56 protein-coding genes and 2 tRNA genes (2 of these 58 running past the window's edge) are annotated in these 55,090 nt (G+C 61.3%); 26 read left to right on the top strand and 32 right to left on the bottom strand.

The annotated features are described in order from the left end of the window. The 7 genes from F7R20_RS24215 to recX form a co-directional block, all read left to right on the top strand. Positions 1 to 759, top strand: partial view of a gp53-like domain-containing protein gene (locus F7R20_RS24215; RefSeq protein ID WP_003198340.1) — the 3' portion only. It extends 153 nt beyond the left edge of the window; only the last 759 of its 912 coding nucleotides appear in the window; the start codon falls outside the window, past its left edge; the stop codon is at positions 757 to 759. Positions 760 to 772: 13 nt separating this feature from the next. Beyond that, complete coding sequence (locus tag F7R20_RS24210) at positions 773 to 1,204, top strand: phage tail assembly chaperone (protein WP_003198342.1); 432 nt, start codon at positions 773 to 775, stop codon at positions 1,202 to 1,204. 24 nt (positions 1,205 to 1,228) lie between these two features. After that, a complete protein-coding gene (locus tag F7R20_RS24205) occupies positions 1,229 to 1,792 on the top strand; it encodes a glycoside hydrolase family 19 protein (protein WP_003198344.1) in 564 nt (187 codons plus the stop codon). Then, positions 1,774 to 2,310, top strand: coding sequence for a lysis system i-spanin subunit Rz (locus tag F7R20_RS24200; protein ID WP_003198346.1), 537 nt, complete (start codon positions 1,774 to 1,776; stop codon positions 2,308 to 2,310). Before F7R20_RS24205 ends, F7R20_RS24200 begins: the two co-directional genes overlap by 19 nt. Before the next feature lie 71 nt (positions 2,311 to 2,381). Further along, on the top strand, positions 2,382 to 2,882 hold the full coding sequence (locus tag F7R20_RS24195) for a CinA family protein (protein ID WP_003198349.1): 501 nt from the start codon (positions 2,382 to 2,384) through the stop codon (positions 2,880 to 2,882). 83 nt (positions 2,883 to 2,965) lie between these two features. Beyond that, positions 2,966 to 4,018, top strand: a complete 1,053-nt coding sequence (gene recA, locus F7R20_RS24190; protein WP_003198351.1) for a recombinase RecA — start codon at positions 2,966 to 2,968, stop codon at positions 4,016 to 4,018. Positions 4,019 to 4,026: 8 nt separating this feature from the next. Then, a complete protein-coding gene (recX, locus tag F7R20_RS24185) occupies positions 4,027 to 4,494 on the top strand; it encodes a recombination regulator RecX (protein WP_003198353.1) in 468 nt (155 codons plus the stop codon). A gap of 45 nt (positions 4,495 to 4,539) precedes the next feature. Here the strand turns inward: recX and F7R20_RS24180 are convergent, their stop codons facing one another. Beyond that, on the bottom strand, positions 4,540 to 5,658 hold the full coding sequence (locus F7R20_RS24180; protein ID WP_003198355.1) for an LOG family protein: 1,119 nt from the start codon (positions 5,656 to 5,658) through the stop codon (positions 4,540 to 4,542). A 254-nt stretch (positions 5,659 to 5,912) separates the two neighbouring features. Between F7R20_RS24180 and F7R20_RS32105 the strand changes: the two genes are divergently transcribed. Both F7R20_RS32105 and F7R20_RS24175 read left to right on the top strand, forming a co-directional pair. Then, positions 5,913 to 6,038: a hypothetical protein gene (locus tag F7R20_RS32105; RefSeq protein WP_256212898.1), complete on the top strand. Its 126-nt coding sequence runs from the start codon at positions 5,913 to 5,915 to the stop codon at positions 6,036 to 6,038. 85 nt (positions 6,039 to 6,123) lie between these two features. Beyond that, positions 6,124 to 6,318 carry a hypothetical protein gene (locus tag F7R20_RS24175; protein ID WP_003198357.1) on the top strand — a complete coding sequence of 65 codons (195 nt, stop codon included), beginning with the start codon at positions 6,124 to 6,126 and terminating at the stop codon, positions 6,316 to 6,318. Here the strand turns inward: F7R20_RS24175 and F7R20_RS24170 are convergent, their stop codons facing one another. Continuing rightward, entirely contained in the window at positions 6,319 to 6,741 is a 423-nt protein-coding gene (locus F7R20_RS24170; RefSeq protein WP_003198359.1) for a quorum-sensing-regulated virulence factor family protein, read from the bottom strand. A 184-nt stretch (positions 6,742 to 6,925) separates the two neighbouring features. On the opposite strand from F7R20_RS24170, the gene F7R20_RS24165 reads away from it, so the two are divergent. The 3 genes from F7R20_RS24165 (at position 6,926) to F7R20_RS24155 (ending at position 8,974) form a co-directional block, all read left to right on the top strand. Beyond that, a complete protein-coding gene (locus tag F7R20_RS24165; RefSeq protein WP_003198361.1) occupies positions 6,926 to 7,672 on the top strand; it encodes a tRNA-uridine aminocarboxypropyltransferase in 747 nt (248 codons plus the stop codon). Positions 7,673 to 7,885: 213 nt separating this feature from the next. Then, on the top strand, positions 7,886 to 8,539 hold the full coding sequence (gene erdR / locus F7R20_RS24160; RefSeq protein ID WP_003198362.1) for a response regulator transcription factor ErdR: 654 nt from the start codon (positions 7,886 to 7,888) through the stop codon (positions 8,537 to 8,539). 72 nt (positions 8,540 to 8,611) lie between these two features. Next, positions 8,612 to 8,974: a diacylglycerol kinase gene (locus F7R20_RS24155; RefSeq protein WP_003184792.1), complete on the top strand. Its 363-nt coding sequence runs from the start codon at positions 8,612 to 8,614 to the stop codon at positions 8,972 to 8,974. Between the two features lie 4 nt (positions 8,975 to 8,978). Here F7R20_RS24155 and F7R20_RS24150 read toward each other — a convergent pair whose 3' ends face one another. Next, positions 8,979 to 9,905, bottom strand: coding sequence for a LysR family transcriptional regulator (locus tag F7R20_RS24150; RefSeq protein WP_003198364.1), 927 nt, complete (start codon positions 9,903 to 9,905; stop codon positions 8,979 to 8,981). A 121-nt stretch (positions 9,906 to 10,026) separates the two neighbouring features. Between F7R20_RS24150 and fpr the strand changes: the two genes are divergently transcribed. Beyond that, positions 10,027 to 10,806 carry a ferredoxin-NADP reductase gene (gene fpr, locus F7R20_RS24145; protein ID WP_003198368.1) on the top strand — a complete coding sequence of 260 codons (780 nt, stop codon included), beginning with the start codon at positions 10,027 to 10,029 and terminating at the stop codon, positions 10,804 to 10,806. 209 nt (positions 10,807 to 11,015) lie between these two features. Here fpr and tsaA read toward each other — a convergent pair whose 3' ends face one another. The 5 genes from tsaA to rimO form a co-directional block, all read right to left on the bottom strand. Continuing rightward, positions 11,016 to 11,714: a tRNA (N6-threonylcarbamoyladenosine(37)-N6)-methyltransferase TrmO gene (gene tsaA, locus F7R20_RS24140; RefSeq protein ID WP_003198370.1), complete on the bottom strand. Its 699-nt coding sequence runs from the start codon at positions 11,712 to 11,714 to the stop codon at positions 11,016 to 11,018. A 5-nt stretch (positions 11,715 to 11,719) separates the two neighbouring features. Continuing rightward, complete coding sequence (locus tag F7R20_RS24135; RefSeq protein ID WP_003198373.1) at positions 11,720 to 12,181, bottom strand: YehS family protein; 462 nt, start codon at positions 12,179 to 12,181, stop codon at positions 11,720 to 11,722. A 57-nt stretch (positions 12,182 to 12,238) separates the two neighbouring features. After that, positions 12,239 to 12,949, bottom strand: a complete 711-nt coding sequence (locus F7R20_RS24130; RefSeq protein ID WP_003198375.1) for an rRNA pseudouridine synthase — start codon at positions 12,947 to 12,949, stop codon at positions 12,239 to 12,241. A gap of 83 nt (positions 12,950 to 13,032) precedes the next feature. Next, a complete protein-coding gene (locus F7R20_RS24125; protein WP_003198377.1) occupies positions 13,033 to 13,506 on the bottom strand; it encodes a GNAT family N-acetyltransferase in 474 nt (157 codons plus the stop codon). Between the two features lie 228 nt (positions 13,507 to 13,734). Further along, positions 13,735 to 15,075 carry a 30S ribosomal protein S12 methylthiotransferase RimO gene (gene rimO, locus F7R20_RS24120; RefSeq protein ID WP_003198379.1) on the bottom strand — a complete coding sequence of 447 codons (1,341 nt, stop codon included), beginning with the start codon at positions 15,073 to 15,075 and terminating at the stop codon, positions 13,735 to 13,737. 333 nt (positions 15,076 to 15,408) lie between these two features. On the opposite strand from rimO, the gene F7R20_RS24115 reads away from it, so the two are divergent. Beyond that, a complete protein-coding gene (locus tag F7R20_RS24115) occupies positions 15,409 to 17,250 on the top strand; it encodes a potassium transporter Kup (protein WP_371916757.1) in 1,842 nt (613 codons plus the stop codon). A gap of 261 nt (positions 17,251 to 17,511) precedes the next feature. Here F7R20_RS24115 and F7R20_RS24110 read toward each other — a convergent pair whose 3' ends face one another. The 4 genes from F7R20_RS24110 to F7R20_RS24095 form a co-directional block, all read right to left on the bottom strand. Beyond that, positions 17,512 to 18,801: a virulence factor family protein gene (locus F7R20_RS24110; protein WP_003198382.1), complete on the bottom strand. Its 1,290-nt coding sequence runs from the start codon at positions 18,799 to 18,801 to the stop codon at positions 17,512 to 17,514. Further along, positions 18,801 to 21,443, bottom strand: a complete 2,643-nt coding sequence (gene mprF, locus F7R20_RS24105) for a bifunctional lysylphosphatidylglycerol flippase/synthetase MprF (protein WP_003198384.1) — start codon at positions 21,441 to 21,443, stop codon at positions 18,801 to 18,803. Before mprF ends, F7R20_RS24110 begins: the two co-directional genes overlap by 1 nt. A 153-nt stretch (positions 21,444 to 21,596) precedes the next feature. After that, a tRNA-Met gene (locus F7R20_RS24100) sits at positions 21,597 to 21,673 on the bottom strand. A 231-nt stretch (positions 21,674 to 21,904) separates the two neighbouring features. Next, positions 21,905 to 21,981 (bottom strand) — tRNA-Met (locus F7R20_RS24095). A gap of 287 nt (positions 21,982 to 22,268) precedes the next feature. Between F7R20_RS24095 and dinB the strand changes: the two genes are divergently transcribed. Then, complete coding sequence (dinB, locus tag F7R20_RS24090; RefSeq protein WP_003198386.1) at positions 22,269 to 23,330, top strand: DNA polymerase IV; 1,062 nt, start codon at positions 22,269 to 22,271, stop codon at positions 23,328 to 23,330. Positions 23,331 to 23,486: 156 nt separating this feature from the next. Here the strand turns inward: dinB and F7R20_RS24085 are convergent, their stop codons facing one another. The 4 genes from F7R20_RS24085 to F7R20_RS24070 form a co-directional block, all read right to left on the bottom strand. Continuing rightward, positions 23,487 to 24,440 (bottom strand): hypothetical protein, encoded by a 954-nt coding sequence (locus F7R20_RS24085; RefSeq protein WP_003198388.1) that lies wholly within the window; start codon positions 24,438 to 24,440, stop codon positions 23,487 to 23,489. A 17-nt stretch (positions 24,441 to 24,457) separates the two neighbouring features. After that, positions 24,458 to 26,173 carry a proline--tRNA ligase gene (locus tag F7R20_RS24080; protein WP_003198389.1) on the bottom strand — a complete coding sequence of 572 codons (1,716 nt, stop codon included), beginning with the start codon at positions 26,171 to 26,173 and terminating at the stop codon, positions 24,458 to 24,460. Between the two features lie 129 nt (positions 26,174 to 26,302). Next, on the bottom strand, positions 26,303 to 27,862 hold the full coding sequence (locus tag F7R20_RS24075; protein WP_003198391.1) for an AmpG family muropeptide MFS transporter: 1,560 nt from the start codon (positions 27,860 to 27,862) through the stop codon (positions 26,303 to 26,305). Positions 27,863 to 27,906: 44 nt separating this feature from the next. Next, a complete protein-coding gene (locus F7R20_RS24070) occupies positions 27,907 to 28,260 on the bottom strand; it encodes an MGMT family protein (protein WP_003198393.1) in 354 nt (117 codons plus the stop codon). A gap of 165 nt (positions 28,261 to 28,425) precedes the next feature. Between F7R20_RS24070 and F7R20_RS24065 the strand changes: the two genes are divergently transcribed. Beyond that, on the top strand, positions 28,426 to 29,433 hold the full coding sequence (locus F7R20_RS24065) for a DUF481 domain-containing protein (protein ID WP_003198395.1): 1,008 nt from the start codon (positions 28,426 to 28,428) through the stop codon (positions 29,431 to 29,433). Positions 29,434 to 29,625: 192 nt separating this feature from the next. Here the strand turns inward: F7R20_RS24065 and F7R20_RS24060 are convergent, their stop codons facing one another. Continuing rightward, entirely contained in the window at positions 29,626 to 29,835 is a 210-nt protein-coding gene (locus tag F7R20_RS24060; RefSeq protein ID WP_002554837.1) for a cold-shock protein, read from the bottom strand. Positions 29,836 to 30,189: 354 nt separating this feature from the next. Here F7R20_RS24060 and dcd point away from each other — a divergent pair, with 354 nt between their 5' ends. Together dcd and F7R20_RS24050 are read left to right on the top strand one after the other, a co-directional pair. Continuing rightward, a complete protein-coding gene (dcd, locus tag F7R20_RS24055) occupies positions 30,190 to 30,756 on the top strand; it encodes a dCTP deaminase (protein ID WP_003184751.1) in 567 nt (188 codons plus the stop codon). Between the two features lie 102 nt (positions 30,757 to 30,858). After that, positions 30,859 to 31,065 carry a hypothetical protein gene (locus tag F7R20_RS24050; protein WP_003184748.1) on the top strand — a complete coding sequence of 69 codons (207 nt, stop codon included), beginning with the start codon at positions 30,859 to 30,861 and terminating at the stop codon, positions 31,063 to 31,065. Positions 31,066 to 31,101: 36 nt separating this feature from the next. On the opposite strand, the gene pdeM is transcribed toward F7R20_RS24050, so the two are convergent. The 10 genes from pdeM to F7R20_RS24000 all read right to left on the bottom strand — a co-directional run bounded on the left by pdeM (position 31,102) and on the right by F7R20_RS24000 (position 44,418). Further along, entirely contained in the window at positions 31,102 to 31,758 is a 657-nt protein-coding gene (gene pdeM, locus F7R20_RS24045) for a ligase-associated DNA damage response endonuclease PdeM (protein WP_003198397.1), read from the bottom strand. Further along, positions 31,758 to 34,244, bottom strand: coding sequence for a ligase-associated DNA damage response DEXH box helicase (locus tag F7R20_RS24040; RefSeq protein WP_003198399.1), 2,487 nt, complete (start codon positions 34,242 to 34,244; stop codon positions 31,758 to 31,760). Before F7R20_RS24040 ends, pdeM begins: the two co-directional genes overlap by 1 nt. 133 nt (positions 34,245 to 34,377) lie before the next feature. Further along, a complete protein-coding gene (locus F7R20_RS24035; RefSeq protein ID WP_003198401.1) occupies positions 34,378 to 35,142 on the bottom strand; it encodes an ABC transporter ATP-binding protein in 765 nt (254 codons plus the stop codon). 13 nt (positions 35,143 to 35,155) lie between these two features. Then, positions 35,156 to 36,274: a succinylglutamate desuccinylase/aspartoacylase family protein gene (locus tag F7R20_RS24030; protein WP_003198402.1), complete on the bottom strand. Its 1,119-nt coding sequence runs from the start codon at positions 36,272 to 36,274 to the stop codon at positions 35,156 to 35,158. Between the two features lie 27 nt (positions 36,275 to 36,301). Next, positions 36,302 to 37,012, bottom strand: a complete 711-nt coding sequence (locus F7R20_RS24025) for an ABC transporter permease (protein ID WP_003198404.1) — start codon at positions 37,010 to 37,012, stop codon at positions 36,302 to 36,304. Beyond that, entirely contained in the window at positions 37,009 to 37,737 is a 729-nt protein-coding gene (locus F7R20_RS24020; protein ID WP_003198406.1) for an ABC transporter permease, read from the bottom strand. Before F7R20_RS24020 ends, F7R20_RS24025 begins: the two co-directional genes overlap by 4 nt. Before the next feature lie 58 nt (positions 37,738 to 37,795). After that, positions 37,796 to 38,578, bottom strand: a complete 783-nt coding sequence (locus F7R20_RS24015; RefSeq protein ID WP_003198409.1) for a transporter substrate-binding domain-containing protein — start codon at positions 38,576 to 38,578, stop codon at positions 37,796 to 37,798. A gap of 388 nt (positions 38,579 to 38,966) precedes the next feature. Further along, positions 38,967 to 40,655 carry an ATP-dependent DNA ligase gene (locus tag F7R20_RS24010; protein WP_003198411.1) on the bottom strand — a complete coding sequence of 563 codons (1,689 nt, stop codon included), beginning with the start codon at positions 40,653 to 40,655 and terminating at the stop codon, positions 38,967 to 38,969. After that, the gene (locus F7R20_RS24005) at positions 40,652 to 41,683 is read right to left on the bottom strand and encodes a ligase-associated DNA damage response exonuclease (RefSeq protein ID WP_003198413.1); all 1,032 of its coding nucleotides are present in this window, start codon (positions 41,681 to 41,683) and stop codon (positions 40,652 to 40,654) included. Before F7R20_RS24005 ends, F7R20_RS24010 begins: the two co-directional genes overlap by 4 nt. 284 nt (positions 41,684 to 41,967) lie before the next feature. Then, positions 41,968 to 44,418: a penicillin acylase family protein gene (locus tag F7R20_RS24000; RefSeq protein WP_028236897.1), complete on the bottom strand. Its 2,451-nt coding sequence runs from the start codon at positions 44,416 to 44,418 to the stop codon at positions 41,968 to 41,970. A 207-nt stretch (positions 44,419 to 44,625) separates the two neighbouring features. Here F7R20_RS24000 and F7R20_RS23995 point away from each other — a divergent pair, with 207 nt between their 5' ends. Further along, a complete protein-coding gene (locus tag F7R20_RS23995) occupies positions 44,626 to 45,183 on the top strand; it encodes a cysteine hydrolase family protein (RefSeq protein WP_003198418.1) in 558 nt (185 codons plus the stop codon). A gap of 133 nt (positions 45,184 to 45,316) precedes the next feature. On the opposite strand, the gene F7R20_RS23990 is transcribed toward F7R20_RS23995, so the two are convergent. The 4 genes from F7R20_RS23990 to F7R20_RS23975 form a co-directional block, all read right to left on the bottom strand. After that, a complete protein-coding gene (locus tag F7R20_RS23990; protein WP_003198420.1) occupies positions 45,317 to 45,520 on the bottom strand; it encodes an SEC-C metal-binding domain-containing protein in 204 nt (67 codons plus the stop codon). Between the two features lie 5 nt (positions 45,521 to 45,525). Next, positions 45,526 to 46,011, bottom strand: a complete 486-nt coding sequence (locus tag F7R20_RS23985; RefSeq protein WP_003198422.1) for an LEA type 2 family protein — start codon at positions 46,009 to 46,011, stop codon at positions 45,526 to 45,528. A gap of 69 nt (positions 46,012 to 46,080) precedes the next feature. Next, positions 46,081 to 46,569: a YchJ family protein gene (locus F7R20_RS23980; protein ID WP_003198424.1), complete on the bottom strand. Its 489-nt coding sequence runs from the start codon at positions 46,567 to 46,569 to the stop codon at positions 46,081 to 46,083. 2 nt (positions 46,570 to 46,571) lie between these two features. After that, complete coding sequence (locus tag F7R20_RS23975) at positions 46,572 to 47,069, bottom strand: DUF6231 family protein (protein WP_003198426.1); 498 nt, start codon at positions 47,067 to 47,069, stop codon at positions 46,572 to 46,574. Positions 47,070 to 47,260: 191 nt separating this feature from the next. On the opposite strand from F7R20_RS23975, the gene F7R20_RS23970 reads away from it, so the two are divergent. The 4 genes from F7R20_RS23970 to F7R20_RS23955 all read left to right on the top strand — a co-directional run bounded on the left by F7R20_RS23970 (position 47,261) and on the right by F7R20_RS23955 (position 49,934). Next, positions 47,261 to 47,956 (top strand): OmpA family protein, encoded by a 696-nt coding sequence (locus tag F7R20_RS23970; protein ID WP_003198428.1) that lies wholly within the window; start codon positions 47,261 to 47,263, stop codon positions 47,954 to 47,956. 90 nt (positions 47,957 to 48,046) lie between these two features. Then, on the top strand, positions 48,047 to 48,772 hold the full coding sequence (locus F7R20_RS23965) for an OmpA family protein (RefSeq protein ID WP_003198431.1): 726 nt from the start codon (positions 48,047 to 48,049) through the stop codon (positions 48,770 to 48,772). Between the two features lie 138 nt (positions 48,773 to 48,910). Then, on the top strand, positions 48,911 to 49,183 hold the full coding sequence (locus F7R20_RS23960) for a DUF1145 domain-containing protein (RefSeq protein WP_003198434.1): 273 nt from the start codon (positions 48,911 to 48,913) through the stop codon (positions 49,181 to 49,183). Beyond that, positions 49,176 to 49,934 carry a hypothetical protein gene (locus F7R20_RS23955; RefSeq protein WP_003198436.1) on the top strand — a complete coding sequence of 253 codons (759 nt, stop codon included), beginning with the start codon at positions 49,176 to 49,178 and terminating at the stop codon, positions 49,932 to 49,934. The genes F7R20_RS23960 and F7R20_RS23955 overlap by 8 nt, the downstream gene beginning before the upstream one ends. A 126-nt stretch (positions 49,935 to 50,060) precedes the next feature. Here F7R20_RS23955 and F7R20_RS23950 read toward each other — a convergent pair whose 3' ends face one another. Next, entirely contained in the window at positions 50,061 to 50,525 is a 465-nt protein-coding gene (locus F7R20_RS23950; RefSeq protein WP_003198438.1) for a CopD family protein, read from the bottom strand. 99 nt (positions 50,526 to 50,624) lie between these two features. Between F7R20_RS23950 and dinG the strand changes: the two genes are divergently transcribed. The 3 genes from dinG to F7R20_RS23935 form a co-directional block, all read left to right on the top strand. Then, positions 50,625 to 52,769 carry an ATP-dependent DNA helicase DinG gene (gene dinG / locus F7R20_RS23945; RefSeq protein WP_003198440.1) on the top strand — a complete coding sequence of 715 codons (2,145 nt, stop codon included), beginning with the start codon at positions 50,625 to 50,627 and terminating at the stop codon, positions 52,767 to 52,769. A 236-nt stretch (positions 52,770 to 53,005) separates the two neighbouring features. Beyond that, on the top strand, positions 53,006 to 54,151 hold the full coding sequence (locus tag F7R20_RS23940; RefSeq protein ID WP_003198442.1) for an EstA family serine hydrolase: 1,146 nt from the start codon (positions 53,006 to 53,008) through the stop codon (positions 54,149 to 54,151). A 117-nt stretch (positions 54,152 to 54,268) separates the two neighbouring features. Next, on the top strand, positions 54,269 to 55,090 hold the 5' portion of the coding sequence (locus F7R20_RS23935; protein WP_003198444.1) for an OmpA family protein. The gene runs 291 nt beyond the window's last position; the window shows 822 of its 1,113 coding nt (coding positions 1-822); the start codon lies at positions 54,269 to 54,271; its stop codon lies beyond the right edge, outside the window.

The raw sequence follows: 55,090 nt of genomic DNA, 5'->3' as shown, positions 1-55,090 counted from the left end.
ATAGTGCCGTCTGAAGCCCTCTATAACCAATTGCTCACAGCCTTGCGTGGCAGCGGATTGTTTCTTACCGCACCGCTATTCGATAACAGCAGGGCCGTTGCAACGACTGAATACGTACTCCGCAGCGGGATGCAGTATGGCGGATTCGATGTTTACAACACCGGGGCGACATTGACCCTATCGGATGTTGGCGGAGTTGTCAGTTTCGCCAGTAATACACCGGTTACCGCGAGGCTGCCGGCTACAGCCGAAATCATACATGCCGCCACAGTAACAATTGTCAATGCTGGATCAGGCATCGTTACCGTTTCGACGGCATCCGCTGTTGATGTGCTATGCGCATCGAATGGTGCGCAGGGAACAATCACTATCGGTCTGGGCGAAACGGCGGAGTTCATCAAGCTCAATAACCAATGGCGTCTTATTGGCGGTACGGTGGCGTTGAAGTATTCGGCTATGTCCACTTCGTCATTGCAACCCAATGGTTGGAAGCGGACGCCTGATACAACGAGTCCGACGGGATATGTTATCGAGCAGTGGGGTGTTTCTTCCAGCGGGGCGGATGCCAATGGCGTTATCGTAACGTTTCCTATGTCTTTCCCTAACGCTGTTAGAAACATCGTAGTGACCGATGGAGGCCCCACCTGTGCGTCTTTTGGAGTCTCCACAGGCTCGCTGAGCCAGTTCAGACTTTATGGGCGGGACTACAATGGCGCCTATTCAAATTGGACTGGACTATGGCGAGCGATAGGTTATTGAAGGGGAGGTGAATATGTTGATTTATTACGCTCAATCCACGGGTGGGTTCTACAACTCTATCGATCACTCTGGCAGTCTTCCTGAAGACGCGATCAAGATCACCGATGAAGAATATCGAACCTTATTTGCCGCTCCCTTCCTGAACAAACGTATCGAGTCGGACGCCAAAGGTCGTCCGGTGCTCCTAGAACTGTCCGTTAATGAGCTCACGGTACGAATGACCAATGAGAAGAATTGGCGTGATGGATCGCTCACAGCAACCGACCGCCTCATAGCGAGGGATCGCGACGAAATGGACGACGGCGGCGGTACGACGCTGGATCAAACACAGTACACACAGCTCCAGGCTTATCGCCGGGCTCTGAGGGATTGGCCGCAGGATGAGCACTTTCCAGTCACTGAATATCGTCCGGTTGCGCCGTCCTGGCTGGCCGGACATCTTTGATCATGCACTTGCGATGACCTGAACATGGACCTTACGCAGCAGCAACTTATCAACATCATGCCCAACGCCCGCACCCAAGCGGGCGTTTTTATTTCCGCGCTGAACACCGCCATGTCCCACTATCGTATCGACACACCCAAACGCATGGCCGCGTTCCTGGCCCAGGTCGGTCATGAGTCGGGACAATTGCGTTATGTACGCGAGCTGGGCGGCGAGCAATACCTTAGCAAGTACGATACCGGAACCCTGGCCGTTCGCCTGGGCAACTCGCCCCAGGCTGACGGCGACGGGCAGAAGTATCGCGGCCGAGGGCTGATCCAGATAACCGGCCATGACAATTACCTTCGCTGCAGTCAGGGGCTGTTCGGTGATGCACGTTTGCTGGCCTTGCCTGAGCTTCTTGAGCAGCCGCAATGGGCCACCGAGTCCGCCGCTTGGTTCTGGGAGCAGAACGGCTTGAACGAACTGGCCGACCGCGATCAGTTCAACAGCATCACCCGGCGTATCAACGGCGGTTTGAACGGCTTGGAGGAGCGGCTGCAACTCTGGGCCCGGGCGAGGGCGGTGCTATGTCAACCTTCGACCTGATGCCTTTTTCGTCTCGCGCCCTGGGCATTGTGGTGTTGCTCGCGCTGCTGGCCGGCGGTTCGGCGATGCTCGCGTGGCAGTTCCAGGACTGGCGTTACGGACAGCAGTTGGCCCGACTCGCACAGTCCCAGGCCGAGACGCTTAATCAAATCACCCAAGCGGCCGCGACGCAGCAAAAGGCCGAGCAAGACAAACGCCTGGCCCTGGAACAACAACTCTCCACCAGCGAACAAACCCATTACCGAGCCTTGAACGATGCCCAACGTGACCAGGATCGCCTGCGCGATCGCCTTGCTACTGCCGATGTACGGCTGTCAGTCCTCCTCGACGCCGACGATGTTGCCGCCGGTTGTGCAGTGCCTGCCGCCTCCCGCGCCAGCGGCCTGGATCATGGCGCCCCACGCGCCCGACTTGACCCGGCGCATGCTCAACGAATTATCGCCATCACCGATGCCGGTGATCGCGGACTGATTGCCTTGCAGGCCTGTCAGGCCTATATCAGAGCGCTGGGTCGGTAATCCCTCGAGCCTTGCAAGCTTCGAATGCTCGTGTACGGTAGGCCTCAATTGCGTGGAATCAGGAGAGCACCATGGACGACATTACCGAACTGGCCGCTGAATTGGGCAGGCACCTGCAGTTGCTCAATGCCCACGTCACCACGGCCGAATCCTGCACGGGCGGCGGGATTGCCGAGGCAATTACCCGGATTCCCGGGAGTTCGGCCTGGTTCGAGGCCGGTTATGTCACCTATTCCAATCGCCAGAAGACCCAGCAGCTGGATGTGCCGGCCGAATTGTTCGGGAAGGTGGGGGCGGTCAGCCGCGAGGTGGTCGAGGCCATGGTGCGAGGCGCCCAGCATAAAAGCCTGGCGCGTTTTGCCGTGGCGGTCAGCGGTGTAGCAGGGCCGGATGGAGGTTCACCGAATAAACCGGTGGGCACCGTATGGCTGGCCTGGGGCGTTGGCGAGACGGTGATCAGCGAACAGCGCTTCTTTGCAGGCAACCGCGACGAGGTCCGCCGACAAACGGTGAAGGCCGCGCTAGAGGGGCTGCTGCAACATGCCGCTGTAGAAATCTCAAATCAGGGGTAGGCGATCCTCAATCGCTGTGGAATAATACTGGCTACTTATACAGGTGTTGGCCGTCAGGCCTTATTGATTACGTGAGGACTTTAATGGACGACAACAAGAAGAAAGCCTTGGCTGCGGCCTTGGGTCAGATCGAACGTCAATTCGGCAAGGGTGCCGTAATGCGTATGGGCGATCAGGACCGTCAGGCTATTCCTTCCATCTCCACCGGCTCCCTGGGCCTGGACATTGCGCTTGGCATCGGCGGCCTGCCAAAAGGCCGAATCGTTGAAATCTACGGTCCTGAGTCTTCCGGTAAAACCACACTGACCCTGTCCGTGATCGCCCAGGCCCAAAAAGCCGGTGCGACCTGCGCCTTCGTCGATGCTGAACACGCCCTGGACCCGGAATACGCCGGCAAACTGGGGGTCAACGTCGACGACCTGCTGGTTTCCCAGCCGGACACCGGCGAACAGGCCCTGGAAATCACCGACATGCTGGTGCGTTCCAACGCGGTTGACGTGATCATCGTCGACTCCGTGGCGGCACTGGTTCCGAAGGCTGAAATCGAAGGTGAAATGGGCGACATGCACGTCGGCCTCCAGGCTCGCCTGATGTCCCAGGCCCTGCGCAAGATCACCGGTAACATCAAGAATGCCAACTGCCTGGTGATCTTCATCAACCAGATCCGTATGAAGATTGGCGTGATGTTCGGCAGCCCGGAAACCACCACCGGTGGTAACGCGCTGAAGTTCTACGCCTCGGTTCGCCTCGACATCCGCCGTACTGGCGCGGTGAAAGAAGGTGATGAGGTTGTCGGCAGCGAAACCCGCGTCAAGGTCGTGAAGAACAAGGTGGCTTCGCCGTTCCGTCAGGCCGAGTTCCAGATTCTTTACGGCAAGGGCATCTACCTCAATGGCGAGATGATCGACCTGGGTGTATTGCACGGTTTCGTCGAGAAGTCGGGCGCCTGGTATGCCTACAACGGTACCAAGATCGGTCAGGGCAAGGCCAACTCGGCCAAGTTCCTGGCGGATAACCCGGAAGTCGCCGCCGCCCTTGAGAAGCAACTGCGTGACAAGCTGTTGAGCCCGGTGGCAGACGTCAAGTCCGTGGCTAATCGCGAGACCGCTGACGACCTGGCTGACGCTGACATCTGATCGATTCGATGACCGTCGTACTCGATACCCTCGTCGCGGTGCGGCGAACAGCAATGGACCTGCTCGCCAGGCGCGAGCACGGTCGAGTCGAGCTGACGCGTAAGCTGCGTCAGCGCGGCGCTCCCGATGAGTTGATCGACACAGCCCTCGATCGTTTGACCGAAGAGGGCTTGCTGTCGGAGTCCCGTTACCTGGAAAGCTTTGTCTCTTATCGCGCTCGCTCCGGTTATGGTCCTTTGCGAATTCGTGAGGAACTGGGCCAGCGTGGTTTGCAACGCCCGGATATCGAACTTGCCTTGCGCGAAAGCGGTATCGATTGGCAGGAGCAACTGACGGACACCTGGCGCCGAAAGTTCTCAGGACATTTACCCATCGATGCACGGGAACGAGCCAAACAAGGGCGTTTCCTGGCGTATCGAGGCTACTCCATGGAAATGATCAACCGCTTGTTCAGCGGTCGCGGTATGGATGACTAAACAAAAACGGCCTGCTATTTCGATAGCAGGCCGTTTTTTATGGGCTCAGGTTACCTTGATCGGCTCCCATGTGAGGGGATGGGGTTTTTGGGCGGGCTGGGCCCAGTTTTCCGGCAGGTTGATGTAATCCACCAGCTCCCTCAAGCGACCGTGATCCCGAGCGTTGAAGGCAAACGCCAGTCGCGTCAGATGACTGAACTGGGCTTCGTCGTGCTCTTCACCGCTGTAGTCATGTTGATGAAAACAGTCATTCAGGCACAAATCGGCGAACTCTCTCTGCATCTGTTGCAGCGCTTGTTCATTTAGCTTGTGATTCATGCGGATCACGAACTGATGCTTGAGCCAGCGACTGGAGTGGAAGTTGCGGTAGAACCGGTTGATCTCTTCCACGGCCTCTTCGGCGTTGTATACCAGGCGCATCAGCTTCATGTCGGTGGGCAGGATGTAGCGGTTTTCCTCCAATTGCTCGCGGATAAAGTTCAGGGCTCCTTGCCAGAACTTGCCGCCCGGGACATCCAGCAGGACCACCGGCACCAGCGGGCTCTTGCCTGTCTGTACCAGCGTCAGGACTTCCAGCGCTTCATCAAGCGTGCCGAAACCGCCGGGGCAGAGCACCAGTGCGTCGGCCTCTTTGACGAAAAACAGTTTACGGGTGAAGAAGAAGTGGAACGGCAGCAGGTTCGGCGTGCCTTCAACGGTCGGATTTGCGTGTTGCTCGAAAGGCAGGGTGATATTGAATCCCAGGCTGTGGTCACGCCCTGCGCCTTCATGGGCGGCGGCCATGATGCCACCGCCGGCGCCGGTGATGACCATCATGTCCGAGCGGGCCAGTGCAGCCCCCAGCTCTCGGGCCAGGCCATACAGTGGATGTTCGATAGGCGTTCGGGCCGAGCCGAAGACCGTGACCTTGCGCCGGCCCTTGAACTGCTCGAGGGTACGGAAGGCGTGTTCCAGTTCCCTCAGGGCTTGTAGCGTGATCTTGGCATTCCAGCGGTTGTGATCTTCCTGGGCCATGCGCAGCACAGTCAGGATCATGTCTCGGTAAATGGGGAGGTTGGGGCTGTTGGGGGAGACCAGGTTGAGTTGTTCTTCGACCTTGCGGGTGAGGTCGTGGCCGTGGTTCTCAAAATGACGACTGAGCAGGTCATTCGGTTTGTAAGGCATTCAGCTTCTCCTTCTTAACAGGACCCCGGCCCGGACGAGAGATTCATCGAGGCCACGACACTCCGTGTGTCGTTGTCAGCCCAGGCATCGGCCTGGAGGGTGACCTGGCTTGACGCGGTCTGCAGCAAGGCGACCAAGCCATCCAGCGGGTTCTGCTTTTCCCTTTGATAAAAACAATCACACGCCAAGGTGTTGGCCGGGCAGCCTCTTTCTGCCCGATGAAAAGACTATGGATACTTTGAATCTAGACCGTCATGCCGATCTTTGCTGCCTTGATCATGGCGCTCAAAAGTGACCGTTGGCAACCGCTGATACATGCCCTGAACTATCGCACCGCTCGTCAGATCGCCGGCCGGGTGCGTGCCGCTCTGATTTACTGATAACAAGCGTGCCAATGCAATTTGACGCCCAGGGTTGGGTGCCACGTGATGGATTGAAGCGGATCGGGGCAGGGAGGCGGGAGAAATGACCAGGGTCACTCTGGAGCTCGACAGGCAGTTGTACTTGATGCTGTTGGAATCGGCACAGGCCAATCGGGTGAGTCTTGAGGAAGAATGCTGTCGTCGGCTGGGAGGGCGAGCATGGCGCTCGCGTTACTTGCAGGCGCTGGTGGCGGAGTTGCGCGCCGACGATGAGCAGCGGCGCGCAAGCTCAGGTTGATTACTTCTTCGTCTTGGCCGGTTTCGGGCAATCCGATTCCTGGAAGCGCTCGGTCGCGACCGGGCGGTTGGTCTTAACCTCGGTGAACTCGTAGCGCATGGTTGCGCCCTTGGCCATCAACTTGCGGAAACCTGGATTGGTGCACACCGTAGAGCCCAACTGGAAATACACAGCCTTGGGGTCTGCGCGCATTTTCTGGGCGTGACTGCTTTGCACGCTGAGGTGGTTGATCAGCTCGGTGCCTTCGACGGTATAACCCTGGTCGAGAATGTCTTCGTTGATCGCCCGCGGCGTACCGACGCTACTTTCCTTGGCGACGTTCTGCAGCATCTTGTTCAGTTCGAGTTCTTTCAGCGAAGCAGCCTGAGCGCTGAAGGACGTCGCCAGCAGAACGGCAACGGTAGGGACGATAAGGCGCAGCATGAAACTCTCCTGGTTCAGTGACTGGTGGTTCGACCGATCACATGACTGTGCGTTCAGTGGCGGGGAATTATAGGGGAGCCCGGGCGGACGGTACAGGTTCGTGCGCTCTGGTAGACTGCCGGCCTTTATTGCCCTGCCGAGTGTTGTTCGTGTCGAGTTTTCCTGTCTGTCGGCGTTGCCCATGATGAATCACGCCCCTAACGCCGTAGCCCGCTTGCGCGACCAGCGCATCGATGAAGGGATCAGGCCGATCCAGGCCCGTGGCTGGCGCGCGCCCCGTTGCAGCGCCTGCCGAGTGATCGAGAGCCATTGCCTGTGCGCCTGGCGTCCGAGTGTCGAGACCCGCTCCGGGGTCTGCCTGATCATGACCAACAAGGAAGTGTTCAAGCCGAGCAACACCGGTTGGCTGATTGCCGATGTGGTGCGCGACAATCACGCGTTCATCTGGTCGCGCACCGACGTCGACGAGCAACTACTGGCGCTGCTGAACGATCCGCAATGGCAACCGTACCTGGTGTTTCCGGGCGAATACGTCGAGCCATCGCGAGTTACCCACACGGTTGACCTCGATCATTCCAAGCGCCCGCTGTTCATTCTGCTGGATGCGACCTGGACCGAGGCGCGGAAGATTTTTCGTAAAAGCCCGTATTTCGACCGACTGCCGATCCTGAGCCTGCTGCCCGACAGACTGTCGCGTTACCGTCTGCGCCGTTCGACCCGCAGCGAGCACCTGTGCACCGCCGAAGTGGCGGCATTGTGTCTGGAGCTGGCGGGGGACAGCGATGCCGCTTCGGCCCTGGACGCCTATTTCGATGTGTTCAGCCAGCATTACCTGGGCGCCAAGGGCCAGCAGGAGGTGAACGTGTCGACCCCGGCCCACGCCGAGTTGCAACCCTTTATCCGTACGCCGCAAGCAGTATTGGCCCAATAGTGGCCCATACTGGACACTGTGGCGGCTGTGCTGCTTGACCACCCCGGCTTCGCTGGGCATGCTTGGCGCCGACCAGGGCGCCGCCAATGTTTGAAACGCCGTGTTTGGCGTTGAATGTGCCCCTGTGGATGCCGCTGCATGGCGGTGTCTTGAGTTGTCTTGGCGAGGCGCGAATGCATCGGGCCTGCCATTAAAAACAGGATCATTTGAAAAATGGCCACATACGAAATCCTGATTGCCGATGACCACCCGCTCTTTCGCAGCGCGTTGCATCAGGCTGTGACCCTGGGCCTCGGCCCGGCTGTCCGGTTGACGGAGGTGGCCAGTATCGCGGAACTGGAGGTCCAGTTGACGGCGAAGGCCGATTGGGACCTGGTGCTGCTGGACCTGAACATGCCCGGCGCTTATGGCTTTTCAGGGCTGGTGCTGTTGCGGGGCCAATACCCGCAGATCCCTGTGGTCATGGTCTCGGCCCAGGAAGAAGCCTCGGTGATGGTCAAGGCCCGGGAGTTCGGTGCCAGCGGATTCATACCCAAGTCCAGTTCCCTTGAGATGATTCAGAAGGCCGTGAAGGCCGTCCTGGACGGCGATGTCTGCTGGCCGCCCCAGGCGTTCGAAGCGGTGAGCGTGTCCGAGGAAGCCAAGGCCGCCAGCGAAGGGCTGGCCAGCCTCACGCCGCAGCAGTTCCGGGTGTTGACCATGGTCTGCGAAGGCTTGCTGAACAAGCAGATTGCCTACGAACTGAACGTGTCGGAGGCCACCATCAAGGCCCACGTCACGGCGATTTTTCGTAAACTGAACGTGCGCACCCGGACCCAGGCGGCCTTGCTGCTGCAACAACTTGAGTCAATTTCGCCGCAGGCTTAGTGTTCCGGTTCACGCTTTTTTGACCGGGTTTGAATTAGCTTCTCCACTCCTTTTCGATCAGTTGCCCACTCTATGTCACCTTTTAAAGGCCAGACCGGCCTGAAACGCATCCTCAACGCCTCCGGCTATTCCTTGGACGGCCTGCGTGCAGCTTTTGTCGGCGAAGCGGCTTTCCGTCAGTTGGTGCTGCTCAACGTCGTGTTGATTCCGTTGTCATTCTTCCTGAACGTCAGTCGTGTCGAGCAGGCGCTGCTGATTGCCGTGTGCCTGTTGGCATTGATCGTGGAATTGCTCAACTCGGCGGTGGAGGCGGCTATCGACCGCATCTCCCTGGAGCTGCACCCATTGTCAAAAAACGCCAAGGACATGGGCAGCGCCGCCCAGTTCGTCGCCCTGACGATGATCGCGTTGGTGTGGGGCGTGGTGCTGTTGTAACGGCTCAGGCAATGGTCGGTAGCACGATTTCGTCGCTGCGCTGGGCTCCGGCGGTGAAAGCCCGGCACAGCTCAAGGAATTCGCGCATGGCCGAGGTCTGATACTTCTGTTTATGCCAGATGAAATAAAACTGCCGCGCCAGGTCCATGTCCGGTGTTTCCACTGCGACGAGGCTGCCGCGGCGGAAAGCGTCGCGCAGGGCCAGGCGTGAGATGCAGCCAATGCCCAGGCCGGATTCCACGGCGCGCTTGATCGCTTCGGTGTGTTCCAGCTCCAGGCGGATATTCAGCGCGCTGCGGTGGTGACGCATGGCCTGGTCGAAGGTCAGGCGCGTGCCGGAACCCTGTTCCCGTAGAATCCACGCCTCATGGGTCAGTTCCTCCATGGTCGCCTGGCCGCGCTTGGCCAGCGGGTGTTGAGGGGCGCAGAACACCACTAGTTCGTCCTCGACCCAGCTCTGTACCTCGATGTCCGGATGGCTGCAGTCACCTTCGATTAGACCCAGATCAATTTCATAGTGGGCAACCTGGTGCACGATATTGGCAGTGTTCTGCACGTGCAGCTTCACTTGGCTTTCTGGATGGCGCTGCATGAAACCGCCGATCAACAAGGTCGCCAGGTAATTGCCGATGGTCAGGGTGGCACCGACCGCCAGTGAGCCGAAACCGGACTTGCCATTGAGCAGGTCTTCGATTTCCTTGGCCTGGTCCAGCAGCGCCACTGCCTGGGGCAGCAGTTGTTTGCCCAGGGCGTTGAGACTCAGGCGCTTGCCGGCACGGTCGAACAATTGGCAGCTCGATTGCCGCTCCAGTTCGGTGATGGAGGTGCTGGCCGCCGACTGCGACAGATTGAGATGGCCCGCAGCGCGAGACACGCTTTCTTGCTGGGCGACGGCGACGAAGACTTGAAGTTGACGGAGAGTAAATCGCATATCGATATAACCGATAACCCTTATCTTAATAATCCATTTAACAGATATTGTCGCCGCCATTAGAATGCGATGCAATTGCGCAGATTATCGGCGCAGGCATTCTTCCCAGGAGTCCCCGTACATGAGCAACATGAACCACGAGCGTGTCCTCAGTGTTCATCACTGGAACGACACTCTGTTCAGCTTTAAGTGCACCCGCGATCCGGGCCTGCGCTTCGAGAACGGTCAGTTCGTGATGATCGGCCTGCAACAGCCCAATGGCCGCCCGCTTATGCGCGCTTACTCGATTGCCAGCCCGAACTGGGAAGAGCATCTCGAATTCTTCAGCATCAAGGTGCCTGATGGTCCGCTGACTTCCCAGCTGCAACACCTGAAGGAAGGCGACGAGATCATCATCAGCAAGAAACCCACCGGCACCCTCGTGCTGGACGATCTCAAGCCTGGCAAGCATTTGTACCTGCTCAGCACCGGTACTGGCCTGGCGCCGTTCATGAGCGTCATCCAGGATCCGGAAACCTATGAGCGTTTCGAAAAAGTGATCCTGTGCCACGGCGTGCGTTACGTCAATGAAGTCGCTTACCGCGAGTTCATCACCGAACACTTGCCGCAGAACGAGTTCTTCGGCGAAGCGCTGCGTGAAAAGCTGATCTACTACCCGACCGTGACGCGCGAGCCGTTCGAGAACGAAGGCCGCCTGACCGACCTGATGCGCAGCGGCAAGCTGTTCCGCGACATCGGCCTGCCACCGATCAACCCGCAGGACGACCGCGCCATGTTGTGCGGCAGCCCGAGCATGCTCGACGAGACCAGCGAAGTGCTCAACAGCTTCGGCCTGACCGTTTCGCCGCGTATGCGCGAGCCGGGTGATTACCTGATCGAGCGGGCGTTTGTAGAGAAGTAAGCCTCGGTTTATGCGATGGCTGACCGAAAGCTATCGCGATCAGGCTCGCTCCCACAATGGAGCATGTGTGACCACACACTCTTGTAGTCACTGCAGATCAAATGTGGGAGCGAGCCTGCTCGCGATGGTAGCGACTCGGTCCAAATGACAGACCAAAAAAAGCCCGCGCCGCCTGATAAAGGCCGCGCGGGCTTTTTCGTTTCTGGTGTCTACGGTTTCGCCGGAATCACTTCCAACACCCGAATCAACCCCGCCTGCGGGTAATGCCAACGAACATCCAGGTCCCAGAACTGCGCGCCATATTCCCGTTCGGCGGTGGGAACCTGGTACGCCGGGCGCGGGTCTTGGGCCAGGCATTGTTCAATCAGCTCCACCAGGGGCTCTCCCAGGCGCGTGGCGTGCTCGCGCGCTTGAAGCAGGGCAGTGTCCGCCCATTGCACCGGAATCAATTCAGGCGCTGCGCTGGCGATGCTGTTGGAAGCCGAGCCGATGATGTCGGCGTAGGGCACGTAGGGCTTGATGTCCAGCACCGGTGTGCCGTCCAGCAAGTCGATACCCGAGATCCACAGCCGCCCGGCTTCGATCCGCTCCAGCTTAACTACCGACTGGCCGATGCCGTTGGGGCGGTGGGTGGCGCGGGTGGCGAACACGCCCATGGACTTGTTGCCGCCCAGGCGCGGCGGGCGCACTTTCAACCGCGGCTTGTCTTCCAGCGCCTGGTGGAACAGGAACAGCAGCCAGACATGGCTGACCTGCTCCAACCCCTGCACTGCCTCGCCCTGATCAAACGGCGCCACCAGCTCCAGCACACCACGTGCGGCCGGCGCCAACTGCGGTTGGCGGGGGATGGCGAACTTCTCCTTGAAGCAGGAGCGGACGAAGCCGATGGGAGAGACGTTGTAAGTCACGGGTGTCAGCCGCGAACGCGCAGCGTCAGGCCCTTGAGGAAATTGCGCAGCAACTGGTCGCCACACGGGCGGTAGTTGGTGTGGCCGAACTTGCGGAACAGCGCGCTCAGTTCCGGCTTGGACACCGGGAACTCGGCGGCCTTGAGGATGGCGTGCATGTCGTCTTCCTTCAGCTCGAACGCCACTCGCAGTTTCTTGAGGATGATGTTGTTGGTCACCGGCACTTCGATCGGCTGCGGCGGACGGCTTTCGTCCTTGCCACGCTTGAAGATCACCAGGCCATCGAGAAAATGCGCCATGACCTCGTCAGGGCAGAATACGAAGCCTTCTTCCTCGTCTTTCTTGAGGTAGCCCGTCAGGTCCGCCAGGGAGACTTCCAGGCCGCCCAGCTTGATGATCTCGATGACTTTCTTGTCGCTGATGTCGAGCATGTAGCGCACGCTGCGCAGTACGTCGTTGTGAATCATGTGTGCAGTCCTGATCAATCGGCAGTGGGCGCCCCGGTTCGGTGCGGCGCCGGAAAATTAGAATTTCTCTTTGGCAGACAGGTAGCGCCACTGGCCCAGCGGCACCTTGCCGATGGACACGCCGCCGATGCGAATGCGGCGAATGGCGACGACCTTGAGCCCGACCGCCTGGCAAAACAGAGCGATCACGCCGGGCTGCGGGTTTTTCATGGCAAAGCGCAGGCGGTTCTCGTTCTGCCAGCTGGCCTTGACCGCCGGCAGTTCCTTGCCCTTGTAGGTCAAGCCATGGTTCAGGCGATTGAGGCCATGGGCGACCATCTCGCCTTCGACTTCCACCACGTATTCCTGCTCGATCTTGGCGGCGTCGGCGGTGAGCTTGCGCAAGATTTTCCAGTCCTGGGTGAACACCAGCAGCCCGCTGGCGTTGGCCTGCAGGTCGGCGCTGGCGGTCAGGCGCAGGAAATGGCCCTTGAGCGGGCGTTTGCCGAAGCGATGTTCTTCGCTCAGGGTCTGCGGTCCGAGGGAGGCCATGGCAGTGTCCACATCCGTGCCGGCCGGGACGTTGAGCAGGAGCGTCACCGGTTCCGGCGCGGTGGCCTTGGCCTCGGGGTCGAGTTCGACCTTCTGGGTGGTGACCTTGAACTGCGGCTCATCGATCACTTCGCCATCCACGGTGACCCAGCCGCCCTCGATGAACAGCTCAGCCTCCCGACGGGAACAGCCGACGAGTTCGATGAGGCGTTTGGAGAGACGAATCGGGTCAGTCATGACGGGGGCCGTAACAAAAAGAGGGTGGGCATTGTACCTGCCTGGCGCCGGTTAATCGCGGGTCCATTTGCCTCATGCCGCTTTTAGCCGCGCCCAGCCTTCAGGTCGGGCTGCTTGTAGCGCATGTGCAGCAGCGGGTAGGGTTGGTTCATGCCATCTTTTGCCGAACGCCCGACCACTTCGAAGCCTTGCTTGAGGTAAAAGCCCAGGGCTTGCGGGTTCTGCTCGTTGACGTCCAGTTGATCGGCGTTCAGGTGTTCCATGGCGTAGCGCAGCAGTTGCTTGCCCAGGCCCTGGCCACGGTGCTGCGGGTCGATGAAGAGCATCTCGATCTTGCCGGCCGCGACGCCGGCGAAACCGGTGATCCGCTGGCGCGCGTCCCGGGTGCAGATGAGCATCACCGCATCCAGGTAACGGGTGAGCACCAGGTTTTTCAGCAGCTCGATGTAGCTGTCCGGCAGGAAGTCGTGGGTGGCGCGTACCGACGCCTCCCACACCTGGGTCAGTTCCTGGTAATCGCTCGGTTTCGGTGTGTGGATGACCGAATGCTGACGCATGCCCGCCTGTTCCTTGTGCTGGATATCTCCATACGATAGCTGCAAAAAAGCCCCGCATCTTGTGATGATGACGGGGCTTTTCAATTTTTCGGCTTGTGAAAGCACCTGTGGGAGCCGAGCTTGCTCGCGATGGCGTCGTGTCAGCCAATATTGATGTTGGCTGATGCACCGCTATCGCGAGCAAGCTCGGCTCCCACAGGTATCACATTGAGTCTGTGAAGCCGCGGATCAACCGATCTGCTCAGCCCACAAATCGTACTCATCGGCGTCGGTCACCTTGCACCAGACTTTGTCGCCCGGCTTGAGGTTGCTGCCATTGTCGATGAAGACGTTGCCGTCGATTTCCGGGGCGTCGAAGAAGCAGCGGCCCACGGCGCCTTGCTCGTCCACTTCATCCACCAGCACTTCGATTTCACGGCCGATGCGCATTTGCAGGCGCGCCGAGCTGATGGCCTGCTGGTGCGCCATGAAGCGCTCCCAACGGTCCTGCTTGACGTCGTCCGGCACCACGTCCAGGTCCAGGTCGTTGGCCGGTGCGCCTTCGACAGGGGAGTACTGGAAGCAGCCGACGCGGTCGAGCTGGGCTTCGGTCAGCCAGTCCAGCAGGTACTGGAAGTCTTCCTCGGTTTCACCGGGGAAGCCGACGATGAACGTCGAACGGATAATCAGGTCCGGGCAGATCTCGCGCCAGTTCTTGATGCGGGCCAGGGTCTTGTCTTCGAACGCCGGGCGCTTCATGGCCTTGAGGACTTTCGGGCTGGCGTGCTGGAACGGGATGTCCAGGTACGGCAGGATCTTGCCGGCGGCCATCAGAGGGATCAGTTCGTCGACGTGCGGGTATGGGTAGACGTAATGCAGGCGGACCCAGACGCCGAGGGTGCTGAGGGCTTCGCACAGTTCGGTCATGCGGGTTTTCACCGGCGCGCCGTTCCAGAAACCGGTGCGGTATTTCACGTCGACGCCGTAGGCGCTGGTGTCCTGGGAGATTACCAGCAGTTCCTTGACGCCAGCCTTGACCAGGCGCTGGGCCTCGTCGAGCACATCGCCCACCGGACGGCTCACCAGCTTGCCGCGCATCGACGGGATGATGCAGAAGCTGCAGCTGTGGTTGCAGCCTTCGGAAATCTTCAGGTAGGCGTAGTGGCGCGGGGTCAGCTTGATGCCTTGTGGCGGCACCAGGTCGATCAGCGGGTTATGGTCCTGGCGTGGCGGCACCACGTCGTGCACGGCGTTGACCACCTGCTCGTACTGCTGCGGACCGGTCACGGACAACACGCTCGGGTGCACGTTGCGGATGTTGCCTTCTTCCACACCCATGCAGCCGGTGACGATGACCTTGCCGTTTTCCTTGATGGCTTCGCCGATCACTTCCAGGGATTCGGCCTTGGCCGAGTCGATGAAGCCGCAGGTGTTGACCACGACCACGTCGGCGTCCTGATAGGTGGACACAACGTCATAGCCTTCCATGCGCAACTGGGTCAGGATGCGCTCGGAGTCGACCAGAGCCTTCGGGCAACCCAGGGATACGAAGCCAACCTTCGGATTGGCTGGCGCGGTAGTGGTGGACATGTCTAACCTCGGTGTAGGGGGATCGTCTCTTGCCGAGACAGGGCGCCTGGCGCGCCTCTGATCAAAAAGTGCGCAATTCTATCTGTGGCCGGGCTGCTTGACCAGCTTTATACCGGGAAATGCGACGAGTGCTGCGCTATGCTTCGCGCCTTTGCGTTCTGACGATTGCTACAGTCAACAAAACGTCTGTAACAATACGTAAAACAGCGCATGCTGCCTCAACAAAGCATAGTGCTTCGTTCAAGAAGCCAGGTCTGGAATCAGGAGTGTTGGATGGGTCATGCAAGTAGTCAGGCGGTGGGTGCCGAGCATTCGGCAGCGAAACCGCTGAGCATGCTGGTCGCGGCGGTCGGAGTGGTTTATGGCGACATCGGCACGAGCCCGCTGTACACCCTCAAGGAAGTGTTTTCCGGTGCCTACGGCGTACCTGTCAACCACGATGGGGTGCTGGGGATCCTCTCGCTGATTTTCTGGTCGCTGATCTGGGTCGTGTCGATCAAGTACATGATGTTCGTCCTGCGCGCCGACAACCAGGGTGAGGGCGGGATCATGGCGCTCACCGCCCTGGCGCGGCGGGCAGCGGCGGGGCGGGCGCGGTTGCGCAAATTGCTGGTGATCTGCGGCTTGATCGGGGCGGCGTTGTTCTATGGCGACAGCATGATCACCCCGGCGATTTCCGTGCTCTCGGCGATCGAAGGCGTTGGCCTGGCGTTCGAGGGCATCGATCATTGGGTCGTGCCACTGTCCTTGGTCGTGCTGGTAGGGCTCTTTATCATCCAGCGCCACGGTACCGCACGGATCGGCATCCTGTTCGGCCCGATCATGGTCACCTGGTTCCTGGTGCTCGGCGCGCTCGGTGTCTACGGCATCAGCCAACACCCGGAAGTGTTGCAGGCGTTGAACCCAGTCTGGGCCGTGCGTTTCTTCGTCGTCCATTCGGGCATGGGCGTGGCGATCCTCGGCGCCGTGGTGCTGGCGCTGACCGGTGCCGAAGCGCTGTACGCCGACATGGGCCACTTCGGGCGCAAACCCATTGCACGGGCCTGGTTCATCCTGGTGCTGCCGGCGCTGGTACTCAATTACTTCGGTCAGGGCGCGTTGTTGCTGGGTGACCCGGAAGCGGCGCGCAACCCGTTCTATCTGTTGGCACCGAGCTGGGCGCTGATTCCGCTGGTGGGTCTGTCGACCCTGGCCACGGTGATCGCTTCGCAAGCGGTGATTTCCGGCGCATTCTCCCTGACGCGCCAGGCGATCCAGCTCGGCTACATCCCGCGCATGTATATCCAGCACACCTCCAGCGCCGAGCAGGGCCAGATCTACATCGGTGCGGTGAACTGGTCACTGATGGTTGGCGTGGTGCTGCTGGTGCTGGGTTTCGAATCTTCCGGCGCATTGGCTTCGGCCTATGGCGTGGCCGTGACCGGTACCATGCTGATGACCACGATCCTGGTCTCGGCGGTCATGCTGTTGTTGTGGAAATGGCCGCCGCTGCTGGCGGTGCCGGTATTGATCGGTTTCCTGCTGGTCGATGGCCTGTACTTTGCCGCTAACGTGCCGAAAATCGTTCAGGGCGGCGCTTTCCCGGTGATCGCCGGTATCGCCTTGTTTGTGTTGATGACCACCTGGAAGCGCGGCAAGCAATTGCTGGTGGAGCGCCTGGACGAAGGCGCGCTGCCGCTGCCAATCTTCATCAGCAGTATTCGCGTGCAACCGCCCCATCGCGTACAGGGCACCGCCGTGTTCCTGACCGCACGTTCGGACGCCGTGCCCCATGCGCTGTTGCACAACCTGCTGCACAACCAGGTGCTGCATGAGCAAGTGGTGCTGCTGACGGTGGTGTACGAAGACATCCCCCGGGTACCGCCGCAGCGGCGCTTCGAGGTCGATGCCTATGGCGAAGGCTTCTTCCGGGTGATCCTGCATTTTGGCTTCACCGACGAGCCGGACGTCCCGCAGGCACTCAAGCTCTGCCATCTGGATGACCTGGACTTCAGCCCGATGCGCACCACCTACTTCCTCAGCCGCGAAACGGTCATCGCGTCGAAACTCGAAGGTATGGCGCGCTGGCGCGAGGCGTTGTTCGCCTTCATGTTGAAGAACGCCAACGGCAATCTGCGCTTCTTCAATCTTCCGTTGAACCGGGTGATTGAACTGGGGACGCAGGTGGAGATGTAGCGACCAGAAAACAAAAAGCCCTCGTTGCCTTGCGGCGGCGGGGGCTTTTTTGTCGGTCGCACAAATGCAAGATGACCAGTGAACCTTTGTGGGAGCGAGCCTGCTCGCGATGGTTGTGGGTCAGTTGGCAGTTATGTTGACTGTGCTGCCGTCATCGTGAGCAGGCTCGCTCCCACAAGGGGCCCTATGTGCAGTCGAGCTGGCACAAAAAAGCCCCGGTAACCGTAAGGTTGCCGGGGCTTTTCTCTGTTCTGCGTCAGATCACTGTTCGGTTGTCTTGTTCTGCCGCTTGTTGATCTCATCGATCAGGCGCTTGGCCAGGGCCGGGTAATTTTCGTCGAAGTGGTGGCCGCCAGGCAGCTTGATGGCCTCGCCCACGGCGGTCTTGTCGGTACAGCCGCTTTCGTCGGCTTCTTCACCGCCGTAGATGCACACCACTTTCTCGGCTGGCAGCTTGGCCATTTCCGGGCCGGTGGCGGCTTCCGTCCCGGCGTTACCGAGCCAGCCTTCGACTTCGATCTCGAAGCTGCCTGTGCGGGCGAAAGCCAGCAGGATGATCGCATCGACCCGCTGTTGTTCGGTGGCTGGCAGGCGATTGTAGATGGCTGGCAACACGTCGGCACCGAAGGAGTAGCCGGTCAGGACGAAGCGCTTGGTGCCCCAGACCTGACGGTAGTGCTGCATCAGTTCGGTCAGATCCGCCGCGCTTTGCTCCGGGCTCTTGTGCTGCCAGTAGTAGCGCAGGGTGTCGATGCCGACCACTGGGTAGCCAATCTTGGCCATTTCATCGGCCACGTCGCGGTCCAGGTCGCGCCAGCCGCCGTCTCCGGAGAGAAACAGGGTCACGGTATCCCGCGTCTGGCTGGCTGGGACTTCCACCACCGGGATGCTCAGGCCACCCTTGGCCTTGTCAGTGCCGACCAGGATCTTGCGCAGCTCGTTGTTCAGTACTTGCGGCAGGTTGATGTCGTAGTCGCTGATGCTGGTCTCGGCATTCCGCTGATCGCGTACGAAGCCGGCGCTGGTGTCGTCGGGGTTATCGTTCCAGGCCACCAGCCAGTGGCCGTGGGCTGCGCTTTTGGGCAGCAAGTGTGTGCAGCCGGGTTTTTCCAGGGCCAGGTCCACCGACACGGCCTTGGCCTTGTCATCCTTCTGCTCGGCCAGCCAGCGCCAGGCCAGCACGGCGCCAGGGCCGATGCCGCTGACCAGCGTGGCTGGCCCTTGGAGCTGCCGCAGGCCCGTCTGCAGGGCGCGACCTTGCAACATGCAGTCCTTGGGCAGGATCACTTGGACGATCTGCGCCGAGCCGCTGCGGCTGAGGGTCGTCAACTGCGTGTCGCTGAGCTTCTGGTCCTCATTGACCGCCACCAGCACCTGGGCGCGCGGCTTGGTGCCGGGGATGACCCGCGTCATCGCCACGCCATCGGTGGGCGCCAGCTGTTCCAGGGTTGGTTGCGGGGCCGGGCGTTTCAAGTACCAGTAACCGCCACCGAGAATTACCGCCAGCACCAGCAGGGCGGCCACTACGTATCGCCAGGAGCGTTGCATCATCAGCGTTTCACCAATCCAGTCAGGCCGCCTGCAATCAGGGCGGCGGTATCAGCCAGCGCCACCAGCGGATCGAGTCCGGCGGGCACGGCCATGTAGCGAGGTTCCCAGTCAGGCTGGAATTTGTCTTTGAAGCGGCGCAGCCCCTGGAAGTTATAGAGCTGCTCGCCACGGCGGAAAACCATCGAACCCAGGCGTTGGGTCAACGGTGCGCCGCGACGCGGTTGCAGGCCCGACAGCGGGACCATGCCGAGGCTGAAGCGGGCGTAGTCATGGTTTTTGTAATGCTGGATGAGGCCGACCATCATGAATTCCATGGTCAGTTTCGGGGCTTCGGGGTGGGCGCGCATCAGGTCGAGGCTGGCCAGTTCGTGACTGTGGGTTTCCAGCAGGTTGGCGAACGCCACCGGCCGGCCCTCGAAACGAATTACCGCGATGCGGAAATGCTTGAGGTAGTCATCGCTGAAACGGCCCAGGGAGAAACCTTTCTCACGCACGTTCTTGCCGGTCAGCCAGGCATCGGAAATGACCTTGAGCTCATCCATCGGCGCCTGGCCCGGTTCGTGGATCTCCAGTGACAGGCCGTCACGGGTGCCGCGGTTCCAGGTGTAGCGCAGGTCCTTCATCTCCTTGCCCTTGGCTTCGAGATCGAAACGCTTGAGGTCGACCCGTGCTTCCTCGCCCAGCTTGATGGCTGTCAGGCCGATGTCCATGTAGTACGGCAGGTTCTCGGCACGTACCTGATAGAACACGGGGCGGGCATGGTGGATGTCACACAGGTCGCGGAACTGCCAGATCATTTCAGCCCGTTGCTGGGTAGGACCGATCGGGTCGTACAACGCCACCAGGCTGCGACCACGGCGGGCGTACATCAGGAACGCTTCGTCGTTGGGGTGAAACAGCAACGCCTTGTCGCCGGTCAGGGCCAGGCCGCCGTCGGGTTGCGAAGACGTCATGAGAATCGTCTTGGCCCGCTCCAGTTCTTCTGCCGTCGGCAAATGGATCACCGGTCGCGCGGTGCGCAGCAACCAGGTCAGGGACACCACCACCAGCAGCACCGCGGCGCCCAGCAGGGAGCGCAGGCCGCGAGGGGCGTCGGCGTCGAGAGTGAACTGCCACCAGAGTTGATGGCTGTAGGGCACATCCTGGTAAGCAAACAGCAGCAGCCAGATCGACGCGCCGAGCACGCAGATACTGGCGATCAGGAACAGCGGGGAAAAGGGCAGTTCAGTCAGGCGACTCGGACGATAGAAGGAGCGCCGGAACACCGCCAGCAGGGTGGCCGTCAGCGTCAGTAGCGTGGCTTCTTCCCAGTCAAAACCCTTGAGCAGCGAGAGCAGGGCGCCGACCAGGAGCAAGACCGTGGTCAGCATCCAGGCGGCCGACAGGCGACGGCGCAGGCCTTGGGCGAGCAACAGGCACAACACGCCCACCAGGCTGGCGCCGAAGTGCGAAGCGTCGACCAGCCGATGAGGGATAAGGAAGCCGATGTGCTCCAGGCGGGTGTCGATTTCCGGCGTTACCCCGGAAAACAACAGCACGACACCTGAGAGGAACACCAGCACCGCCAGGATTGGCGCCGCGAAACCCGATGCCGCCCGCAGGGTCTGGCGCGTCTGGAACAGCCGTTGCGCCTCATTGATCAGCAACAGTACGCAGGCCACCAGCATCGGCAGCAGCACGTAGATCAAGCGATACAGCAACAGCGCGGCGGCCAGTGGCGCGGCCCCGAGTTTGTCGGCGAACGCGGCCAGCAGGATCGCTTCGAATACTCCGACACCGCCCGGTACGTGGCTGAGCACCCCGGCAGCCAGCGCCAGCAGGTACACCAGCAGGAAGGCGCCGAACGGCGGCGCTTCGGGCAGCAACAGATACAACACTGTGGCGGCGGCGGCGACATCCAGCGCGGTGATTACCAATTGCAGGAAGGTCAGGCGTCGGCCCGGCAGGCGCAGCGTGCGGCGCCCGGCTTTTACCAGCAGGCTGTCGCGATGAGGCTGTTCCGGCAGGCGTCGACGATAGATGCCGACGGCCAACACGCTGGTGAGCAGCAGCACCGCGACGGAAATGGTCCCCAGCAAAGCCGCAGGCAGGTGCAGCGCGGTGGACGCGGCGGGCAGGTTGCTGAGCGTCGCCAGGGCCGCCAGCGGCGGCAACGCGCAGCCCAGGGACAGGCTGGCGAACAGCGTCATGTGGGCGACATCCGAGGCCCCCAGGCCATGACGCGCATACAGACGGTAGCGAACCGAGCCGCCCGACAGCAGTGACAGGCCAATGGCATTGCCGATGGCGAACGCGGTGAATCCACCCAGGACCATGGTTTGTGGCGGCAGTGTCACCCCGGCATAACGGCTGGCGGACCACTCGTAGCCTAAAAGAATGATGAAGCCGGCTACCGTGGCGGCGATCGCGCCCAGCAGGGCCGGTCGTGGCACTTCCAGAATTGAATCATGCAGGGCGTAAAGATCGAGCTCGCTCAGCAAGTGGCGACAGGCAATCAAGGCAATCGCAAACAGCAGCAACGTTACCGCGAGACCAATAGGCTGGCGGTATTGACTGATCCGATCCAGCCAGCGCAATCGTTCGGCCTTGATCGGTTGTGTCGCAGTAACAGGGTCTTGCGGGTCAGACGAGTGGGCGCGCATCAATCACCTCTTGAGCTATGCGCGACAGGATGGGGGTATCCAGCCAAGTTACCAATCCCCGCGGAGGAAAATAATTACAAAATCTTTGTAATGTAGGGCTTTTTTCGCCAGACACAAAAAAGGCCACTCTTTCGAGCAGCCTTTCTTGATATTTGGTTGCGGGAGCCGGATTTGAACCGACGACCTTCGGGTTATGAGCCCGACGAGCTACCAGACTGCTCCATCCCGCGTCTGTGTGGCGGCATTCTACAGGCGAACGCCCGAGTGTCAACCGTTAAAAGGTAATGGGCTCAAATAAACCCTCGATCCGCCCCTTGTCTTCCTAAACGCTCGGAATTTAAAGGAAATTGTCCTACAACTGGTTGTGGGTAGGGTGGCGTAGGCGGCGACTCTCTGATCAGGCAGTCAAAAACGGGCACGCACAAAAAAGGCCACTCTTTCGAGTAGCCTTTTTTGATGTTTGGTTGCGGGAGCCGGATTTGAACCGACGACCTTCGGGTTATGAGCCCGACGAGCTACCAGACTGCTCCATCCCGCGTCTGTGTGGCGGCATTCTACAGAGAATCGCGCGGCTGTCAACCCTGGCTATATAAAAAACTGTTCCGCTTCAAGTGCTTAGCCTTGGAGAAAGGCATTGTGACAGCGCTGTGACGCAAGCCTGGCAAGGGCTGAAGCTCTATTGGAGGCTTCATTGCGATTGAAGAAGTAAATTTGTGTAGGCACTTTCGGGTCTCGACGAAGGATCTTTTAAACTACTGGTGCTATATACAGGTGCCGGTGCGATACTGGTGGCCCCGATTCGTCGCACACTCTGCTGCTTTATTTATGACGCAACGTAAGATCATCCATGTCGACTGTGACTGTTTCTACGCCGCCATCGAGATGCGCGATGACCCGCGGCTGGCCGGCAAACCCTTGGCGGTGGGAGGTTCGGCGGATCGGCGGGGCGTGATTGCCACCTGTAACTACGAAGCGCGGGCCTACGGAGTGCGCTCGGCCATGTCTTCCGGCCACGCCTTGAAGCTTTGCCCGGACCTCACCATCGTCAAGCCACGAATGGATGCCTATCGGGAAGCGTCGAAGGAAATTCATACGATTTTCAGCGATTACACTGACCTGATCGAGCCGCTGTCGCTGGACGAGGCCTACCTGGACGTCTCCGCCAGTGCCCATTTCGGTGGCAGCGCCACGCGCATCGCCCAGGATATTCGTCGGCGGGTTTCCAACCAGTTGCACATCACTGTGTCCGCAGGCGTCGCGCCGAACAAGTTCCTGGCCAAGATCGCCAGTGACTGGAAAAAGCCCAACGGGTTGTTCGTCATCACCCCCGACCAGGTCGATGACTTTGTTTCGGCCCTGCCGGTCAGCAAGCTCCACGGTGTTGGAAAGGTCACCGCCGATAAGCTGAACCGACTCGGCATCGTCGATTGCCTGCAGTTGCGCCAATGGGACAAGTTGGCGCTGGTGCGCGAATTTGGCAGTTTCGGTGAGCGGCTCTGGAGCCTGGCTCGTGGGATCGATGAGCGGCTGGTGCACAACGACAGCCGACGTCAGTCCATCAGTGTGGAAAACACCTACGATGTCGACCTGCCCGACCTGGTGAGTTGCCTCGCCAAGCTGCCGGAACTGATGGAAACCCTCAACGGACGCATGGCGCGGATCGACAGCAGTTATCGACCGGGCAAGCCGTTCGTCAAAGTGAAATTCCACGACTTCACCCAAACCACACTGGAACAGGCCGGGGCAGGGCGGGACCTGGGCAGCTACCAGCTGCTGTTGACCCAGGCGTTCAACCGGGGCGGCAAGCCGGTGCGGTTATTGGGGATAGGGGTGCGGCTGGAGGATTTGCGCGGTGGGTTTGAGCAGTTGGAGTTGTTTGAGCGGTGAGGCTGACGATGAGCCCCTGCTTGGCGCGGTCCTGTTGGCAAGGGAATCCTGTGGGAGCAAAGCTTGCTCGCGATGGCATCCTTGAGGCCGCCATCGCGGGCAAGCCTTGCTCCCACAGGTCTTGCCCTCACAAAACCCCCTTGCCACAGGGGGATTTCAGTTAACGCCAGGATCCGCCACCAACCGCCCGCCATCCTTGGTCAGTGCTTTCATGAATTCGGCCTGCAACTCCGGATCATTGCGGGTCAGTTCGATCAGGCTCTGTTCCAGTTCGCTGGCCTCTTCTTCAAGTCCCAGCTCCGACAGGCGCTTGACTCGATGTACCCATTGGCTCACCTCGTCATCTTCCAGGTCGTCGTAGATCAACGCGTGGGCTTCCAGCAGCTTGCTGCGCAAGGTGCTGCTGATGCTCAGGGATGAGTCGGTGTGCACTTCGTCCTGGGCATCCGTCACGCTGACCTGCAATTTGCCGAACTGGCTCAGGTCCTGCTCGGCGAACGGGCTTTCCAGCAGGTTCAAGCGCAGCACGCCGTTACGGTCGGTGCTCAGCTCGAAGGTCTGTCGGGCGGCCTTGACCTCCACCGGGCGTTCGCTCCAAGGCAGACTCGAGTGTTCCGTACGCTTGTCGCGCTGGACTTCGTCGATGCCCGCCAGGTTCTGCTGGGCACGGCCATGGGAAGGGACGTTCATGAACGGGTTGAGCCCGGCGAAACCGTAGCTGATCCAGTCACGGGTCACGGTGTCCGGCAGATTGCCGAGGGCGAACACATTGACCACGTTCGCGCCGACACCCGCTACTACCGCTACCGCGCCCAGGGGGATCTCGTAAATTTCCCGCCAGGGTTGGTACGGCGTGTAGCGATCGTAATGGCGAGTGACCTCGAATTCAGTGACTTCGAAGGTCTTCTGCTCATTGATTCGCACCCGACGCTGCGGCAGGTCGAGCACCTTGGGTTCGCCCACGTCGATCTGCAGGCTGTGGTCGAGCAATTTGCGCTCGACCCGCTCTTCGTGCTCGCTGCGTTGTGACATTTGGTTGGCACAGCCGCTGACCAGCAGGGCGCCGCACAGGGCGGCGCCACCGAGGCCTAAGGTGTTTCGCTTGAACATGACGTCTCTATCTGGTGTCAGCGGCGGATACGGGCCTGGAGGAACGACAGCACGTCGGCGACCGGCAGCGCTTGCGGCTCGGCCTCGGTGCGGCTCTTGTATTCCAGGTTGCCTTCGGCCAGGCCACGATCACTGACGACGATCCGATGCGGGATGCCGATCAGTTCCATGTCCGCGAACTTGATGCCGGGGCTGGTTTTCTTGTCGCGGTCGTCGAGCAGCACTTCGAAGCCGGCGGCCGTCAGTTCGGCGTAGAGCTTGTCGGTGGCTTCACGCACCAGGTCGGTTTCATAGCGCAGCGGCACCAGGGCAATCTGGAAAGGCGCCAGCGTGTCGCTCCAGATGATGCCTTTCTCGTCGTTGTTCTGCTCGATGGCGGCAGCCACCACGCGGGAAACGCCGATGCCGTAGCAACCCATTTCCAGGGTGACCGGCTTGCCGTTTTCGCCCAGCACTTCGCACTTCATCGCCTTGCTGTACTTGTTGCCCAGCTGGAAGATGTGCCCGACTTCGATGCCTCGCTTGATTTCCAGGGTGCCCTTGCCGTCCGGGCTCGGGTCGCCGGCCACGACGTTGCGCAGGTCCGCGACGGTTGGAACCGGCAGGTCGCGCTCCCAGTTCACGCCGAAATAGTGCTTGTCGTCGACGTTGGCGCCGATGGCGAAGTCGCTCATCAGTTCCACCGAGCGGTCGATGATGATCGGCAGTGGCAGGTTCAGCGGGCCGAGAGAACCGGCACCGGCACCGATGGCGTCGCGCAGGTCGGCTTCGGTAGCCATGACCAGCGGGCTGGCGACGCCTGGCTGGTTGGCGGCCTTGATTTCATTGAGCTCGTGGTCGCCACGGACGATCAGGGCAATCAGCTTGCCTTCCTCTTCGGCCCGCACGATCAGGGTCTTGATGGTGCGCTCGATTGGCAGGTTGTAGCCTTCCACCAGTTGGGCAATGGTCTTGGCGTTCGGCGTGTCCACCAGGCGCAACTCTTCGGTCGGCGCGGCGCGGGAGGTTTCCCGTGGCACGGCTTCGGCTTTCTCGATGTTGGCGGCGTAGTCGGAGCCATTGCTGAAGACGATGTCGTCTTCGCCGGACTCGGCCAGTACATGGAATTCGTGGGAGCCGGCGCCGCCGATGGAGCCGTTGTCGGCTTCAACCGGACGGAACTTCAGGCCCAGGCGGGTGAAAATGTTGCAGTACGCCTGGTGCATGCGGTCGTAGGTGATCTGTAGCGAAGCCAGGTCGGCGTGGAAGGAGTAGGAATCCTTCATGATGAATTCGCGACCGCGCATCAGGCCGAAGCGTGGACGGATTTCGTCACGGAATTTGGTCTGGATCTGATACAGGTTGATCGGCAGCTGCTTGTAGCTGCTCAACTCGTTGCGCATCAGGTCGGTGATCACTTCTTCGTGAGTCGGGCCTGCACAGAAGTCGCGACCGTGACGGTCTTTGATGCGCAGCAGCTCAGGGCCGTATTCTTCCCAGCGCCCCGATTCCTGCCACAGCTCGGCCGGTTGGGTGCCCGGCATCAACACTTCCAGAGAACCGGCAGCGTCCATCTCTTCGCGAACGATGGCTTCCACCTTGCGCATGACCCGCAGGCCCATCGGCAGCCAGGTGTACAGGCCCGAGGCGAGTTTGCGGATCATGCCGGCACGCAGCATCAACTGATGGCTGATCACGACGGCGTCGGAAGGCGTTTCTTTCTGTGTGGCGAGCAAATATTGACTGGTGCGCATGGTTGGCCGTTGTCGGTTGCTGATGACGAGAAGTGACGGAGCATTGTACGGGCGAGATGCCTTGGCGTACAGGCGCGTGGGCGGTCGCCCGATGCGAACGCCGGTTTCCCCGGCGTTTTCTGAAGTTTCCTACGACTCTTCCGCAGGCCGGGTGGGCGTCGGTTCCGCAGTGGGTGTCGAGCCCTGGCGACGGTTCTCCTGGAACCAGTGCAAGGCGATCAGCAACAGGGTCGGAACGCCCAGCAACGCGGTGATCAGGAAGAAGTTGTGATAGCCGAACTTCTCCACCATCACGCCCGAATAACCACCGATCAGGCGTGGCAGCAACAGCATGATCGAGCTGAGCAGGGCGTATTGGGTGGCGGAGAATTTCAGGTTGGTCAGGCTCGACAGGTAGGCGACGAACGCCGAAGTGGCCAGGCCGGAGCTGAAGTTGTCCAGGGAGATGGTGACAATCAACATCTTCAGGTCGGCGCCCATGTCGGTGAGCATCAGGAAGAGGATGTTGGTGCCGGCCGAGGCGACACCGCCGATGAACAGGATGGGCAGGATACCGAAACGTACGATCAGCAGGCCGCCCATGCCGGCACCGACGAGGGTCATGATCAACCCGAAAATCTTGCTGACGCTGGCGATCTGGTCCTTGGTGAACCCCTGGTCGATGTAGAACACGTTGGCCATGACGCCCATGACGGTGTCAGACATCCGATAGGTCGCGATCAGCCCGAGCAGCAGCAGGGCCTGCCAGCGGTAACGCAGGATGAAATCGTTGACCGGCGTCAGCACCGGTGCCAATCCGCGGCGGCCCACAGCCGACAGGCACAGGGCGGTCAGGATGATATAGAGGATGGCTCGCAGGAATGCGCGGTCTTCGAGCAGCAGGTCGAGCAGGCTGACACCCTCGAACAGCACGCTGGCGAAGTCGGTGTTGTAGAGCTGGGTGAACATCGCCGGGACAGACACCAGCAGCACGATCAGCACGAACACCGACGCCAGTTGATGGGCGAACGAGTAGCGTCCGGCCTGCAGTTGAGTGCGCAGCGGCACCGGCGGTTCGCGCATGAACAGCGAGGTGAGCAGCGCCGGGACCATCAATACGCCGAACAGCAGGTAGGTGCCGGCCCAGGCCGAGTGTTTGTAGCTGAAGCCGGTGGAGCCAAACCCTTCGGCGAAGAACAGGGCGCCAGCGGTGGCCAGCAGTGCCGCGATGCGGTAGCCGGACATGTAGCTGGCGGCGAGGGCGGCCTGGCGGGTGTCGTCGGCGATCTCCAGGCGATAGGCGTCGACGGCGATGTCCTGCGTCGCAGAGGCGAAAGCCACGATAACGGCGATGGCGATCAACCATGACAGGTGTTTCTGTGGGTCGCAGAAACCCATGCCGATCAGGCCGAGGATCACCAGGCCCTGGGAGAGCACCAGCCATGAACGCCGACGCCCGAGTTTACCCAGCAGCGGCAGGCGCCATTGGTCGAGCAGCGGCGACCAGACCCACTTAAAGGCGTATGCCAGGCCGATCAGGCTCGCGTAGCCAATGGTTTCGCGGGCCACACCGGCTTCGCGCAACCAGACCGAAAGCGTGGAAAACACCAGCATGTACGGCAAGCCGGCGGCGAAGCCAAGCAGCAACAGCACGAGCGTCGAGGGACTGGCATAGGCGGCGAGGGCGGCGCGCCAGGTTTTACGGGGCATGGGCTGGAGTCTGCCTCAAAAATTGCGAAAACAAAGCGCGCACTCTAACCGCTGTGCTCTACCGGGCGCCAGCCATGGCGCTGAATATCAACACGATTGTTCAGGACGCTGATCCCTTCCATGCGCAGGCGTGCGCGCTGTTCATCCCCTGAGGCGCTGCCCACCGGCAGGCTGATCCGACCGCCGGCACCCAATACCCGATGCCAGGGCAGTTTCGTGTCGTTCGGCAATTGGCTGAGGGTCCGCCCGACCCAGCGCGCCGCGCGGCCCAGGCCGGCCATTTCAGCCAGTTGACCATAGGTGACCACCTTGCCCGCTGGCACCTGTGCCAGGGTCAGGTAAAGGGTGGTGCGGCGGATTTGGGCGGCGTTCTCGGTATCCAGGGATGCATCAGTCACGTTCAGGCGTCCGAAAAAGAGGGTATGTGGCCGTTTGTAGGTTAAGTCCTGTAAAGCTGGTTGAGAAATGAACTCATTACAAATACTTTGGTCAGTCCTTGCTGAGGTGTCGTCCCGGGGGATAATGCCGCCTTTTCACCGCAAACTTGAGCTCTTTATACGCTTATGTTGTCTAGAACCCTGCTTTGTCTGGCTGTTGCCAGTACCTCCATGCCCTTGCTTGCCGACACCGTCTGGTTGAAGAATGGGGACAAACTCAGTGGCAAGATTACCGTTTTTGATGGCGGCAAGTTGCTGATCCAGACCGATTACGCCGGCGCGATTCCCATCGACTGGAAACAGGTCAAGACACTGGAGAGTGATCAGCAGCTCTTGGTCAAGCAGGATGCTTATACCGGCGAGAAAGCCAAGGCGCTGCATGCGGCCGAGGATGGCAAGGTCACCTTGGCCAACGGTGATGCGCCCAAGACTGTCGATCTGGCCAGTATCCAGCAGATTCTCAAGCCCAAGCCGGTGGTCGAGGATCTGGTGTGGAAGGGCAACATCGATGCCGCGCTGGATTACCAGCGTGCGGAAAAAGATACCGACGACTACGACATCGACTTCAAGACTTCGGCGCGCCACGGCAGATGGCGGCACACCGCCGAGGGTGAATACAACCGTGAGTTCCAGGACGATGTGGTTTCCGCCGATAACTGGCGCCTGGAATATTCCCTCGACCGGTTCCTGACGGACAAATGGTTCTGGCAAGGCCGCCTGAACTACAAGCGCGACAAAGTCGAAGACCTGGCGCGCCAGCGCGTGGTGGGTACCGGTCCGGGTTATCAGTTCTGGGATGACGAGCTGGGCGCGTTCTCGCTGGGCTCGCTGTTGAACCGCACCGACTATGAATACCGCGACGGCGGCAAGGACAACTTCTATTCCGTCGCCATGAAGTGGGACTACAACCGCTACCTGATTGGCAAGCGCGTCGAGTTCTTCACCAACGGCGAAGTGGGCAAGCCACTGTCCGACGTGGCGGATTACGCCTATGACGCTGAAGTGGGGCTGCGCTACAAGGTTACCGATTGGGCGTCGCTCAACCTCAAGGCTGAGAAGGATGTCATTGAAGGCACCGAAGACAGCGACTTGAGCAAGACGCGCTACACGGCTGGGTTTGGCGTGACCTGGTAAACCCAGGCGAGTAACAAATCCTGTGGGAGCGAGCTTGCTCGCGATAGCGGTATGTCAGCAATATGAATGTTGACTGAAGCGCCGCTATCGCGAGCAAGCTCGCTCCCACATTATTTTTTGTGCCTGCAAAACAGACAGGCACAAAAAAGCCCCGCTTTTGAGAGCGGGGCCTTTTACTAAAGCAAGGACAAGTTAGATAACTTGAACTTCTTCAGCTTGCATGCCTTTCTGACCGCGGGTAGCGATGAAAGAAACCTGTTGGCCTTCTTTCAGGCTTTTGAAGCCGTCGGATTGGATAGCTTTGAAGTGAACGAACAGGTCGTCACCGGATTGTGGGGTGATGAAGCCGAAGCCTTTTTCATCGTTGAACCACTTAACGGTACCGGTTTGGCGATTAGACATGGTGTAACTCCTTGAACAAAGATAACTGCGACTCAGGAAGAACCCTGGCCGAGACTGAGTGCAAAGAGCAGGAAAAATTCTTGTAGATGGTTGGATCGAAATTCAACATATCGTGTAGAGATTCTCAGTGACACAAGCAGCACAGTGGCGCCACCTTAACCCTTTTTCCAGAATGTGCCAATGGTCTTTGCGAAGGTTTCTCTTATTTGGTGACTGACGGCGCGGGCGATGGCCGGCAGGACCCGGAAATCAAGGCGGATCGGCGAGATTTGCGTACCGCGCTTTGAACTCGGACCCGCGCCCCAGTAAGATGCCGGACGTATTTTTTCCACCTCGCTATTTCAGGAAACCGCCATGAGCATCAAATCGGACAAGTGGATTCGCCGCATGGCGCAAGAGCACGGCATGATCGAGCCCTTCGTCGAACGCCAGATGCGTGGCGAAGGCGCCGACCGGCTGATCTCCTTCGGTGTCTCCAGCTACGGCTACGACGTGCGCTGCGCCGACGAATTCAAGGTGTTCACCAATATCAATTCGGCCACCGTCGACCCGAAGAACTTCGATGAGAAGAGCTTCGTCGACGTCAAGAGCGACGTTTGCATCATCCCGCCGAACTCCTTCGCCCTGGCGCGCACCGTCGAGTACTTCCGCATTCCGCGCAACGTGCTGACCATCTGCCTGGGCAAGAGTACCTACGCCCGTTGCGGCATCATCGTCAACGTCACGCCGCTGGAACCCGAGTGGGAAGGCCACGTGACCCTGGAATTCTCCAACACCACGACCCTGCCGGCGAAAATCTACGCCAACGAGGGTGTGGCGCAGATGCTGTTCCTGGAATCCGATGAAGAATGTGAAGTTTCCTACAAGGATCGTGGCGGCAAGTACCAGGGCCAGCGCGGTGTGACACTGCCGCGTACCTGAATCTGACGAGCTGTTGGAATTCCTGGGCGGGCAGACACTCTATTGCGTGTACTGCCCGTTTTTGTGCGTCAGCGCAGCGGGCCTTCGCTCAGGAGTTGCTCTATGAAGATCGATCCGCGAATCAGTGCCGAACTGGCAAGGCTTGAGCCCAATCAGATCGGCGTCATGGCCTGGTCATTGCTGGCCCATCCTGTCGAAGCGGCGGGCGGCATCCCTGGCCAGCCCGATCCCGATACCCCCAACGAACAACCTACCGAACCCGGCGAGCCTACCCTGCCGGACGAGCCGCCTCCTGCGCCTGTTGCCTGATGAGACGATGGCCCGCCAGCGATAGCACAGAGTGCTTCAGTTGACGGGCCATATTTCGTTATCGCCGATGACAAAAATTCTGCAATCGCTGTCTTGCTCGACTCGATAACCGCCCGTGAACGCACCGAAGGCCGGCAGCAGGCTGATTTCGCTGCCCAGCCGAAAGCAGGCCAGGCGCAGGCGTTGCCGGCCCTTGCCGCTCAGGTGGTAGACCGGGTGCACGTGACCGGCCAGCACATGGCGGCTGGGGTGTGGGGCAGGCTCGTGTTGCACGGCGAAAGGGCCCAGAAGCAACGGCTCCGGTACGACGCGAATGTTCAGCGCTGGCGGCGGGTCACCGGCGCGTTTGTCGTGGTTGCCACGAATCAGCGTCATGGCCAAGTGCGGATGTCGCTCACGCCAGTCGGAAAGTGCCTTCAAGGTGCCGGGCGCATGAGAGCCGGGACCGTGGAGAAAATCCCCGAGAAAAATCAACTGTCGGCACGGCAGGCTGGCCAGCAATGCATCCAGTACTGCGATGTTGCTGGCGGTGGTGCCGTGGGGCACCGGTTGCCCGAGGCTGCGATAGGCGGCGGCCTTGCCGAAATGAACATCGGCCACCATCAGGGTTTCCTGGGCGGGCCAGTACACGGCTTTTTCCGGGAGCAACCAGAGTTCTTCGCCGGCCAGGCTGATGGGGTAAGGCGCTGGCATCAGGCGTCACCGCGATCGGCAGTCTTTTCCAGTTCGCTGACCATCCGCCGGATGCGGTCGGCGAGCTTTTCCGAACTCATGCTTTCCCGGAATCGCTCCACCTGCAGCGCAAACCCGAGCGGGGTGGGGCGCTTGATCACGTGCAGGTCCAGCTTCAAGGTATTGAGGCGTTGCAAGGTCTGCTCCAGTCGATGGATATCCAATTCTTCGCGCAAGACTTCCTCCCCAGCCTGGGCCAGCAAGAGATTGTTGGCGTCGTATTGCTTGAACACCTGGAAGAACAACCCGCTGGACGCCTGGACTTGCCGGGTGCTTTTCGGCGCACCGGGGTAGCCGGCGAAGACCAGCCCGGCGATCCGGGCGATTTCGCGAAAGCGCCTGAGGGCCAATTCCCCGGCATTCAGGCTCGCGAGCACGTCGGTCAGCAGATGATCGACGCTCAGCAGGCCCGGGGTCAGGTATTGCGACCAATCCACTGCCGTGGCACTGAGCAGTTCCAGGCCGTAGTCGTTGACCGCAATGGAAAATGTCAGCGGCTGTTGCCGGCTGACACGCCAGGCCAGCAGGCTGGCCAGGCCCAGATGAACCTGGCGTCCGGCAAACGGGTAGAGGAATAGGTGCCAGCCTTCCCGGGACTTGAGGGCTTCGGCCAGCAATGTGCTTTGCGTGGGCAAACCGGACCAGCGTTGTTGGGTCAAGAGCAGGGGCTGTACGGCGTGCATCTCCGGGCCCTCGAAGCGGCCCGCGGCGGCTTCGCTCAGACGGGCCACGACGGCGGCGGCCAGTTCGCTGGAGAGCGGCATGCGCCCGCCGTTCCAGCGCGGCACAGCGGCCTTCCTGGCCTGGCTGCGTCGCACGTAGGCGGTCATGTCCTCGACCCGGACCAATTCCAGCAACCGCCCGGCGAACAGGAAACCGTCACCGGGGCGCAGACGGGCGATGAAGCCTTCCTCTACGCTACCCAGGATCTTGCCGCCTCCGCCCTTGCTCCAGAACTTCAATTGCAGGCTGGCATCGCTGACGATGGTGCCGATGCTCATGCGGTGACGCCGGGCCAGGCGTGCGTCAGGCACTCGCCAGATTCCGTGTTCGTCCGGTTCGACGCGTCGGTAATCGGGGTAGGCGGTCAATGACAGGCCGCCATGGCGCACAAACGCCAGGGCCCAGGCCCATTCGGCCGGGTTGAGGTCGCGGTAGGCCCAGGCACCTCGCACTTCCTCGAACAATTCGTCGGGAACGAAGCCGCCACCCAGGGCCATGCTCACCAAGTGCTGCACCAGGACATCCAGCGGCTTGTGGGGCGATTCGCGCGGTTCGATGCGCCGTTGGGCCACGGCGTCCTGCGCGGCGGCGGCCTCGATCAATTCCAGGCTGTGGGTCGGCACCAGCGTCACCCGCGAGGTCCGGCCCGGTGCGTGGCCGGAGCGCCCGGCCCGTTGCATCAGTCGGGCTACGCCCTTGGCCGAGCCGATCTGCAGCACCCGTTCCACTGGCAGGAAGTCCACCCCCAGGTCCAGGCTGGACGTGCAGACCACCGCTTTGAGCTGGCCGTCCTTCAATGCCTGTTCCACCCAATCCCGGGTGTCACGCGACAGCGAGCCATGGTGCAGGGCGATCAGCCCGGCCCAATCGGGTCGCGCCTCAAGAAGCGCCTGATACCAGATTTCCGATTGTGCCCGGGTGTTGGTGAAGACCAGGCAACTGCTGCTGGCGTCGATTTCGGCTACGACCTGAGGCAGCATCTTCAGGCCGATATGCCCGGCCCACGGGAAACGTTCGAGGGTCGGGGGTAACAGCGTGTCGACCCGCAGCGCCTTGCCATCGGCCCCCCGCACGCTGATCCCGTTACCTTGCGGGATCAATACCTGTTCGGCGTGGGCCTGGTTGCCCAGGGTCGCGGAGACGCCCCAGACGATGAGTTCGGGGTGCCAGCGCCGCAAGCGCGCCAGGGCCAGTTGCAATTGCACACCACGTTTGTTGCCGAGCAACTCGTGCCATTCATCCACCACGACCATGCGCAGGGTCGAGACGGCGGCGTGCGCATCGGCCCGGGCGAGGATCAGGGTGAGGCTTTCGGGGGTGGTGATCAGCGTGGTGGGCAGGCGCCGGCCCTGGCGGGCGCGTTCGTTGGCGCTGGTATCGCCGGTGCGCAGGCCGACGCTCCATGGCAGGTGCAGGTCTGCCAGGGGGGCTTCGAGGGCTTTGCCGGTGTCGGCCGCCAATGCGCGCATCGGCGTGATCCACAGGACAGTCAGTGGTTCGGCCGGCGGTTTACGTTTGCGCGGTTTATCCAGCGGCGGTGCCGGCCGTGCGAAACGGTTGAGGGCGGCAAACCAGACGGCGTAGGTCTTGCCGGCACCGGTATTGGCATGCAGCAGCCCGGATTCCCCCCGCTTGACCGCGGCCCATACCTGCTTCTGAAAGGCGAACGGCTTCCAGCCGCGGGCATCGAACCACTGTTTCGCGAAATTGTTGGATGTCGCCATGCCTGCCGTGTGCGCCCTGAACGTCTTCTTTCAGTGACCACGGCGGGATGCGAAAGGTTTTATGCAGGATATCGTGGTAAGCGTCCCTGGCGACATTCCCACGCAGGAGCGTGGGAACGATCGAACCCGAGGTTTATTTCAGGTTGCCACTGAGAAACTGCTTGAGTCGTTCGCTGGTGGGATTGCCCAGCACGTCTTCCGGCCTGCCTTCTTCTTCCACCAGGCCCTGGTGCAGGAACAGCACCTGGTTCGAGACTTTGCGGGCGAAGCTCATTTCGTGGGTCACCATGATCATGGTCCGGCCTTCCTCAGCCAGGCCCTGGATCACCTTCAGTACTTCACCCACCAGCTCCGGGTCCAGGGCCGAGGTGGGTTCGTCGAACAGCATCACCTCCGGCTCCATCGCCAGGGCGCGGGCAATGGCCACGCGCTGTTGCTGGCCGCCGGAGAGGAACGCCGGGTATTGCTCGGCGACCCGTGCCGGCAGGCCGACCTTGTCGAGATAACGACGGGCGCGGTCGTCGGCTTCCTGCTTGCTGACCCCCAGCACCCGGCGTGGCGCCATGGTGATGTTTTCCAGCACGGTCATGTGGCTCCACAGGTTGAAGTGTTGGAACACCATGGCCAGGCGCGTGCGGATGCGTTGCAGTTCGTCGGCGTCGGCCACGTGCATGCCGTGGCGGTCCTTGATCATCTGGATCGGCTGGCCGTCCAGGCTCATGGCGCCGTCGTTGGGTTGTTCGAGGAAGTTGATGCAGCGCAAAAAGGTACTTTTGCCTGAGCCGCTGGCGCCAATGAGGCTGATGACGTCGCCGGTCTTGGCCTTGAGCGAAACGCCCTTGAGCACTTCATGTTCGCCATAGCTTTTATGCAGGCCTTCGATGGTCAGTTTGTACATGGAGCATGCATCCTCAAGGCGAAAGTAGGTAGCCGCTGCGATAGGCTTCGGTGCCGGCGACATGGGCGATCACCATGCCGGCCGTGGCCATGCGGCGTAGCGAACGGGCGTATAGCAGCCCGGCGTTACGGCAATGAACGGGGGTGACGGTGTCGTTGACCGGGTCGATGACTTCCGCGATCAACTGCCCCGCCTCCAGGTATTCGCCAGGCAGGGCGCTGTAGACCAGCAATCCACCCACGGGCGTTGCCACCGGCTCGACAGCGGCCAGCGGCGTGGCCGGGTAAGGCAGCTCGGGCATGGGCATCGGTTCGCCGTCGATGGCGCCGAAACGGATCAGGTATTCGATCAAGGCCTGGCAGTCCAGGCTCGCCAGCCCGTGGTTGACGTCACCCTGGCCACGCAATTCCACGGTGACCGAAAAGCTGCCCAGGGGAATCTCGAAGCGTTCGCCGAAGCGTTCCTTGAGTTGCCACCAGAGCAGGGTGAAGCATTCGTCGAACGACTGGCCGCCCGAATCGGTCGCCAGCAGGCAGGCTTCGGCGCCGATGTAGCGGGCCAGCGGTTCGACCTGTGGCCAGGCTTCGGGTGTGGTGTAGAGGTGGGCCACGGCTTCGAAGTCGCAATGCAGGTCCAGCACCATGTCGGCGTCGCAGGCCAGCCGTTGCAGGGCCAGGCGCAGGGATTGCAATTGCGTGCCTGGGGTCTGCCGGGCGAGGGCGTCGCGCAGGCTGGTGCGGATCAGCATCAGGTTGTGCTGCGGATCGTCGGTGAGCAGGTCCTGGATTTCGTTGCCGATCTCTTCGCTCAGGTCGACGAAGCGGCGGTTGAAGTTCTGCCCGCTCTCGGTTTCGTAGCGGCCCAGGGGCACGTCCATCAGCACTTGTTCGAGGCCGATAGGGTTGGCGACGGGCACCAGCACGATCTCGTGCCGCAGGTGGCCCGACGCTTCGAGTTCGGCCAGGCGCTGCTTGAGGTGCCAGGCGACCAGCATGCCCGGCAGCTCATCGGCGTGCAGGGACGACTGGATATAGATTTTGCCGACGGCTTTTTCCGGGCCGAAGTGAAAGCTGTGGATCTTGCGTGCGGTCCCCGGTACCGGGGCCAGCAGGTCATGGATCTGGTGGCGCATTTGCGTGTGTGTCCTGGAACAAAAGCCCTAGTGGGTCGGCCCGAGAAAGGCCAGCCAGCGGCGTTCGGCGAGGCGGAAGAGGCCCACCAGTGCAAAGGTGACGGTCAGGTAGATCAACGCGGCGATCCCGAACGACTGGAACGTCAGGAACGTCGCCGAGTTGGCGTCCCGGGCCACTTTCAACACGTCTGGAACGGTAGCGGTGAACGCCACGGTCGTCGAGTGCAGCATCAAGATGACTTCGTTGCTGTAATACGGCAGCGAGCGGCGCAACGCCGACGGCATGATCACGTAGGTGTACAGCTTCCAACCGGTCAGGCCGTAGGCCTTGGCCGCCTCGACTTCGCCATGGTTCATGCTGCGAATCGCCCCGGCGAAAATTTCCGTGGTGTAGGCGCAGGTGTTCAAGGCGAAGGCCAGGATCGTGCAGTTCATCGCGTCGCGAAAGAAACTGTCGAGCATGGGCTGGGCGCGCACCGCCGCGATGCTGTAGATGCCGGTGTAGCAGATCAGCAGTTGGATATAGAGCGGCGTACCACGGAACAGGTAGGTGTAGAACTGCACCGGCCAGCGGACGTAGAACTTGGGTGAAACCCGGGCGATGGACAGCGGTATCGACACCAGGAAACCGATCAGCAGCGAGGCGCTGAGCAGCCATAGGGTCATGGCCAGGCCCGTGACGTTGACGCCATCGCTGTAAAGGAATGGCCGCCAGTATTCTTGTAGAAGTTCGATCATCGCACCGCCTCCCGGGCTCCGGCGGCGTAGCGGCGTTCAAGCCAGCGCAGGATGAAGTTGGACGCGCTGGTGATCAGCAGATAGATCAATGCCGCCAGTACCAGGAAGTAGAACAGCTGGTAGGTGCTCTTGCCCGCATCCTGGGCGGCCTTGACCAGGTCGGCCAGGCCGATGATCGACACCAGCGCGGTGGCCTTGAGCATCACCATCCAGTTGTTGCCGATACCCGGCAGGGCAAAGCGCATCATTTGTGGAAACACCACGAAGCGAAAGCGCTGGCCACGTTTGAGGCCATACGCGGTGGCGGCTTCGACCTGGCCTCGGGGGACCGCGAGGATCGCGCCGCGAAAGGTTTCGGTGAAGTACGCGCCATAGATGAAGCCCAGGGTGATCACCCCGGCGCCGAATGGGTCGATCTCGATGTATTCCCATTCCATGAAGTCGGTAAGCGAGGTCAGCCAGGTTTGCAGGCTGTAGAAAATCAGCAGCATCAGCACCAGGTCCGGCACGCCGCGGATCAGCGTGGTGTAGAGCTGGGCAGGGATTCGCAGCAGTTTGACGCTGGACAGCTTGGCACTGGCGCCCAGCAGGCCGAGCAAGACGCTCAGCAACAGGGACAGGGCCGACAGCTTGATGGTCATCCAGGTGCCTTGCATCAGCAACGGGCCAAAGCCCTGCAGGCTGAAGGCGGAGAGCCCCAGATTTTGTAGGAGTTGTTCAAACATGGAAGAAAGCCTTTGGCAGGAGAAAAGCGCCCATCCGAGACCGGATGGGCGCAGCGCATTATTTGCCGCTGTACAGATTCAGATCGCCAAAGTGTTTTTTCTGGATCTCGGCGTATTTGCCGTCGTCGTGTAACGCTTTGATACCTTTATCCAAAAGTGCCTTCAGCTCACTGTTACCTTTCTTGATACCGATCGCGGTCTTGGCGGGCAACAGCTCGCTGTCCACCGGCTTGCTGATTTCATAGCCTTCGCCTTTTGGCGATTTCAGGAAGCCCAATTCGGCCTGCAGCATGTCCTGGATCGCTGCATCGAGGCGGCCGGAGGTCAGGTCGGAATAAACCTGGTCCTGGTTCTGGTAGGCCTGGGTCTTGACGCCGGCCTTGTCCAGCACGGCCTTGGCGTAGGCTTCCTGGATGGTGCCTTGCTCGTAGCCGACGGTCTTGCCTTTGAGCGAGGCAACGTCTTCGCTCAGGCCCGAGCCCTTCTTGAAGACATAGGCCGTTGGGCCGGAGAACAGCTCGCTGGAGAAGTCGATGGCTTTTTCGCGAGCCGGGGTAACGGTCATGGAGGAGATCACGCCGTCGAATTTATTGGCCTTGAGGCCTGGGATCATGCCGTCGAAATCGCTTTCGACCCATTTGCATTTGACCTTCAGCTCTGCGCAGATCGCGTTGCCCAGATCGATGTCGAAACCGACCAGGCTGCCGTCGGCGGCTTTGGACTCAAACGGGGCGTAGGAAGGATCGACACCAAAACGCAGTTCCTTGTATTCCTTGGCCGTGGCGACGCCAGCAGCCATGCACAACGCCAGTGCAGAAAGGGTCAGCAGTGCTTTTTTCATTATTCAATCCCTAAAACCAATATGAGCGCTTGTGGCGCGTAAGTATTGTTACCGGTGAAGGCGAGAACGGTATGACGGCATAAAGGTAGCAATTTCCGAACCAGAGTGCCGAACAAGTGTTTTAAAAGCTTCGACGGCTGGCAACGGAATGCGATGGTGCGCGGGGATGAGCGTACATCAAAAGATGCACCGGGATGGAGCGTGCGTTGTTTGGGAAACACTATGGGGTGAGCAATTATTTGTGGCGAGGGGATTTATCCCCGTTGGGCTGCGCAGCAGCCCCAACAGTCAGTCGCCTCGGAGTGTCAGGTTGTTCATCTCAGGCTTTTTGGGGGCCGCTTCGCAGCCCAGCGGGGATAAATCCCCTCGCCACAAAGAGCGTACCGCGCTATTTCAGCAGGTCCTGAAGCGTTGCCAAGGTATCTGCCTCTTCGACGGTTTTATCCTGGCGCCAGCGCAACATCCGTGGAAAGCGCACCGCGATCCCGCTCTTGTGGCGATTGGACAGGGCGATGCCTTCGAAACCCAGTTCGAACACCAGGGTGGGCGTGACGCTGCTCACCGGGCCGAACTTCTCCACGGTGGTCTTGCGCACGATGCTGTCGACCTGGCGCATTTCTGCATCGGTCAGCCCTGAATAAGCCTTGGCAAACGGCACCAGCGTGCGCTCGCGACTGTCCGGCGGGTTGTCCCATACGGCGAAGGTGTAGTCGCTGTACAGGCTGGCGCGCCGGCCGTGGCCGCGCTGGGCGTAGATCAGCACCGCGTCGACGCTGAAGGGGTCGATCTTCCATTTCCACCACACGCCCATGTCCTTGGTGCGACCGACGCCGTATAGCGCGTTGCGAGCCTTGAGCATCATGCCCTCGACACCGAGGCGGCGAGAGGCTTCACGTTGCCGGGCGAGGTCGAACCAGTCCTGGCCGGTGACCGTCGGCGATGGCAACAACACCGGGCTGTGAACACGGGCGATCAGCGCTTCCAGCCGTTCGCGGCGCTCGGCCTGGGGGCGGCTGCGCCAGTCCTCGCCTTGCCATTCCAGCAGGTCGTAGGCCATCACCACTACCGGGGCATCCTCGAGGATTTTCTTGCCCAGGGTCTTGCGACCGATGCGCTGTTGCAACAGGGCGAAGGGTTGCACCGCCGGCTGCAACGGCGCGTCCGGGTCGAAGGCGTCCCCGGTCACCGGTCGGGCGGTTTTCCACACCACGATTTCGCCATCGATCACGGTACCGTCGGGCAGTACCTGCGCCAGGGCGTGCAGTTCGGGGAAGCGCTCGGTCACCAGTTCTTCGCCTCGAGACCAGACCCATAAATGGCCATCGCGCTTGATCACCTGGGAACGGATGCCGTCCCATTTCCATTCCACCTGCCAGTCGTTGGCCGGTCCCAGCAGGGTGTCGAAATGCTCCACCGGGGCAGACAGGGCATGGGCCAGGAAAAACGGATAAGGCTGGCCGCCGCGCTGGGCATGTTCATCGGCGGATTCGGCCGCGATCAGCTTGAGGTAACTGGCGGCCGTCGGACGATGGGACAGGTCGGTGTAGCCCACCAGGCGTTGGGCCACCCGCTTGCTGTCCAGGTTGGCCATGCCGGCCAGGGCCCGGGTTACCAGCAGTTTTGACACGCCGACGCGAAAGCTGCCGGTAATGAGCTTGATGCACAGCATCAGGCTCGGCCGATCGAGTTGCGCCCACAGCGCCGGGAGCTGTTCAGCCAGGATTTCGGGCGACTCACCGCGCAACGGCAGCAGCTTCTCTTCGATCCACAGCGCCAGGCCTTCATCGGAGCTATGGGGCGATTCGGGTAATACCAGCGAAATGGTTTCGGCCAGGTCGCCCACGGCCTGATAACTTTCCTCGAACAGCCAGAGCGACAACCCGGATACCTGGACCGCCAACTCCCGCAGGATTTTTACCGGCACCAGTTGCCGTGGTCGCCCGCCGGACAGGAAGTACACGGCCCACGCCGCGTCCTGAGGCGAGGCCTTGGTGAAATAGGCTTGCATGGCGGCAAGCTTGGCATTGCTTGAGGTGGTGGCGTCCAGTTCGGCGTACAGCTCGGCGAAGGCTTTCATGACGCCTCCTCACCGCTGTCGGTGGCCGTGGCGAGGTCTTCTTCATCGTCACCGTATTCGGTACTGAACCCCTGGGCGTCGAGGCCTTGCTCGCAGAGATGGCGCACCAGCACGCTTACCGAGCCGTGCGTGACCATCACCCGCTCGGCGCCGGTCTGTTCGATGGCCCAGAGCAGGCCAGGCCAGTCGGCGTGGTCGGACAGCACAAAACCCCGGTCCACGCCGCGCCGCCGCCGCGTACCGCGCAGGCGCATCCAGCCGCTGGCGAAGGCGTCGCTGTAGTCGCCGAAGCGGCGCATCCAGCTGCTGCCACCGGCAGAGGGCGGGGCGATGACCAGCGCCCGGCCCATGATCGGGTCGTTCTTGTTGATGTCGCTGGCATAAATTGTCGGCGGCAGGTGAACACCGGCCTCGCGGTAGACCCGGTTCAGTGGCTCCACCGCCCCATGGGCCAGGATCGGGCCGAGGCTTTCATCGATGCCGTGAAGAATCCGCTGGGCCTTGCCGAAGGAATAGCAGAACAACACGCTGGCTCGGCCGGCGGCGATGTTCCCGCGCCACCACTGGTTGATCTCTTCGAAGATCTGCGCCTGGGGCTGCCAGCGGTAGATTGGCAGGCCGAAGGTCGATTCAGTGATGAAGGTATGGCATTTCACCGGCTCGAACGGGGTGCAGGTGCCGTCAGGCTCGACTTTGTAATCCCCCGACGCCACCCAGACCTCGCCTTGATATTCCAGCCGCACCTGGGCCGAGCCCAGCACATGGCCGGCGGGGTGAAAGCTCAAGGTCACGCCATGATGCGACAGGCGTTCGCCGTAGGGCAGGGTTTGCAGGTTGATGTCCTGGCCCAGGCGTGAACGCAGAATGCCTTCGCCGGGTGCCGCTGCCAGGTAGTGTTGGTTGCCGCTGCGGGCATGGTCGCCGTGGGCGTGGGTGATGACCGAACGTTCCACCGCACGCCACGGGTCGATGTAGAAATCCCCGGGCGGACAGTACAAGCCTTCGGGGCGGGCAATGACAAGATCCATGCAGTCACCGGAGCGATGGGCTTGTCAGGTAGAGGCGAGGGTAAGGGGAGAAGTTCTATCGGATTTTCGGGGGGCAGGATCGGGTGATGGGATGGACAAATGTGGCGAGGAAATCTAGCAAAACGTCGCCCCGCCCCGCTGGCCTGTGGGACTGTAGGAGCTGACGAGTGCAACGAGGCTGCGATCTTTCCCCTTACGCTTGAATCTCAAGCGAAAGATCAAAAGATCGTCCGAACGCGGCCCGAGCCTTCGGCAGCTCCTACAGGGCAATGAACAGCCTGCTGTTATTTGCCAGGCACCAGGGTCAACCGCGACTTGCCATAGCCCCGATCGAAATTCTGCGATTGCAACGGCAGGCTCTGGTACTGCCCCTTGATCCATGGATCGATGCCATTGGCGTAGTTCGGGCTGACCGGGTTGCCGGACTGTCCGGCACCATCCTGGATCATCAACGGTTCAGGCTGGCCGAAGTCGATGATAAAGCGCATGGCTGGCGCCAGGGTGGTGTTGAAGTCCTGCCCCCCAGCGAACGCTGCGGTGTTGAGCGTGCTGGCGTCGCCACCGGCCGGCAGCGGGCCGCGTACGATCTGGCTGTTGCTGTTCTTCCACGCGTAGCGATGCAACTGGCCCCACTGCCAAGCCTTGCGATCACCGCCCAACTGGCTTTCACCGGCGCTGATGGTGGCGGCCAGGCTGCGGGCGAGGATGACGGCCTTGTCTTCTTTCTGAGGTGTGCGCACATCGTCCCAGAACGGGCTGTCTTCACGCCCCAGCAGATGATCGGCCTGGGCCGAGTAGGACAATTGGCCGTTGGCGACCAGCGCCTTCCACGCCGCGCTGCTGTCCGGGCCCAGTTCGTCGAGGAAAATCTGCTTCATGCTTTCCTGCAGGAATAGCTCATAGATCGCCGCGTCGGCGGAGGTCGGGCTGAGCCGGCCATCAAATGCCATCAAGCGAGTGTAGGCCTCGCGGGCCTTGGCCCGGTCAGCCACCGGCAGGGCTTCGATCGCCTGTTTGAGCGGCTGGGCCATGCCCGGTGCTTCGAAGACTTTCTTGAGCTTGGCCGCGAACGTCGTGCCTTGGTCATATTGCATGGCGGTCAGGCTGCGAGTGTCGTGCTTGCCCGCGCCGGCCAGCTCGGCCATGCGTTCGCCACGCTCCGGTGCGGCCCACGAGTTGGACAGCTGCATGCCATAGCCGTGTGGGATGACCCGTTGGTTGGCCGTGCCAAGCCAGCCCTGGGCCGGGTCCTGATCATAAGGGTGCAGCATCGGGTCGGCGTAACCGTCCCAATCGTAGCGACCGTCCCAACCCGGCGACGGCAACAGGCCTTCGCCTTCGCGGCGGTTTGGATAGCGACCGGTGACTTGCCAGCCGATATGGCTGGCGTCGGCAAATACCAGGTTCACCGCCATGGCGCGGATTTCCCGGCTGGCGTCGGAGGCTTTCTCGACGGTCTGCGCCCGGGACAGGTCGAAGAAGGCATCCAAAGTCTTGTCGTCGCTCAAGCTCGGCGTCTGCAAGGCCAGGCCAAAGCCGTTGGCCATGGCCGGGCCCTGGGCGCTGTTGAGCAGCGGGCCGTGACGGGTCTCGAACACCGCTTCACGAATCGGCCGCTGGCCTTTGATGAAATAGGTTTCGTTGCGCACGATCGCTGGCTGCCATTTGCCGTTGACCTCATAGGACAGGCTGTTGCCCTGGCGGCGGATTTTTTCCAGGAACAGGTCCTGGTTGTCCCCCAGTACGCTGGTCATGCTCCAGGCCACTTTGCCGTTGAACCCGGCCAGGATCATCGGGATCCCCGCCACGGAAATCCCGGCCGCCTGGTACTTGGGTGCGCGGATCTGTACGGGGCTCCACAGCCCCGGCATGCCCAGCGGCCCATGGCTGTCGCTGGCCAACAGGCTCTTGCCGCTGCGGCTGCGTTGCGGCGCGATGGCCCAGTTACTCGAAGACGCAGCGCTCAAAAGGTTCAGCTCGGCCAACTGGCTGGTGGCCTTGCTGATCTCGTTCAGGCCCGGAATCTGGCCATTGAGTCGCAAGCCCTGGAGTTTGTCGGCCTCGGCCATGGGCAGTGGTTCGTCTGGATAGGACGGGCTCAGCCAGGCGAGTTTGTCATTGGTGACGGTCTGGGCCAGTACCAGGCTGGCGATTTCTTCCGGCAGGTTGGCTGACTGGCTGAAATTCAGCAGGCAGAACATCAGCGCCGAGTCTTCCGGTTTCCAGTATTCGGGTTTGTAGCCGGTGGCGGCCAGGTCCGACGGCAACTTGTCGCGGTAGCGGAACAGGTAGGCGTTGACGCCGCGGGCATAGACTTCGAAGAAGCGCTTGAGCCGTGGCGAAGATGCCTTGTACAGCTCGTCGGCGTTTTTCTTCAGGTTGACGGCGCGCATGTAGCGGTCGACGTCCAGCCGTTCGGCGCCGGACATCTCTGCCAGCCGCCCCTGGGCCAGTAGGCGCAGGGTCACCATCTGGGTGATGCGATCGCTGGCGTGGACGTAGCCGAGGGTGAACAGGGCGTCATGGAAGCTGTTGCTTTCGATCAGCGGCATGCCCGTGGCATTGCGCCGGACCGAGACGTTCTGCGCCAGCCCCTTGAGCGGTTGCACACCGGAAGTCGGTGGGACAGTGTCCTGGGCATTCCAGGTCTGGCATCCGCTCAAGCCGAGCACACTGGCCACTGCGGCGGCAACGCCGAGCCGGGGGATAAGGGAAATAGAGGCTGGCGAGGCCATGGCAAAGCTCCTGCGGGAGGGGGGGTGGCACCAATAAAGGCGCTACGTTAGTGAGCAGGAGGGGGCCGCGCAAGCGGGGCGAGGGTTATTTGTTGGTTTGGCGATGAAACTCCGGGGCTGGGGCATCGCTTTTGCTCGAAGGCTTGCCTGTAGGAAGAGGTGATGCTCAAGTGTGGAAGATTCAGTGATCGAGAAGAGAAAACTGGTATGGAGCTACAACACAACGCAGCGCTGATCCTCATCGATCAACAAAAAGGCATCCTTCATCCCAGACTCGGCCCTCGCAACAATCCCGAGGCAGAGCTGCGCATGCTCGAGCTACTGGCTTTATGGCGACACACGGCACGACCGGTGATTCACGTCCACCACTTGTCCCGCTCGCCGGACTCGGTGTTCTGGCCGGGGCAGTCGGGCGTGGAGGTCCAGCCACGGTTCGAACCGCTGGCGGGGGAAGGGCTGGTGCAGAAACAAGTACCGGATGCGTTCAGTGGCACGCGCCTGGAGGAAGACCTGCGCAGGGCGGGCATCGGGCAACTGGTGATCGTCGGCGTGGCGACGCACAACTCGGTGGAGTCCACGGCGCGTACGGCCGGCAACCTGGGATTCGACACGTGGGTGGTCGAGGATGCCTGCTTTACCTTCGACAAGAGCGATTACTTCGGCAACGCCCGTTCGGCGGCCGACGTGCATGCCATGTCCCTGGGCAACTTGCATGGCGAGTATGCGACGGTGGTTGCTGTGAAGCGGATTTTGCAGGCGGGCTGACAGACAGGTGCTGAATGTGCCGGCCTCATCGCGAGCAGGCTCGCTCCCACATTGATTCTTCGCAAATCTCCTGTGGGAGCGAGCTTGCTCGCGATGACGGTCTAGCAGGCGAAAAGGTTTTTCGCCCGGACCCTCAAGCCCCGTGGCACTTCTTGAATTTCTTGCCATTGCCGCACGGGCAAGGGTCGTTGCGGCCGACATCCTTCAGGGCGTTGCGCACCGGTTCCTGGTGGGCGTGGCCGCAGTTCGGACCGTGGACATGGCCGTGGTCATGATCGTGATGATGGTCGTGATCGTGGTTGCAATCAGGGCCATGGACGTGGGGTTGTTGGGTCATCGGGGTTACTCCGCAATAAAATCGGCGGCGATTATCACGCCATTGCGTTCCAGGTGCACGTAGTGAGCGATGAATAATCCGGTTTCCAGCTCACCTTCCAGACGATAGGGGATCTGTTCCCGGGGTTTCTCCAGCAACTTCACCACCTGCCGCACCTGCGGCCACAGGTTGGTGCGGATCGGCACCTTGAAGTAGGCGCTGTGCCGGGGGCTCACGGTGAACCAGTGTTCATGCTCACCTTCGGTCAGCAACAGGTCGCCCAGGTGGATGCGGTATGTCAGGCCGCGAACGGTCAGGTCGCTGTCGCCGGGGTTATCGACGCGAAAGTGCAGCATGAACTTCTGTTCCAGCAGCCGGGCCCGCACCACCTCGACCTTGACCAGGTGCACCTGTGGTTCAGGGGCTTCTTCACCTTGCCAGGACGCGCAACCGCCGAGCCCGACGAACAGCAGCAGGCAGGTGATGCGCAGCAGGAGTGATGTGGCGGTCATGTCCGAGCCTCTGGTTTACCCCCAGTCTAGCCCCATGGGCCGATGGATGAGTGTCGGACATTTGCGAGATCAACGATTGAAGTAGCCGGCGCAGCACTTTTTGAATTTATGCCCGCTACCGCAAGGGCAGCCGTCGTTGCGGCCGGTCTTGACCGGTACGGTCGGGTCGATGAAGTACCAGCGCCCGCTGTTCTGTACGAAGGAGGACTGCTCGCGGTGGCTGTGCTCGCCCTGGCCGTCGTGCCAGCGTGCCGTGAACGTGACAAAGGCGTGTTCCGGTTGACCACCGAGCACTTCGCTGCTTTCCACTTCCAGCCCCAACCAGGTGCTGTTGGCGCTCCACTCGCTGATCGACTGGCGATCGAGGCCTGGCTGCTGGGCGGGCAGGGTGGTGGCGACCAGGTAATCAACCAGCCCCAGCACATAGGCGCTGTAGCGCGAGCGCATCAAGGCTTCGGCGCAGGGCGCCGGGTGACCGTCGTGGTAGTGGCCGCAGCAGGCGTCCAGTGGGTTTCCACTGCCGCAGGGGCAAATGGGTGTGTGCGGGCTTGTGTTCACGGTTACCACCAGTATTTTCCAAAATTTTCCGGGTTGGCCCAAAAGCGCGAGTTGAGCCAGTCGGGGACCTGTTTGTATTCAAGCAGATCGTAGGTAAACAGGGTCAGGACCTGATCTTCGCGCTGGAATCGCTCGCTGGCTTGCAGGGCCAGGGAAAAAAAGTCCGTCTCTTGCCAGCCGCAGGCGTTGAGGTCTGCCAGCACGGCGATGCGGCTGGCATTGAGATTGCGGATGCCACCCAACAGGTTCAGACCCTCGCGCTTGGGCAAATGCTCCAGGCAATCGAGCGCCAGGGCCAGGTCAAAACGCCGCGCCGCCACCTCCGTCGGCAGTGCGCCGGGGCTGGCGTGGACCACTTCGGTGTCGGGATGGGCCTGCTGGAATGCTTCGAGCGCGGGAAAGCCGCTGGCACCGATCAATAGCAGTTTTTGCGGGGCATAACGGTCAAGCACGGCCGCCAAGGCTTGCTGGGGCGTACGCGCAGAAATGGCAACGGTCATCGAAGTTCCTCAGTCAGAACCACCACGATAGCCTGCCCGGACATCGTGGCCTAGAGCGGTTTGTCCCTGAACGTGCGGAATCTTCGCAAACACGGGGCGAAAACCCGCGATTACTCAGGCTGGCGCAGATTCGAAGACGGGTCTTTACTCCCCTGAATCGGCGACAAGCCGATCCCTCAAGGAGAAAACCGATGAGCATAGTTCGGACAGCGTTACCCCTGGTTCTGCTAACCAGTGTGTTGACTGGTTGCGCAGGTTTGCAGAAAACCGACTGGCCGACCTGTGCCGCCGTCGGCGGTGTGATCGGCGCAGGCTTGGGCGCCACCGAAAGTAGTTCCTGGGCTGGCGGCGGCGCGTTGTTCGTCGGTGGCATGGCGGCGGCTTATTGCTGGGTGCACGGCGATGGCGATGAAGACGGCGATGGCGTGCCGGACAGCCGCGACAAGTGCCCGGGCACACCGAAGGGCGTGCAGGTCGATGCCGACGGTTGCCCACCTCCCGCACCACCGCCAATGGCTGAAGAGCCTCCAGTGGTCAAGGAAGAAACCATCGTGATCCGCGACGTGCACTTTGAGTTCAACAAAGCCACGCTGACCCCGGCCGACAAAGATGTCCTGAGCGGCGTTGCGACCCGGCTGAAACAGGAAACGTCCACCACGCAACTGCGGGTCACCGGCCATACCGACAGTGTCGGCAGCGATGCCTACAACCAACGGTTGTCGGAGAAACGGGCCAACTCGGTGGTGCAGTACCTGGTCGACAACGGCGTACCGCGTGCCAGTTTTGTCTCGGTGTCCGGCGCCGGTGAGAGCCAGCCGGTGGCCGATAACAAGACCGCCGACGGCCGCGCAATGAACCGTCGCACGGAAATCAAGATAAACCGTTGAAACCCTTGCCATCCGCGGCTTGTGGAGTTGCGGATGCGGGTCTTTACTCCTGTGTGACCGGTATGGGCCGGTGACACAGGAGCCTTCATCATGAACGTTCTAATCAGGGCCGCCTTACCGGTACTGCTGGCGAGCAGTCTGTTGTCCGGTTGCGCCACTCACAGCGACGGCAGCGCACCTCTCAATCAACGCACCTGGCCAATCTGTAGCCTGATCGGCGGCCTGGTCGGTGGCGGGTTGGGGGCCATTGAAAGCAGCGGTTGGGCCGCCGGTGGCGCCGCGTTGGGGCTGCTGGGCGGTGGTTTGATCTGCTACGCCCAGGATGGCGATGAAGACGACGACGGGGTGTTCGACCGCCGCGACCGTTGCCCTGATACACCGGCCAATACCCCTGTCGAACATCACGGTTGCCCGGTGCCGCAATACCCGGCCAGTGCCCCACCTGTGGAGCCTGAAGCACCGGCTAGCGAGGTCATCACCCTCAACGATGCCGGCAAGGTACTGTTCGATTTCGACAAATCCGACCTCACCGCAGAAGCTCGAAGCCAGCTCGATGGGCTGATGGGCAAGCTCAGCCATGCCAATGTCGCCAGCATCCGGGTCGTGGGTCACACCGACAGTGTCGGCAGTGATGCCTATAACCAGGGGCTGTCTGAACGTCGGGCCAGCAGCGTCGTGGAGTATTTGCTGACCCAGGGGCTGGCCCCCGACAAACTCACCAGCGAAGGCAAAGGCGAAAGCGAGCCGGTGGCCGACAATGAGACCGACGAAGGACGGGCGCAGAACCGTCGGGTCGAGCTGCATATCCAGCGTTGAAGCGCGGGCCAGGGCTACCGGGTCGTCGGGAAGGCGAGCCGGGGCTCAGGTTAGATTAAATTTGCCTGACCCTCTGGCTTATCCTGCGCGCAAGCCGTTACTGTGCGCGCAAAGAATAATTCCCGATCAGGGGGGCATATGAAGGTGTTTTGGGGGCTGGGGCGCTTGCTGACCCTGTTGTTCTGGCTGGTGGTGCTGGTCAATCTGGTCGTGCCGTTCGTCCATCCGCTGCATCTGCTGGTCAACGTCGCCGGCGCGTTTTTGCTGGTGCTCCATGTGCTGGAACTGCTGTTGTTCAGGGCCAGTTTCCGTGGCCGCCCCGCGCCAGGTCGTGATCGCCTCAGAGTGCTGCTGTTCGGTATCTTCCATTTGCAAACCCTCCCGACCGCGCCAGAGGCTTCCCATGCGTAAATTGTGTCTGCTCGCCGCACTCGTATGCCCGTGGGCTTCGGCCCAGGTGGTCCAGGTCGAAAGCCATTCGTTGATGCGCCTGCCCAACACCACCAGCACCCTGGCCCTCGAGCGACTGGACGTGGCCGACTACGGCACGCTGCTGGTGCCTTCCAATGTCACTGAACTGACCATCGATCAATTGCACCTGGGACGTGAGGCGCGGATCGCCATCGTGCCGGCGCAGCAGGTATTGGAAATGAAAGTGGCCCAGGCTGAGCTGGCCGAGGGCAGCCAGATCACTTCACGCGGCGCACCGGGTACCTATACCAAGGCCGCGCGGCCTGGGCGCGATCTCAACCTGCGTTTCAATGCCTTGAATGCGCCGCTGTTGTCGGTGGATGCCCGCGGTGGTACCGGTGCGCCGGGTTTCGTCGGTCTTGACGGCGCCAATGGCCAGGCGCCGGGTTGCACCTGGGGTTCGGCCGGTCGCGGGGCCGACGGCAGCAATGGCAGCGATGGCCAGCCGGGTGCGGCCGGTGCGCTGGTACGCCTTGAACTGCCCCGCGCCTATCCTGCCGAGCAGATCAAAGTGACGGTGGACGGCGGTGCCGGTGGCGCGGCGGGGCACGGCGGCAAACCCGGGGCGGGAGGCAAGGCCAAGGGCTGCCTGGTCTATACCGCTGACGGCGGCAAAAGCGGTCGTCCTGGCGCTGACGGTCAGCCTGGGCCTGCCGGAGCGGCTGGGGTGGTAACGGTGCAGCGGTTCTGAAGAAAAACCTGATCTGAACCTGTGGGAGCGAGCTTGCTCGCGATAGTGGTATGTCAGTCACATAAGGCTGACTGATCCACCGCTATCGCGAGCAAGCTCGCTCCCACAGGGTCTTGTACAATCTTTTCAGAACATCGGTCGCGCCGCGCCAATCGCCACCACCAGCAAGCCGATCAACAGGTTGATCCCCACCAACCGCCGAATCTTCCCCAGCACCGCCGCACCCGCCGGCCAGTCCTGCGCCGTCACGGCGCTACGCAATGCCGGCAGCTGCAGGCCTTGGATGCGGATAAACAGCGCTGTCATCACCACGTACAACCCCATCATCACCTGCACGTACCGCGGCGCGGTTTCGAAACCGGCGAAGCGCACATGGATCAGGCCTACACCGCTGATCGGTAAAAGCACCACGGCGACCCAGACCCAGACGAAAAAACGCTGAAACACTTCTACCCACAGCTTGAGCCGGGCAGGGCCCTCAAGCGCCGTCATTGCGGCGGGGCGCAGGATCATCCAGGCGAAGAACATGCCGCCGACCCAGACCAGGGCCGCCAGTAAATGCAGGGTGTAGACGAGGGCAAAGGGTGTCATTGGGTTACTCCGTTCTGCGCAGGATTCATTAGCGGGGTATGATAGCCGCCGATCCGAACCACTGAAAATTTATCCAGCGTTTTTAGCGCCCGACCATACATGATCAGCACCGAACTCAAAACCACGATCCAGGGCGCCTATTCGCGTTTTCTCGAAGCCAAGAGCCTCAAGCCGCGATATGGCCAGCGCCTGATGATTGCCGAAGTGGCAAAAGTCCTGGGTGACATCGACACCGACGACGAAGGTCGGCGCAGTGGCGAGCCCGCTATCGTGGCGGTGGAGGCCGGCACCGGTACCGGCAAGACCGTGGCCTACAGCCTGGCGGCGATTCCCACTGCCAAGGCCGCCGGCAAACGCCTGGTGATCGCCACGGCCACCGTCGCCCTGCAGGAGCAGATCGTCTACAAGGACCTGCCCGACCTGATGCGCAATAGCGGGCTGAATTTCACGTTCGCGCTGGCCAAGGGCCGTGGGCGCTACATGTGCCTTTCCAAGCTCGACATGTTGCTCCAGGAAGGCCACGCGCAGACCGCCACGGCCCAGTTGTTCGAAGAAGAAGGCTTCAAGATTGAAGTCGATGAGGCCAGCCAGAAGCTGTTCACCAGCATGATCGAGAAGCTGGCCGGCAATAAATGGGACGGCGACCGCGACAGCTGGTCCACGGCCCTGGAAGACGCCGACTGGTCCCGCCTGACCACCGATCATAGCCAGTGCACCAACCGGCATTGCCCGAACTTCGGCCAGTGCGCCTTCTACAAGGCTCGCGAAGGCATGGGCAAGGTCGACGTCATCGTCACCAACCACGACATGGTGCTGGCCGACCTGGCCCTGGGCGGTGGTGCGGTGCTGCCGGACCCGCGCGACACGATCTACGTGTTCGACGAAGGTCACCACCTGCCGGACAAGGCCATCGGCCATTTCGCCCATTACACCCGGCTGCGCTCCACCGCCGACTGGCTGGAAACCACTGCCAAGAACCTCACCAAACTGTTGGCCCAGCATCCATTGCCGGGCGACCTGGGCAAGTTCATCGAGCAAGTGCCGGAGCTGGCGCGGGAAATCAAGACGAACCAGCAGTTCATGTTCACCGCTTGCGAGCAGGTGGCCGACTTCAAGCCCGGCGAAGACGTCGAGGGCCGCGAGCGGCCACGCCATCGGTTTGTCGGCGGGGTGATCCCCGAGCACATGCGCGAAATGGGCATCGAGCTCAAGAAAGGTTTCGCACGCCTGACCGACCTGTTCACGCGCCTGACCGACCTGCTCAAGGAAGGCATGGATGGCGAGGTCAACATCGGAATCGCCAGCAACCAGGCCGAGGAGTGGTACCCGCTGTTTGGCAGCCTGTTGTCCCGCTCACAAGGCAACTGGGAACTGTGGACGGCCTTCACCGCCGAAGACCCGGAAGACAACCCGCCAATGGCGCGGTGGCTGACCCTGGCCGAAAGCGGTTCGCTGTTCGATATAGAGGTCAATGCCAGCCCGATCCTGGCGGCGGAAATGCTGCGTCGCAACCTGTGGAACGTGGCCTATGGCGCGCTGGTGACGTCCGCCACGCTGACCGCCCTGGGCACGTTCGACCGCTTCCGCATGCGCGCCGGCCTGCCGAAGAAAGCCGTGACCGCCGTGGTCCCGAGCCCCTTCCACCACGCCGACGCCGGCGTGCTGCGGGTGCCGGACCTCAAGGCCGATCCGCGGGATGCCGCTGCCCACACGGCGGCGATCATCCGCGACCTGCCGGAACTGGTGGAAGGCTCACGGGGCACCCTGGTGCTGTTTTCCTCGCGCAAACAGATGCAGGACGTGTTCGATGGCCTTGACCGTGACTGGCGCAAGCAGGTGTTCATCCAGGGCAACCTGTCGAAGCAGGAAACCCTGAACAAACACAAGGCGCGGGTCGATGGTGGGGATTCCAGCGTGCTGTTCGGCCTGGCGAGTTTTGCCGAAGGCGTGGACTTGCCCGGTGCCTATTGCGAGCACGTGGTGATTGCCAAGATTCCGTTCTCGGTCCCCGATGACCCGGTGGAAGCCGCGCTGGCCGAGTGGATCGAAGCCCGAGGCGGCAACCCGTTCATGGAAATTTCCGTACCGGACGCTTCGCTGAAGCTGGTCCAGGCGTGTGGCCGCCTGCTGCGCACCGAGGAAGACCGCGGCACCATCACCTTGCTCGACCGCAGGCTGGTAACCCAGCGCTATGGCAAGGCGATCCTCAACGCGCTGCCGCCGTTTCGGCGGGAGATTTCCTGAGGCTGCTGCGATTTCACGGTGAAGCAATGTATTTGTGGGAGCAAGGCTGCCCGCGATGAAGGCACCTGAGTTTCAGAAAGACCTCGCGGGCCTCATCGCGGGCAAGCCTTGCTCCCACAGGTTCTTCTTGCCTCGGTGGGCATGCTTAGCCAGCCGTCTTGCGACGGTTCCCAAAAACCCTAATGGCTGAAACAATGCCTGCCACCTTAAAAGTGTTTGTTTCAAGGGAGTTACGGGTGCAGATTCAAGGCCATTATGAACTTCAGTTCGAGGCGGTGCGTGAAGCGTTCGCGGCGCTGTTCGATAATCCCCAGGAGCGCGGCGCGGCGTTGTGCATCCAGGTGGGTGGTCGCACGGTAATCGATCTGTGGGCCGGTACCGCCGACAAGGATGGCCATGAAGCCTGGCACAGCGACACCATCGCCAACCTGTTTTCCTGCACCAAGACCTTCACCGCCGTCACCGCCCTGCAACTGGTGGCCGAAGGCAAGTTGCAGCTGGATGCCCCGGTAGCCCGCTATTGGCCCGAGTTTGCCGCCGCCGGCAAGCAATCCATTACCCTGCGTCAGTTGCTCTGCCATCAGGCCGGGCTGCCGGCGCTGCGTGAATTGCTGCCGCCCGAAGCGCTTTATGACTGGCAAGCCATGGTCGATGCCCTGGCCGCCGAAGCACCTTGGTGGACGCCGGGCGAGGGTCACGGTTATGCCGCGATCACCTATGGCTGGCTGATCGGCGAGCTGCTGCGAAGGGCTGATGGGCGTGGTCCGGGTGAGTCCATCGTGGCCCGTGTGGCCAAGCCGTTGGGCCTGGATTTTCATGTTGGCCTGGCCGACGAGGAGTTTCATCGCGTGGCCCACATCGCCCGTGGCAAAGGTAACGTCGGCGATGCCGCGGCCCAACGCCTGCTGCAGGTGACGATGCGCGAGCCCACGGCCATGACCACCCGGGCCTTCACCAACCCGCCGTCGATCATGACCAGTACCAACAAATCGGAGTGGCGGCGCATGCAGCAACCGGCGGCCAACGGCCACGGTAACGCCCGTAGCCTGGCCGGGTTCTATGCGGGGCTGCTGGATGGCAGCCTGCTGGAAGGTGAAATGCTCGATGAACTGACTCGCCAGCACAGCTTCGGCGAGGATAAGACTTTGTTGACCCAGACCCGTTTCGGCCTGGGTTGCATGCTCGACCAGCCGGATGTGCCGAATGCGACCTACGGCCTCGGCCCACGGGCGTTCGGTCATCCGGGGGCCGGGGGCTCCTTGGGTTTTGCCGACCCGGAACATGATGTGGCTTTTGGCTTCGTGACCAACACGCTCGGGCCTTACGTATTGATGGACCCGCGCGCGCAGAACCTTGCGAAGGTACTTGCCACTTGTCTATAAAACGCCATTGAAGGCGGCGGGCACCGGAACCTCGGGGCCTTTTCAGTTTCCAAGCGACTGTTTATGCGGCCAAAACATGGCCTTTATTTTCCATTTACATCATTTTGTGGATATCCAATGTCATCGAATAAAACCCTCGCTCTGGCGCTGTGCTTCGCTATCACCGGTTGCGCACAAACCCCACAAAATGATGCCGAAGGCGGCAGTAGCTGGTGGTCGTTCGGCTCTTCCGACAAGGTCGTGGCCAAGGACACGGCGCCAGCGGCGCCTCTGAAACCGGCCGCCGTCGCACCGCAAGCCAAGGCGGAGAGCGCCACCCACTGGTGGTGGCCGTTCTCTTCCGATGATGCTGCCGACGTTGCGAAGAAAGATGACGTCAAGCCCCAGGACAAGCCTGAAGCCAAGGCGCCGGCCGTTGCCAAGGCCGAAGCCGAAAGCAACGGCAAGTGGTGGTGGCCGTTTGGCGGCAAGGATCAGGAAACCGCCAAGGCGGTGCCGATGCCCGATCCGAAAGTCACCCAGGCCTGGCTCGACGACTACGAGCCGAAGCTGCGCACGGCTATCCAGGACAGCAAGCTCCAACTCGAGCGCCGCGACAACGTGCTGGTGGTCACCGCGCCCGTGGACGGCTCCTTCAACCCGGACCGTCCGGCCATGCTGCTGCCCGTGACCCTAGGGCCGTTCACCCGCGTGGCGAAGATCCTTGAAGCCGACCCCAAGACCGCCGTGCTGATCCTCGGCCACGCCGACACCTCGGGCGCCGCACCTGCGAACCTGAAGCTCAGCCAGGAGCGTGCCCAGTCCGTGGCGGCGATTTTCCGTCTCAGCGGTCTGCAACGTGATCGCCTGATGCTGCGCGGCATGGGCGCAGTGGCGCCACGTGCGGCCAACGACAGTGTGGAAGGGCGTGCCTTGAACCGTCGCGTGGAACTGCTGGTC

This window comes from Pseudomonas brassicacearum subsp. brassicacearum, assembly GCF_008801605.1.
In the GTDB taxonomy this organism is placed as follows: domain Bacteria; phylum Pseudomonadota; class Gammaproteobacteria; order Pseudomonadales; family Pseudomonadaceae; genus Aquipseudomonas; species Aquipseudomonas brassicacearum.
The sequence above is the reverse complement of the archived record's forward strand: the minus strand, read 5'-3'. Positions and strand labels throughout refer to the sequence as shown.

Bases quoted from the DNA above. Each gene is read 5' to 3' on its own strand.
- F7R20_RS24210 (WP_003198342.1), top strand. From the start codon at position 773: ATGTTGATTTATTACGCTCAATCCACGGGTGGGTTCTACAACTCTATC.
- F7R20_RS24205 (WP_003198344.1), top strand. From the start codon at position 1,229: ATGGACCTTACGCAGCAGCAACTTATCAACATCATGCCCAACGCCCGC.
- F7R20_RS24200 (WP_003198346.1), top strand. From the start codon at position 1,774: ATGTCAACCTTCGACCTGATGCCTTTTTCGTCTCGCGCCCTGGGCATT.
- F7R20_RS24195 (WP_003198349.1), top strand. From the start codon at position 2,382: ATGGACGACATTACCGAACTGGCCGCTGAATTGGGCAGGCACCTGCAG.
- recA (WP_003198351.1), top strand. From the start codon at position 2,966: ATGGACGACAACAAGAAGAAAGCCTTGGCTGCGGCCTTGGGTCAGATC.
- recX (WP_003198353.1), top strand. From the start codon at position 4,027: ATGACCGTCGTACTCGATACCCTCGTCGCGGTGCGGCGAACAGCAATG.
- F7R20_RS24180 (WP_003198355.1), bottom strand. From the start codon at position 5,658: ATGCCTTACAAACCGAATGACCTGCTCAGTCGTCATTTTGAGAACCAC.
- F7R20_RS32105 (WP_256212898.1), top strand. From the start codon at position 5,913: ATGCCGATCTTTGCTGCCTTGATCATGGCGCTCAAAAGTGACCGTTGG.
- F7R20_RS24175 (WP_003198357.1), top strand. From the start codon at position 6,124: ATGACCAGGGTCACTCTGGAGCTCGACAGGCAGTTGTACTTGATGCTG.
- F7R20_RS24170 (WP_003198359.1), bottom strand. From the start codon at position 6,741: ATGCTGCGCCTTATCGTCCCTACCGTTGCCGTTCTGCTGGCGACGTCC.
- F7R20_RS24165 (WP_003198361.1), top strand. From the start codon at position 6,926: ATGAATCACGCCCCTAACGCCGTAGCCCGCTTGCGCGACCAGCGCATC.
- erdR (WP_003198362.1), top strand. From the start codon at position 7,886: ATGGCCACATACGAAATCCTGATTGCCGATGACCACCCGCTCTTTCGC.
- F7R20_RS24155 (WP_003184792.1), top strand. From the start codon at position 8,612: ATGTCACCTTTTAAAGGCCAGACCGGCCTGAAACGCATCCTCAACGCC.
- F7R20_RS24150 (WP_003198364.1), bottom strand. From the start codon at position 9,905: ATGCGATTTACTCTCCGTCAACTTCAAGTCTTCGTCGCCGTCGCCCAG.
- fpr (WP_003198368.1), top strand. From the start codon at position 10,027: ATGAGCAACATGAACCACGAGCGTGTCCTCAGTGTTCATCACTGGAAC.
- F7R20_RS24135 (WP_003198373.1), bottom strand. From the start codon at position 12,181: ATGATTCACAACGACGTACTGCGCAGCGTGCGCTACATGCTCGACATC.
- F7R20_RS24130 (WP_003198375.1), bottom strand. From the start codon at position 12,949: ATGACTGACCCGATTCGTCTCTCCAAACGCCTCATCGAACTCGTCGGC.
- F7R20_RS24125 (WP_003198377.1), bottom strand. From the start codon at position 13,506: ATGCGTCAGCATTCGGTCATCCACACACCGAAACCGAGCGATTACCAG.
- rimO (WP_003198379.1), bottom strand. From the start codon at position 15,075: ATGTCCACCACTACCGCGCCAGCCAATCCGAAGGTTGGCTTCGTATCC.
- F7R20_RS24115 (WP_371916757.1), top strand. From the start codon at position 15,409: ATGCTGGTCGCGGCGGTCGGAGTGGTTTATGGCGACATCGGCACGAGC.
- F7R20_RS24110 (WP_003198382.1), bottom strand. From the start codon at position 18,801: ATGATGCAACGCTCCTGGCGATACGTAGTGGCCGCCCTGCTGGTGCTG.
- mprF (WP_003198384.1), bottom strand. From the start codon at position 21,443: ATGCGCGCCCACTCGTCTGACCCGCAAGACCCTGTTACTGCGACACAA.
- dinB (WP_003198386.1), top strand. From the start codon at position 22,269: ATGACGCAACGTAAGATCATCCATGTCGACTGTGACTGTTTCTACGCC.
- F7R20_RS24085 (WP_003198388.1), bottom strand. From the start codon at position 24,440: ATGTTCAAGCGAAACACCTTAGGCCTCGGTGGCGCCGCCCTGTGCGGC.
- F7R20_RS24080 (WP_003198389.1), bottom strand. From the start codon at position 26,173: ATGCGCACCAGTCAATATTTGCTCGCCACACAGAAAGAAACGCCTTCC.
- F7R20_RS24075 (WP_003198391.1), bottom strand. From the start codon at position 27,862: ATGCCCCGTAAAACCTGGCGCGCCGCCCTCGCCGCCTATGCCAGTCCC.
- F7R20_RS24065 (WP_003198395.1), top strand. From the start codon at position 28,426: ATGTTGTCTAGAACCCTGCTTTGTCTGGCTGTTGCCAGTACCTCCATG.
- F7R20_RS24060 (WP_002554837.1), bottom strand. From the start codon at position 29,835: ATGTCTAATCGCCAAACCGGTACCGTTAAGTGGTTCAACGATGAAAAA.
- dcd (WP_003184751.1), top strand. From the start codon at position 30,190: ATGAGCATCAAATCGGACAAGTGGATTCGCCGCATGGCGCAAGAGCAC.
- F7R20_RS24050 (WP_003184748.1), top strand. From the start codon at position 30,859: ATGAAGATCGATCCGCGAATCAGTGCCGAACTGGCAAGGCTTGAGCCC.
- pdeM (WP_003198397.1), bottom strand. From the start codon at position 31,758: ATGCCAGCGCCTTACCCCATCAGCCTGGCCGGCGAAGAACTCTGGTTG.
- F7R20_RS24040 (WP_003198399.1), bottom strand. From the start codon at position 34,244: ATGGCGACATCCAACAATTTCGCGAAACAGTGGTTCGATGCCCGCGGC.
- F7R20_RS24035 (WP_003198401.1), bottom strand. From the start codon at position 35,142: ATGTACAAACTGACCATCGAAGGCCTGCATAAAAGCTATGGCGAACAT.
- F7R20_RS24030 (WP_003198402.1), bottom strand. From the start codon at position 36,274: ATGCGCCACCAGATCCATGACCTGCTGGCCCCGGTACCGGGGACCGCA.
- F7R20_RS24025 (WP_003198404.1), bottom strand. From the start codon at position 37,012: ATGATCGAACTTCTACAAGAATACTGGCGGCCATTCCTTTACAGCGAT.
- F7R20_RS24020 (WP_003198406.1), bottom strand. From the start codon at position 37,737: ATGTTTGAACAACTCCTACAAAATCTGGGGCTCTCCGCCTTCAGCCTG.
- F7R20_RS24015 (WP_003198409.1), bottom strand. From the start codon at position 38,578: ATGAAAAAAGCACTGCTGACCCTTTCTGCACTGGCGTTGTGCATGGCT.
- F7R20_RS24010 (WP_003198411.1), bottom strand. From the start codon at position 40,655: ATGAAAGCCTTCGCCGAGCTGTACGCCGAACTGGACGCCACCACCTCA.
- F7R20_RS24005 (WP_003198413.1), bottom strand. From the start codon at position 41,683: ATGGATCTTGTCATTGCCCGCCCCGAAGGCTTGTACTGTCCGCCCGGG.
- F7R20_RS24000 (WP_028236897.1), bottom strand. From the start codon at position 44,418: ATGGCCTCGCCAGCCTCTATTTCCCTTATCCCCCGGCTCGGCGTTGCC.
- F7R20_RS23995 (WP_003198418.1), top strand. From the start codon at position 44,626: ATGGAGCTACAACACAACGCAGCGCTGATCCTCATCGATCAACAAAAA.
- F7R20_RS23990 (WP_003198420.1), bottom strand. From the start codon at position 45,520: ATGACCCAACAACCCCACGTCCATGGCCCTGATTGCAACCACGATCAC.
- F7R20_RS23985 (WP_003198422.1), bottom strand. From the start codon at position 46,011: ATGACCGCCACATCACTCCTGCTGCGCATCACCTGCCTGCTGCTGTTC.
- F7R20_RS23975 (WP_003198426.1), bottom strand. From the start codon at position 47,069: ATGACCGTTGCCATTTCTGCGCGTACGCCCCAGCAAGCCTTGGCGGCC.
- F7R20_RS23970 (WP_003198428.1), top strand. From the start codon at position 47,261: ATGAGCATAGTTCGGACAGCGTTACCCCTGGTTCTGCTAACCAGTGTG.
- F7R20_RS23965 (WP_003198431.1), top strand. From the start codon at position 48,047: ATGAACGTTCTAATCAGGGCCGCCTTACCGGTACTGCTGGCGAGCAGT.
- F7R20_RS23960 (WP_003198434.1), top strand. From the start codon at position 48,911: ATGAAGGTGTTTTGGGGGCTGGGGCGCTTGCTGACCCTGTTGTTCTGG.
- F7R20_RS23955 (WP_003198436.1), top strand. From the start codon at position 49,176: ATGCGTAAATTGTGTCTGCTCGCCGCACTCGTATGCCCGTGGGCTTCG.
- F7R20_RS23950 (WP_003198438.1), bottom strand. From the start codon at position 50,525: ATGACACCCTTTGCCCTCGTCTACACCCTGCATTTACTGGCGGCCCTG.
- dinG (WP_003198440.1), top strand. From the start codon at position 50,625: ATGATCAGCACCGAACTCAAAACCACGATCCAGGGCGCCTATTCGCGT.